This window comes from Mesorhizobium sp. BE184 (assembly GCF_031457045.1).
Lineage (GTDB): Bacteria > Pseudomonadota > Alphaproteobacteria > Rhizobiales > Rhizobiaceae > Mesorhizobium.
The window spans coordinates 622,748-678,501 of record NZ_JAVDVU010000003.1 but is presented as its reverse complement, the minus strand read 5'-3'; the positions used below and the strand labels follow the sequence as shown (position 1 = coordinate 678,501).

62 protein-coding genes (2 of these 62 running past the window's edge) are annotated in these 55,754 nt (G+C 63.9%); 45 read left to right on the top strand and 17 right to left on the bottom strand.

Features of this window, described 5'->3' with window-relative positions:
- Positions 1 to 352, top strand: partial view of a helix-turn-helix transcriptional regulator gene (locus J2X35_RS17070; RefSeq protein WP_310188006.1) — the 3' end only. 419 nt of this gene lie to the left of the window's left edge; the window shows 352 of its 771 coding nt (coding positions 420-771); its start codon lies beyond the left edge, outside the window; the stop codon is at positions 350 to 352.
- Positions 353 to 385: 33 nt separating this feature from the next.
- Here the strand turns inward: J2X35_RS17070 and J2X35_RS17065 are convergent, their stop codons facing one another.
- The 6 genes from J2X35_RS17065 to motA are packed head-to-tail and all read right to left on the bottom strand — an operon-like array spanning position 386 to position 5,231.
- On the bottom strand, positions 386 to 817 hold the full coding sequence (locus J2X35_RS17065; RefSeq protein ID WP_310188005.1) for a hypothetical protein: 432 nt from the start codon (positions 815 to 817) through the stop codon (positions 386 to 388).
- On the bottom strand, positions 814 to 1,896 hold the full coding sequence (flhB, locus tag J2X35_RS17060; protein ID WP_310188003.1) for a flagellar biosynthesis protein FlhB: 1,083 nt from the start codon (positions 1,894 to 1,896) through the stop codon (positions 814 to 816). Before flhB ends, J2X35_RS17065 begins: the two co-directional genes overlap by 4 nt.
- 23 nt (positions 1,897 to 1,919) lie before the next feature.
- Positions 1,920 to 2,933, bottom strand: a complete 1,014-nt coding sequence (locus J2X35_RS17055; protein WP_056111220.1) for a flagellar motor switch protein FliG — start codon at positions 2,931 to 2,933, stop codon at positions 1,920 to 1,922.
- Between the two features lie 43 nt (positions 2,934 to 2,976).
- On the bottom strand, positions 2,977 to 3,360 hold the full coding sequence (fliN, locus tag J2X35_RS17050) for a flagellar motor switch protein FliN (protein ID WP_310188001.1): 384 nt from the start codon (positions 3,358 to 3,360) through the stop codon (positions 2,977 to 2,979).
- Between the two features lie 24 nt (positions 3,361 to 3,384).
- Positions 3,385 to 4,314, bottom strand: a complete 930-nt coding sequence (locus J2X35_RS17045; protein WP_310187999.1) for a FliM/FliN family flagellar motor switch protein — start codon at positions 4,312 to 4,314, stop codon at positions 3,385 to 3,387.
- A 35-nt stretch (positions 4,315 to 4,349) separates the two neighbouring features.
- Entirely contained in the window at positions 4,350 to 5,231 is an 882-nt protein-coding gene (motA, locus tag J2X35_RS17040) for a flagellar motor stator protein MotA (RefSeq protein ID WP_056111228.1), read from the bottom strand.
- 145 nt (positions 5,232 to 5,376) lie between these two features.
- Here motA and J2X35_RS17035 point away from each other — a divergent pair, with 145 nt between their 5' ends.
- The 31 genes from J2X35_RS17035 to J2X35_RS16885 all read left to right on the top strand — a co-directional run bounded on the left by J2X35_RS17035 (position 5,377) and on the right by J2X35_RS16885 (position 33,506).
- Positions 5,377 to 7,185: a DUF1217 domain-containing protein gene (locus J2X35_RS17035; protein ID WP_310187997.1), complete on the top strand. Its 1,809-nt coding sequence runs from the start codon at positions 5,377 to 5,379 to the stop codon at positions 7,183 to 7,185.
- A gap of 5 nt (positions 7,186 to 7,190) precedes the next feature.
- Positions 7,191 to 7,913 (top strand): flagellar basal-body rod protein FlgF, encoded by a 723-nt coding sequence (flgF, locus tag J2X35_RS17030; RefSeq protein WP_056111234.1) that lies wholly within the window; start codon positions 7,191 to 7,193, stop codon positions 7,911 to 7,913.
- A 32-nt stretch (positions 7,914 to 7,945) separates the two neighbouring features.
- Entirely contained in the window at positions 7,946 to 9,304 is a 1,359-nt protein-coding gene (gene fliI / locus J2X35_RS17025) for a flagellar protein export ATPase FliI (protein WP_310188722.1), read from the top strand.
- A complete protein-coding gene (locus J2X35_RS17020; protein ID WP_310187996.1) occupies positions 9,291 to 10,022 on the top strand; it encodes a hypothetical protein in 732 nt (243 codons plus the stop codon). Before fliI ends, J2X35_RS17020 begins: the two co-directional genes overlap by 14 nt.
- A gap of 64 nt (positions 10,023 to 10,086) precedes the next feature.
- Complete coding sequence (gene flgB, locus J2X35_RS17015; protein ID WP_056111242.1) at positions 10,087 to 10,464, top strand: flagellar basal body rod protein FlgB; 378 nt, start codon at positions 10,087 to 10,089, stop codon at positions 10,462 to 10,464.
- Positions 10,464 to 10,880 (top strand): flagellar basal body rod protein FlgC, encoded by a 417-nt coding sequence (gene flgC, locus J2X35_RS17010; RefSeq protein ID WP_056111245.1) that lies wholly within the window; start codon positions 10,464 to 10,466, stop codon positions 10,878 to 10,880. Before flgB ends, flgC begins: the two co-directional genes overlap by 1 nt.
- Positions 10,880 to 11,203, top strand: coding sequence for a flagellar hook-basal body complex protein FliE (locus tag J2X35_RS17005; protein ID WP_056111247.1), 324 nt, complete (start codon positions 10,880 to 10,882; stop codon positions 11,201 to 11,203). Before flgC ends, J2X35_RS17005 begins: the two co-directional genes overlap by 1 nt.
- Positions 11,204 to 11,213: 10 nt before the next feature.
- The gene (flgG, locus tag J2X35_RS17000; RefSeq protein ID WP_310187994.1) at positions 11,214 to 12,002 is read left to right on the top strand and encodes a flagellar basal-body rod protein FlgG; all 789 of its coding nucleotides are present in this window, start codon (positions 11,214 to 11,216) and stop codon (positions 12,000 to 12,002) included.
- Between the two features lie 5 nt (positions 12,003 to 12,007).
- Entirely contained in the window at positions 12,008 to 12,481 is a 474-nt protein-coding gene (gene flgA / locus J2X35_RS16995) for a flagellar basal body P-ring formation chaperone FlgA (protein ID WP_056115863.1), read from the top strand.
- Positions 12,478 to 13,719, top strand: coding sequence for a flagellar basal body P-ring protein FlgI (locus J2X35_RS16990; protein ID WP_056111253.1), 1,242 nt, complete (start codon positions 12,478 to 12,480; stop codon positions 13,717 to 13,719). Before flgA ends, J2X35_RS16990 begins: the two co-directional genes overlap by 4 nt.
- A gap of 3 nt (positions 13,720 to 13,722) precedes the next feature.
- On the top strand, positions 13,723 to 14,337 hold the full coding sequence (locus J2X35_RS16985) for a MotE family protein (protein ID WP_405023239.1): 615 nt from the start codon (positions 13,723 to 13,725) through the stop codon (positions 14,335 to 14,337).
- Entirely contained in the window at positions 14,334 to 15,038 is a 705-nt protein-coding gene (gene flgH / locus J2X35_RS16980; RefSeq protein WP_056111260.1) for a flagellar basal body L-ring protein FlgH, read from the top strand. Before J2X35_RS16985 ends, flgH begins: the two co-directional genes overlap by 4 nt.
- 17 nt (positions 15,039 to 15,055) lie before the next feature.
- Complete coding sequence (locus J2X35_RS16975; RefSeq protein ID WP_310187990.1) at positions 15,056 to 15,559, top strand: flagellar basal body-associated FliL family protein; 504 nt, start codon at positions 15,056 to 15,058, stop codon at positions 15,557 to 15,559.
- A complete protein-coding gene (fliP, locus tag J2X35_RS16970; protein ID WP_056111266.1) occupies positions 15,556 to 16,287 on the top strand; it encodes a flagellar type III secretion system pore protein FliP in 732 nt (243 codons plus the stop codon). The genes J2X35_RS16975 and fliP overlap by 4 nt, the downstream gene beginning before the upstream one ends.
- A gap of 231 nt (positions 16,288 to 16,518) precedes the next feature.
- Entirely contained in the window at positions 16,519 to 17,442 is a 924-nt protein-coding gene (locus tag J2X35_RS16965) for a flagellin (protein ID WP_056111269.1), read from the top strand.
- 196 nt (positions 17,443 to 17,638) lie between these two features.
- Positions 17,639 to 18,562 carry a flagellin gene (locus J2X35_RS16960; protein ID WP_056111272.1) on the top strand — a complete coding sequence of 308 codons (924 nt, stop codon included), beginning with the start codon at positions 17,639 to 17,641 and terminating at the stop codon, positions 18,560 to 18,562.
- A 120-nt stretch (positions 18,563 to 18,682) separates the two neighbouring features.
- Positions 18,683 to 20,329, top strand: coding sequence for a flagellar basal-body MS-ring/collar protein FliF (gene fliF / locus J2X35_RS16955; protein WP_310187987.1), 1,647 nt, complete (start codon positions 18,683 to 18,685; stop codon positions 20,327 to 20,329).
- Positions 20,329 to 20,946 (top strand): hypothetical protein, encoded by a 618-nt coding sequence (locus J2X35_RS16950; protein WP_310187985.1) that lies wholly within the window; start codon positions 20,329 to 20,331, stop codon positions 20,944 to 20,946. The genes fliF and J2X35_RS16950 overlap by 1 nt, the downstream gene beginning before the upstream one ends.
- Positions 20,943 to 22,211, top strand: coding sequence for a MotB family protein (locus J2X35_RS16945; RefSeq protein ID WP_056111278.1), 1,269 nt, complete (start codon positions 20,943 to 20,945; stop codon positions 22,209 to 22,211). Before J2X35_RS16950 ends, J2X35_RS16945 begins: the two co-directional genes overlap by 4 nt.
- The gene (locus tag J2X35_RS16940; RefSeq protein WP_310187982.1) at positions 22,208 to 23,596 is read left to right on the top strand and encodes a chemotaxis protein MotC; all 1,389 of its coding nucleotides are present in this window, start codon (positions 22,208 to 22,210) and stop codon (positions 23,594 to 23,596) included. Before J2X35_RS16945 ends, J2X35_RS16940 begins: the two co-directional genes overlap by 4 nt.
- A 101-nt stretch (positions 23,597 to 23,697) precedes the next feature.
- Positions 23,698 to 24,888 carry a flagellar hook-length control protein FliK gene (locus J2X35_RS16935; RefSeq protein ID WP_310187980.1) on the top strand — a complete coding sequence of 397 codons (1,191 nt, stop codon included), beginning with the start codon at positions 23,698 to 23,700 and terminating at the stop codon, positions 24,886 to 24,888.
- Positions 24,818 to 25,462: a transglycosylase SLT domain-containing protein gene (locus tag J2X35_RS16930; RefSeq protein WP_056111288.1), complete on the top strand. Its 645-nt coding sequence runs from the start codon at positions 24,818 to 24,820 to the stop codon at positions 25,460 to 25,462. Before J2X35_RS16935 ends, J2X35_RS16930 begins: the two co-directional genes overlap by 71 nt.
- 166 nt (positions 25,463 to 25,628) lie before the next feature.
- Positions 25,629 to 26,297 (top strand): response regulator transcription factor, encoded by a 669-nt coding sequence (locus J2X35_RS16925; protein WP_056111292.1) that lies wholly within the window; start codon positions 25,629 to 25,631, stop codon positions 26,295 to 26,297.
- Positions 26,298 to 26,394: 97 nt separating this feature from the next.
- Positions 26,395 to 27,648: a flagellar hook protein FlgE gene (locus J2X35_RS16920; RefSeq protein ID WP_310187976.1), complete on the top strand. Its 1,254-nt coding sequence runs from the start codon at positions 26,395 to 26,397 to the stop codon at positions 27,646 to 27,648.
- Between the two features lie 37 nt (positions 27,649 to 27,685).
- Positions 27,686 to 29,128, top strand: a complete 1,443-nt coding sequence (flgK, locus tag J2X35_RS16915) for a flagellar hook-associated protein FlgK (protein ID WP_056111298.1) — start codon at positions 27,686 to 27,688, stop codon at positions 29,126 to 29,128.
- Between the two features lie 4 nt (positions 29,129 to 29,132).
- Entirely contained in the window at positions 29,133 to 30,179 is a 1,047-nt protein-coding gene (locus J2X35_RS16910) for a flagellar hook-associated family protein (RefSeq protein WP_056111301.1), read from the top strand.
- A 19-nt stretch (positions 30,180 to 30,198) separates the two neighbouring features.
- A complete protein-coding gene (flaF, locus tag J2X35_RS16905; protein WP_056111304.1) occupies positions 30,199 to 30,546 on the top strand; it encodes a flagellar biosynthesis regulator FlaF in 348 nt (115 codons plus the stop codon).
- Entirely contained in the window at positions 30,543 to 30,983 is a 441-nt protein-coding gene (flbT, locus tag J2X35_RS16900; protein WP_056111307.1) for a flagellar biosynthesis repressor FlbT, read from the top strand. Before flaF ends, flbT begins: the two co-directional genes overlap by 4 nt.
- Positions 30,983 to 31,378 (top strand): flagellar hook assembly protein FlgD, encoded by a 396-nt coding sequence (flgD, locus tag J2X35_RS16895; protein WP_056111311.1) that lies wholly within the window; start codon positions 30,983 to 30,985, stop codon positions 31,376 to 31,378. The genes flbT and flgD overlap by 1 nt, the downstream gene beginning before the upstream one ends.
- Before the next feature lie 29 nt (positions 31,379 to 31,407).
- Entirely contained in the window at positions 31,408 to 31,674 is a 267-nt protein-coding gene (gene fliQ, locus J2X35_RS16890) for a flagellar biosynthesis protein FliQ (RefSeq protein WP_056111314.1), read from the top strand.
- Positions 31,675 to 31,850: 176 nt separating this feature from the next.
- Entirely contained in the window at positions 31,851 to 33,506 is a 1,656-nt protein-coding gene (locus tag J2X35_RS16885) for an MFS transporter (RefSeq protein WP_056115868.1), read from the top strand.
- A gap of 14 nt (positions 33,507 to 33,520) precedes the next feature.
- Here the strand turns inward: J2X35_RS16885 and J2X35_RS16880 are convergent, their stop codons facing one another.
- Positions 33,521 to 35,302 (bottom strand): chloride channel protein, encoded by a 1,782-nt coding sequence (locus J2X35_RS16880; RefSeq protein WP_056111317.1) that lies wholly within the window; start codon positions 35,300 to 35,302, stop codon positions 33,521 to 33,523.
- A 210-nt stretch (positions 35,303 to 35,512) separates the two neighbouring features.
- On the opposite strand from J2X35_RS16880, the gene flhA reads away from it, so the two are divergent.
- The 7 genes from flhA to J2X35_RS16845 all read left to right on the top strand — a co-directional run bounded on the left by flhA (position 35,513) and on the right by J2X35_RS16845 (position 40,838).
- The gene (flhA, locus tag J2X35_RS16875) at positions 35,513 to 37,600 is read left to right on the top strand and encodes a flagellar biosynthesis protein FlhA (RefSeq protein ID WP_310187968.1); all 2,088 of its coding nucleotides are present in this window, start codon (positions 35,513 to 35,515) and stop codon (positions 37,598 to 37,600) included.
- 4 nt (positions 37,601 to 37,604) lie between these two features.
- Positions 37,605 to 38,366, top strand: a complete 762-nt coding sequence (gene fliR, locus J2X35_RS16870; protein WP_056111323.1) for a flagellar biosynthetic protein FliR — start codon at positions 37,605 to 37,607, stop codon at positions 38,364 to 38,366.
- A gap of 3 nt (positions 38,367 to 38,369) precedes the next feature.
- Positions 38,370 to 38,753 carry a hypothetical protein gene (locus J2X35_RS16865; protein WP_056111325.1) on the top strand — a complete coding sequence of 128 codons (384 nt, stop codon included), beginning with the start codon at positions 38,370 to 38,372 and terminating at the stop codon, positions 38,751 to 38,753.
- An 84-nt stretch (positions 38,754 to 38,837) separates the two neighbouring features.
- Complete coding sequence (locus J2X35_RS16860; protein ID WP_310187965.1) at positions 38,838 to 39,380, top strand: rod-binding protein; 543 nt, start codon at positions 38,838 to 38,840, stop codon at positions 39,378 to 39,380.
- Positions 39,377 to 39,799 carry a hypothetical protein gene (locus J2X35_RS16855; protein ID WP_310187962.1) on the top strand — a complete coding sequence of 141 codons (423 nt, stop codon included), beginning with the start codon at positions 39,377 to 39,379 and terminating at the stop codon, positions 39,797 to 39,799. The genes J2X35_RS16860 and J2X35_RS16855 overlap by 4 nt, the downstream gene beginning before the upstream one ends.
- The gene (locus J2X35_RS16850) at positions 39,796 to 40,326 is read left to right on the top strand and encodes a hypothetical protein (RefSeq protein ID WP_056111334.1); all 531 of its coding nucleotides are present in this window, start codon (positions 39,796 to 39,798) and stop codon (positions 40,324 to 40,326) included. Before J2X35_RS16855 ends, J2X35_RS16850 begins: the two co-directional genes overlap by 4 nt.
- A gap of 227 nt (positions 40,327 to 40,553) precedes the next feature.
- Positions 40,554 to 40,838, top strand: coding sequence for an SCP2 sterol-binding domain-containing protein (locus J2X35_RS16845; RefSeq protein WP_056111336.1), 285 nt, complete (start codon positions 40,554 to 40,556; stop codon positions 40,836 to 40,838).
- Between the two features lie 76 nt (positions 40,839 to 40,914).
- Here the strand turns inward: J2X35_RS16845 and J2X35_RS16840 are convergent, their stop codons facing one another.
- Complete coding sequence (locus J2X35_RS16840) at positions 40,915 to 41,484, bottom strand: N-acetyltransferase (protein ID WP_310187959.1); 570 nt, start codon at positions 41,482 to 41,484, stop codon at positions 40,915 to 40,917.
- A 92-nt stretch (positions 41,485 to 41,576) separates the two neighbouring features.
- Positions 41,577 to 42,710, bottom strand: a complete 1,134-nt coding sequence (gene odc2, locus J2X35_RS16835) for an ornithine/lysine decarboxylase (protein WP_056111342.1) — start codon at positions 42,708 to 42,710, stop codon at positions 41,577 to 41,579.
- Positions 42,711 to 43,276: 566 nt separating this feature from the next.
- Here odc2 and J2X35_RS16830 point away from each other — a divergent pair.
- The 3 genes from J2X35_RS16830 to J2X35_RS16820 all read left to right on the top strand — a co-directional run bounded on the left by J2X35_RS16830 (position 43,277) and on the right by J2X35_RS16820 (position 46,096).
- Positions 43,277 to 44,167 carry a LysR family transcriptional regulator gene (locus tag J2X35_RS16830; protein WP_056115871.1) on the top strand — a complete coding sequence of 297 codons (891 nt, stop codon included), beginning with the start codon at positions 43,277 to 43,279 and terminating at the stop codon, positions 44,165 to 44,167.
- 103 nt (positions 44,168 to 44,270) lie between these two features.
- The gene (locus J2X35_RS16825; protein ID WP_056111345.1) at positions 44,271 to 44,936 is read left to right on the top strand and encodes a DUF1007 family protein; all 666 of its coding nucleotides are present in this window, start codon (positions 44,271 to 44,273) and stop codon (positions 44,934 to 44,936) included.
- Positions 44,937 to 44,950: 14 nt separating this feature from the next.
- Positions 44,951 to 46,096, top strand: a complete 1,146-nt coding sequence (locus J2X35_RS16820) for a nickel/cobalt transporter (protein WP_310187955.1) — start codon at positions 44,951 to 44,953, stop codon at positions 46,094 to 46,096.
- 7 nt (positions 46,097 to 46,103) lie between these two features.
- On the opposite strand, the gene J2X35_RS16815 is transcribed toward J2X35_RS16820, so the two are convergent.
- The 3 genes from J2X35_RS16815 to J2X35_RS16805 are packed head-to-tail and all read right to left on the bottom strand — an operon-like array spanning position 46,104 to position 48,090.
- Positions 46,104 to 46,310 (bottom strand): hypothetical protein, encoded by a 207-nt coding sequence (locus J2X35_RS16815; RefSeq protein ID WP_310187952.1) that lies wholly within the window; start codon positions 46,308 to 46,310, stop codon positions 46,104 to 46,106.
- A 55-nt stretch (positions 46,311 to 46,365) separates the two neighbouring features.
- Positions 46,366 to 47,379 carry a cation diffusion facilitator family transporter gene (locus J2X35_RS16810; protein WP_310187950.1) on the bottom strand — a complete coding sequence of 338 codons (1,014 nt, stop codon included), beginning with the start codon at positions 47,377 to 47,379 and terminating at the stop codon, positions 46,366 to 46,368.
- Positions 47,380 to 47,415: 36 nt separating this feature from the next.
- Positions 47,416 to 48,090, bottom strand: a complete 675-nt coding sequence (locus tag J2X35_RS16805) for a GNAT family protein (RefSeq protein WP_310187947.1) — start codon at positions 48,088 to 48,090, stop codon at positions 47,416 to 47,418.
- A gap of 82 nt (positions 48,091 to 48,172) precedes the next feature.
- Between J2X35_RS16805 and J2X35_RS16800 the strand changes: the two genes are divergently transcribed.
- Positions 48,173 to 49,375 carry a pyridoxal phosphate-dependent aminotransferase gene (locus tag J2X35_RS16800; protein WP_310187944.1) on the top strand — a complete coding sequence of 401 codons (1,203 nt, stop codon included), beginning with the start codon at positions 48,173 to 48,175 and terminating at the stop codon, positions 49,373 to 49,375.
- 52 nt (positions 49,376 to 49,427) lie between these two features.
- Here J2X35_RS16800 and J2X35_RS16795 read toward each other — a convergent pair whose 3' ends face one another.
- The 3 genes from J2X35_RS16795 to J2X35_RS16785 form a co-directional block, all read right to left on the bottom strand.
- On the bottom strand, positions 49,428 to 49,682 hold the full coding sequence (locus tag J2X35_RS16795) for a DUF1344 domain-containing protein (protein ID WP_056111363.1): 255 nt from the start codon (positions 49,680 to 49,682) through the stop codon (positions 49,428 to 49,430).
- 201 nt (positions 49,683 to 49,883) lie between these two features.
- Positions 49,884 to 50,624: a tellurite resistance TerB family protein gene (locus J2X35_RS16790; protein WP_310187941.1), complete on the bottom strand. Its 741-nt coding sequence runs from the start codon at positions 50,622 to 50,624 to the stop codon at positions 49,884 to 49,886.
- 130 nt (positions 50,625 to 50,754) lie between these two features.
- On the bottom strand, positions 50,755 to 51,681 hold the full coding sequence (locus J2X35_RS16785) for a rhodanese-related sulfurtransferase (protein ID WP_056111367.1): 927 nt from the start codon (positions 51,679 to 51,681) through the stop codon (positions 50,755 to 50,757).
- A gap of 180 nt (positions 51,682 to 51,861) precedes the next feature.
- On the opposite strand from J2X35_RS16785, the gene J2X35_RS16780 reads away from it, so the two are divergent.
- Positions 51,862 to 52,764, top strand: a complete 903-nt coding sequence (locus J2X35_RS16780) for an N-acetylmuramidase domain-containing protein (protein ID WP_310187937.1) — start codon at positions 51,862 to 51,864, stop codon at positions 52,762 to 52,764.
- A gap of 101 nt (positions 52,765 to 52,865) precedes the next feature.
- Positions 52,866 to 53,507, top strand: a complete 642-nt coding sequence (locus J2X35_RS16775) for a 2-dehydro-3-deoxy-phosphogluconate aldolase (RefSeq protein WP_310187934.1) — start codon at positions 52,866 to 52,868, stop codon at positions 53,505 to 53,507.
- Between the two features lie 96 nt (positions 53,508 to 53,603).
- On the opposite strand, the gene J2X35_RS16770 is transcribed toward J2X35_RS16775, so the two are convergent.
- Together J2X35_RS16770 and J2X35_RS16765 are read right to left on the bottom strand one after the other, a co-directional pair.
- Positions 53,604 to 55,349: a DUF882 domain-containing protein gene (locus J2X35_RS16770; RefSeq protein ID WP_310188720.1), complete on the bottom strand. Its 1,746-nt coding sequence runs from the start codon at positions 55,347 to 55,349 to the stop codon at positions 53,604 to 53,606.
- A gap of 315 nt (positions 55,350 to 55,664) precedes the next feature.
- Positions 55,665 to 55,754, bottom strand: partial view of a sigma-54 dependent transcriptional regulator gene (locus tag J2X35_RS16765; RefSeq protein WP_310187932.1) — the final stretch only. Its footprint extends 1,425 nt past the window's final position; the window shows 90 of its 1,515 coding nt (coding positions 1,426-1,515); its start codon lies beyond the right edge, outside the window; its stop codon occupies positions 55,665 to 55,667.

The following is a 55,754-nucleotide window of genomic DNA, read 5'->3' as shown; positions in this document are numbered from 1 at the left end:
CTTCCCGGTGCAGGCGGAGCGCGGGCAATGTGGCCTGATCGTTTTCACCGGCACACAAATTTCACTGCCGCAGGATGCGCTCTACGAAATCCATGCGCGCTGCTTTTCGCTTTTCACCGCCGTGGCGCGCATCAGGCCGGGTGACGCCGGCCGTATAAAGGCCATGTCGAAGCGCGAACTCGAATGCCTGAAGCTGACCGCCAGCGGTTGCACCAGCGAAGACATAGCGCGCGTCCTGAAGCTCTCGGTGCATACCGCCAACCAGTACCTGACCCAGTCCACCCAGAAATTGAACGCCGTGAACCGCATGCAGGCGGTCGCGAAGGCGTTGAGGCTTGGACTGATCGAATAGGCAGAGCCGTCTGAAGCTTCCGAAGGCGCTTATCTACCCTATCTTTTCAGTGCGGCGGATCCTGGCTTCGTCGAGCACCCGGCTCAGAAGCGCCGTGTTCACGTCCGGATCGTCCTGCGGCGTCTGGAATGAAACATAGTTCATCACCACCGATGCCTCGTGCTCGGTCATCGTCAACTGGAAGTAAACGGTCACGCCCGGCAGCCTGAGTTCGAGGTCGAGCACGATGCGCGGTGCGCCGCTCCAGTCCACATAGGCTTCTCCGCCATGGCCCAAGCGCAGCGTTCCCGGCATGAAGAACAGCTCGCTGGCCGATTCGACCAGATCGGACAGGCAGGCGAAATGCTCCAGCCGGATGAACGCGATGTAGTCGGCGACATCGATCAGCCGCAGTTCGCGCACCACCTGTTCGATGGCGTCGGCGACGATGGCTTCGCGTGAGAGAGCGTGCGGCTGGCGGTTCATGACACCTGTCGGCGTTGCGTTTTGTTTGCGTAGATGACCCGCACCAGTTCGGCGACGGCCTCGTAGAATTGCGATGGGATGACACTATCGACCGAAACTTGCTTGTACATGGAGCGGGCAAGCGCCACGTCCTCGAAGATCGGAATGTTGTTTTCGCGGGCGATTTCGCGGATCTTGAGCGCGACGAGGTCCTGTCCCTTGGCAAGCACGACGGGCGCTGAATCCTCCTCGCGGACATATTTGAGCGCGATGGAAAAGTGCGTCGGGTTGGCGATCACAAGCGTCGCCTTCGGCACGTTCGTCATCATCCGGCGCCGCGCCCGGTCGCGCGCCAGCGAACGCAGCCGCGACTTGATGATCGGGTCGCCTTCGGACTGCTTCAACTCGTCCTTCACCTCCTGCTTGCTCATCCGCAGATCCTGCTTCCAGTGGAAGCGCGACCAGATGAAGTCGGCGGCGGCGATGGCGGCCATCACCATCACCACGGCGACGAGGATATCGACAGCCATCGAACGGATCACGGTCCCGAACTCGAACGGGTTGGTGATCATGCCTGCCAGCAATTGCTGGTGATCTTCCGACAGGGCGAACACCAGGACCAGAATGGCGAAGCCGAGTTTGGCCAGCGACTTGATGAACTCCACGAAGCCCTGGACGCCGAATATCCGCTTCCAGCCCTGGCTGATCGAGATGCGCGAGGCTTGCGGCCGAATCCGCTCGGCGACGAACTGCGGCAGGTTCTGGAAAACGGAGGCGATGACGCCGGCAACGACGAGCAGGACGAGCAGGCTGGTCACGGCATGGCCGATCTCGGCCAGCACCACCTTGTAAAGCGTGATGACATCGGTCTCGGTGTCCATCGGCCACGCTTCGGGCTTTTCCAGAAAGGTCGCCAGGAAAATGCCGAGGTTCGTCACGGCGTCCTTGGCGTAGAAGACGGTGAAAAGCAGGATGGCGACGAAGGATGTGAAGATCGCCGCTTCCTTCGAGTGCGGCAGCTTGCCTTCCTCGACCGTGTCGCGGATTTTCTTCTCGGTCGCTTCTTCTGTTTTGGAATCCTTGTCGACCGCGTCGGCCATGGTGCGGTCAGCCGATCACGATATCAGGCGGCATCGGCGGTCTGGGCCGCCGGAAGGTCGAACCCACCTTCACGCGCCAGCCGGATCGTCGTCGTGGCGACGGTCTTGCGCGCCTGCGCTATGTCCGCGGCCGCGACATTTTCCGAACCCGAGCTCAGCTCGGATTCGATCATGCGCCGTGCGCGCGCGCCGATGGAGGACAGCACTGCTTCGGTGAGGGCCGGCGGCGCGCCGCGCAAGGCGAGCGTCACCACCTCGGTCGACAAGCCGTCGAAAATCTGCACGCGGGCCTTCTGCGTCAGCAGCGGAATATCGTCGAAACTGAAGATGCGCGCGCGCACCCCGTCGAGATCGGGGGTGCCGGCGGCGGCGAGATCGTCCATCACTTCGTCGAGCTGGCCCTTGTCCATCTCATTGAGGACGCTGGCGAGGCGCGCCTGTCCGGCCGACGTGTCCTTCGAAGACGTCTCGGCCAGCACCTTGGTGCGCAACTGGTTCTCGACGATGCGGGTCGCCGTTTCCGGCACCGTCGAAAGCGTCAGCATCCGCTTCATGATTTCGCCACGCAGCGGTTTGTCGATGGTCAGCAGGACGCTGGCGGTCGCCTGCGGCGCCAGCTTCGACAAAACCATGGCCGACGTCTGCGGATGCTCGCCCGCCAGGAAACGGCCGAGCCGTGAAGGTTCGAGCTTCTCGAGCTCCGGCCAGATCGGCGGCGGTCCTTCCGGCGCCGTTTCGACCTGCCGTCCATTCATGATCTCGCTGACTTCCTCGGGCGAAAGCGATTCCAGGATCGTATCCATCTTGTCGGCGGAATCGAGCAGCCCGGCGCCTTCGGTGAATTCGGCCTCGAATTCCGCCACGATCCGCTCGAGGTCGCTTTGCGGGATGGTGCGCAACAGCCGCGCGGCCTCGATGAGCGCCTTCAATTCCTCCTGCTTGAAGAATTTCAGCAGCCGGCTCGCGGAAGGCTTGCCCATCGCGACCAGGATGGCGGCGGCTTTCTGCGCGCGCGTCAGGGTCACCGGCGCCGTCATGCTCTTGTCCCTTCCTGCTGGTCGCTGGCGGCTGGCCGCATCATCAATCGTTCTTCCCGGCGGTGACTTCGGTCAGCCTTATGCCAAAGCGCGACGGATCGCTCTCCAGCACGGTGATCTCGCCGCGCGCGATCTTGCGGCCGTTGACGATCACGTCGACCGGCTCGCCGATGCGCCGGTCGAGCGCCACCGTCGAACCCTTCTGCAGCGCCATCAGGTCGGACACCGGCATCTGGGCGCTGCCGAGAACGATTTGCACCTCGACCGGTATGTTCATGATGACGCCGGTGTTGAGCGAGGCGGAATCGCGGAACGGAACGTCCGGCCGCTTCTCCTCGTCGCGCAACACGCCGCGCAATTCCTCGATGGCGCGGTCGAGTTGCTCTTCCTGGGCATCGAGAGCCGGCTCTGCGTTGGTCTTGGTCATGCGTCGTCTCCGGAGGGCTGCCGCTCAATGCGGCACGAGCCCGTCGATAAAATCCTGGCCCGCGTCGAACGGATGCTTGATGCGGACCGTATAGTTTTGCCCGAGCTTGCCGAATTCGCAGACGAACAGCGTCTTGTTGCGGCTCGAAAGCCGCGCCTGCGATTGCGCCGTTTCCTCGATCTCGATCACCTGTCCCGCTTCCAGCCCGGCGAGCTGCCCGAGCGTCAGCGTGGCCAAAGGCATTGTCGCCTCGAGCGTCACCGCCGAGCGCATCACTTCCTCGGAAAAGCGCTGCCGCCAGGTGGAACTCGTGGATGCCTCGGCACCCGAACCGTTGCCGCGCTCGGCCAGAAGCACCCGCTGCGGAACCGTCACGGCAATGGTGCCGCTGTCCGCCGGCGTCGACAGGGAAAAGACGATGCGGGCCGCCGGACCGTCGCGCAGGACGCGCCGCTGCGCCTCGGCCCCGGACATGGCCGCGGGCACCGGCAGACGCAGGTTCAGCCCGCGCGAACCGGAGCCGTTGAAAGCCTCGGCGATCTGCTGGAACAACAGCGTCGCGACCTCCGTTTCGATGGACGACAGGTCGCGATTGATGGGTGCGGCGGGCATGTCCGCATCGCCGCCGAACAGCAGGCACACCATGACGGCGATCGCCTGAGCGTCCATCACGATAGTCAGCGTGTCCGGCGAGGATGGCGAGGCGACTACCGTCATCGCGAAGGATTCGCCCGCCCCGGCCCGGGCGTCCGCCACGCGGGAAACCTCGACGGCGGAAAGATCGACGGCGACAGCCGTTCCAATTCCTTCGGCCAGGCTCTTTTGCAGCAGCGGCAAAACCCGCTCCGCGAGGGACTGCGCCGCCCCCGTCACGTCGGAGGCGTCGCCGCTTTCGCCGACCAGGCGCTCGATGATGAGCGCGCGCGCCTCCGCCGGGTTGCCGGGGCTGCTCATGCTTGCGGCTTTCGGCTGGAGGATCGCGACATCCGTCAGGCGGCCTTCTTTTCGCCCGAGGCCGAGCCGGTGTTCATCGTGCTTTGTTCGACGGCATCGATGGAGGGACGGTCATGCGAGGAAATCGTCTTGCGCCCGAACTCGATCGCTACCTGGGGCAGTGAACCGTTCATGTAGGCGAGCAGCGTCTGCTTCACGATCACGTAGAGGCGGTTCTTCTTGTCGCGCACCGTCTTGATCTTGGTGGCGATGGGACCGACCACGGCATACGAAAGGAAGATGCCGAGGAAGGTGCCGACCAGCGCGGCGCCGATCAGGCCGCCGAGGATTTCGGGCGACTGGTCGAGCGCGCCCATGGCCTTCACCACGCCGAGCACGGCCGCGACGATGCCGAGCGCCGGCAGGCCGTCGCCGACGGTGACGAGCGCATGATAGGCCTTCATCTTGTCGGCGCGGATGGTCTGGATTTCTTCGTCCATCAGCGCCTCGATCTCATGCGGACGGGCATTGCCGATGATGATGATGCGGCAGTAGTCGCAGATGAAATGCGTCAAATCGTGGTTCTTCAGCACGGTGGGGAAAGCCTGGAAGATCGCCGATTCTTCCGGGTTGTCGATATGGGCCTCGACTTCGCTTCGCGATTTGGTGCGCAGTTCGCGCATCAGGCTGTGCAGCACGCCGAGCGTTTCGAGATAGTCCTGCTCCTTCGGCACCGCCTGCTTGAAGGCCTCCATGATGCCCTTGCCGGTGTCCTTCACGGTTTTCATCGGATTGGCCACCAGGAAGGTGCCGAGCGCCGCGCCGCAGATGATGACCGCTTCCCAGGGCTGCATCAGCACCTGCAGGTGCCCGCCCATGGCCATGAAGCCACCCAGCACGCAGCCCAGCGTCACCACGAGTCCGATCAGAATGCCCACGCAAATTCCTTCCGACTTCACATCTCAAGCACGAATACGCTTCGTGCCTTGTGTGAGGCTTGAATCGCAGGCGAACCCCGATTCAGTTTCGCGCAAGGAAGCTGGAGTAGTGTGACGGTCTAGCTTCGGCCGGAGGCACGTCTTGTTGAGCACCTATGCGAGCTATCAGCTCATTGCCAGGGATATTCCGAAATCCCTCGACCGGATCGGCAACCAGCCCGTCGTCGAACGCGAGACCGAGTACTATCTGGCCAATATCGGCAACGTCAAAAGCATCGACGAGTTCGTCAAGAACGACCGGCTTTTCAAATACGCCATGAATGCCTTCGGGCTGGGTGACATGTCCTATGCCAAGGCTTTCATGGTGAAGGCACTCAAGGAAGGCGTCACCGATCCCGACAGCTTCGCCAACAAGCTGACCGACAAGCGCTACGCCGAATTCGTCAAGGCCTTCAATTTCGCCAAGCTGGGCGACGCGGCCACCACCTATAACGGCGCCCAGACCGACGTGCCGAAGAACTATGCCCTGCAGGTCGATCTCGGCGTGGTGAAGGAGAGCTTCGCCTTCACCGAAGCCGAGACAAGCTACTACATCTCCAACATCGGCAATGTGAAGTCGGTCGACGATCTGTTGAACGATCCGCGGCTTCTCGATTATGCCATGGCGACATTCGGACTCGATTCCGAGACGGAGCCGGCGGCCACGGTGCGGCAGATGCTGGAAGGCGGCGTCAGCGATCCGCAAAGCCCTGCCAACCAGCTCGCCGACAAGCGCTATGCGGCGTTCGTGACGATCTTCGATTTCGCCCAGCACGGCGCGGACACCACCTCCCGCACCGAGGTCCAGGACGGCGTTCCGAAAAATTATGTCAACGCCACCGGCATGGGCCTGATCAAGCCCAGCGCCGAGTACATCAAGGGCGAGACGGACTATTTCCTGGCCAATATCGGCAAGGTCAGGAACGTCACCGACCTGCTCGCCAACAAGCGCCTGCTGACCTACGCCATGGCCACCTATGGCCTCGACGCCTCGACCGAGACGCCGAAGACGATCCGCAAGATGCTGGAGGGCGGGGTCAGCGATCCGTTGAGCCCGGCCAACCAGCTCGCCGACAAGAGCTATGCCGAGTTCGCCGCCGCCTTCAACTTCGCCGAGTTTGGCGATCAGGCGACCAGCCAGGACAGCGTCCTGAAGGACACGACCAGGCTTTACACGGCGAAATCGTCGCTCGGCCTGATCAAGCCGGGCGACGACTACGTCGCGGCCGAAACCAGCTACTATCTCGCCCATGTCGGCGACGTGAAATCGATCGACGATCTCTTCGCCGACAAGCGGCTCTACAATTATGTCCTGTCGAGCTATGGGCTCGATCCGGGCAAGCAGGACCCGAAACTGATCCGCAGCGCGCTCGAAGGCGGCATCCGCGACCCGGAAAGCGTCGCCAACAAGCTTGCCAACAAGGCCTATGCGGGCCTCGCGGCCGCCTTCAACTTCGAGGCCTATGGCGAGGACGCCACCACCTATCGGGCCAGCCACCAGCCCGTCGTCGACAAATACATGCGCCAGACGCTGGAAGAGGACGCCGGCAAGACCAATGAAGGCGTGCGGCTGGCGCTCTACTTCGAGCGTAAGGCCCCCGCCCTGACCAACTGGTACGAAGTGCTGGCAGACAAGGCGCTCGCAACCGTGATCCGCACCGCCTTCGGCCTGCCGGAATCCTTCGCCAGCGCCGACATCGACAAGCAGGTCAAGCTGTTCGAATCAAAGATGGACATCACCGATTTCGCCGATCCCGAAAAACTCGGTGAGTTCATGACCCGCTTCACCAGCCTCTACGAGATCCAGAACCCGACATCCACGGCGCAGACATCGGTCAGCGTGCTGTTCTCCCAGCCGACCACGATCGGTGTCTCCACCGACCTCCTTATGGCCATGCAGCAGTTGAGGTTCTGATCTCCATGCAGGACAGCCTTTATGTCGCTCTTTCCTCGCAGATCGCGCTCCAGCGCCGGCTGGACACCATCGCCGACAATGTCGCCAATGCTTCGACGGTCGGCTTCCGGGCCACCGGCGTCAAGTTCGAGGACATGGTTTCCGGCTCTGGTCCCAAGGCGGTTTCCTTTGCCTCCTCCGGCGACACCTTCCTGTCGGGCGGGCATGGCGCGCTGACGGAAACCGGCAATCCTTTCGACTTTGCCATCCAGGGCGATGCCTGGTTCGGCATCGAGACGCCGGTCGGGACCGTGATGACGCGCGACGGCCGCTTCTCCATGAACGAGAATGGCGAGCTGATGTCGATCGAGGGCTATCCCGTCCTCGATGCCGGCGGCGCACCGATCCAGCTCGACCCGCGCAACGGCACGCCGACGGCCGGCGCCGACGGTTCGCTGCGGCAGGGCGACCAGCTTGTCGGCGCCATGGGGCTGTTCGCCTTCGACCCGGGCGAGAACTTCGTCCGCTACGGCAATTCCGGCGTCGTTCCCGCCCGCGAGCCGGAGCCGATAACCGACCGCGCCGATATCGGCGTGGCGCAGGGCTTCGTCGAAGAGTCCAACGTCAACCCGGTGCTGGAGATGACGCGGCTCATCCAGGTGCAGCGCGCCTTCGAGAATGTCGCGGCGCTGATCCGGCAAAATGAATCGTCCACCACCGAAGCCATCAAGACGCTCGGTTCGAAGTGAGCGAGGGACAGTCGCTGATCCGCGCCGGCGATATGGAGCCTGGCGCAGCGCAACCCGGCCGGCTCGAAATGCTCGAGCAGCTCTGGCGGCGTTTTTCCGATGACGCAACCGCTCTCAAGCGCGGCGGCCGGGTCAACGAGGTAAGCGCCACCCACTACAAGGTTCGTGGGCTTTCCGACGTGGCGCGTCTGGGCGACCTCGTCGAACATCGCGGCCACACCAGCAACAGCCGCGGCGAGATCGTCAAGATAAGCAGCGACGAGGTGACCATCGCGCCCTTCGAGCGCAGCGCCGACGCCGGTATCGGCGACGCGGTGTTCCGGCGCGGACCGCTTTCGGTCAGCCCGCATGGATCGTGGCGCGGGCGAGCCATCGACGCCCTTGGCCGGCCCATTGATGGCGGCGCGCCGCTCGCGCGGGGCATCGCCGCCGGCAACGACAAGACGCCGGGCGCGCTCGCCCGCCAGCGTGTCGGCACCTCCTTCATGACCGGCGTGCGGGTCATCGACATCTTCACGCCGCTCTGCTTCGGCCAGCGGCTGGGCGTTTTCGCCGGCTCAGGCGTCGGCAAGTCGACGCTGCTGGCGATGCTCGCCGGGGCCGACGCCTTCGACACCGTCGTCGTCGCGCTCATCGGCGAACGCGGCCGCGAGGTGCGCGAGTTCCTCGAAGACACGATCGGGCATTCCATGGCGAAGACGGTCGCCGTCGTTGCCACCAGCGACGAAAGCGCCATGATGCGCCGCCGCGCGCCCGATACGGCGATGCGCGTCGCCGAGCATTTCCGCGACCAGGGCCATCGCGTCCTGCTGATCCTCGATTCCATCACCCGCTTCGCCCACGCGCTGCGCGAAGTCGCAACCGGCACCGGCGAGCCGCCGGTGGCGCGCGGCTATCCGGCATCGGTCTTCACCGATCTGCCGAAACTGCTCGAGCGGGCCGGTCCCGGCGCCGAAGGAACCGGATCGATCACCGCCATCATCTCGGTGCTGGTGGACGGCGACGACCACAACGATCCGGTCGCCGATTCCGTGCGCGGCATCCTTGATGGCCATGTGGTGCTGGACCGCGCCATTGCCGAGCAGGGCCGCTATCCGCCGGTCAACCCGCTGTCCTCGATCTCGCGGCTTGCCGGCAAGGCCTGGTCGCCAGAGCAGAAAACGCTGGTGACGCGGCTCAAGTCGATGATCGCCCGCTTCGAGGACACGCGCGATATCCGCCTGCTCGGCGCCTATCAGGGCGGCGCCGATCCCGAACTGGACATGGCGGTGCGCCAGGTGCCGTTGATCTACGAGGCGCTCATCCAGACCCCGAGGGACAGGCCGTCGGCCGACCCCTTCTCCGACCTTGCAAGGCATCTGAAGAGGCTGACGTCCGATGCAGGAGAGTGAACGCCAGGACGCGGAAAGCATGCTGCGCGAGATGCTGGCGCAGAAGCAGGCCGAGGAAACGGTGCAGGCCCGGCGCAAGCCATTGGCGTCGTCATTGTCGCGTTTCAGCTTCAAAACCCCGCGGCTTTTCCGCCGGAAGCGGAAGAGCGACGGCATTTCCGATCCATTGGACGAGCTTTTTGCCGCGAGCGCGCCGAAATTCACCTCATACTCGAAGGCGAAGGAGAGCCGGCGCAGCGACCTGATGATCGCCGCGCTGGGCGTGACGCTCGGCCTGATCTGCGCGGTTTTCCCGTGGTACATCTTCTTCAACCCGGAGCAGTTCGGCGTCCAGGGCATCAAGTTCGGCGGCCGTGGCGCCAATGCCGGCCGCGTCGCCGTTGAGCGCTCGGCCGGGAACGAGATGGCGCCAACGGGGGGGCCGGAGAAAAAGGCCGGCGACGTCGACCTGTTTTCCACCGGTACGCTGCCGGACAGGGACAAGGCAAAGGACAAGCCGCCGGGACCGGACCAGCAGCCCTTCCCCGCCGCGCCGGTCGAATACCGGCTGGTTCACGTCGCCAATGGCCGCGCCATGATCGAGGACGATGCCGGCCTGTGGATCGTCCAGCGCGGCTCGACGCTTCCCGATTCCAGCCAGGTCACGGCCATCGAGCAGCGCAACGGCAAATGGGTGCTGGTGACGAGCAAGGACCGCGTCGTCGAGATTTCCAATTAGAGTCCTGCGCAAGGCCCGCGCAAGACTGGCGCACTAGTCTCCGCGAAGATGCCCGGAGATCGTGATGGGACCCGTCAACCTTTTTGACCTTGCTTCCAGACAGTCGCAATGGCTGGCCGTGCGCCAGTCGTCGATCGCTGGCAACATCGCCAACGCCAACACGCCGGGCTACACGGCGACCGACGTCGAGCCTTTCGAGAAGGTTCTGGACCGGTCGCTGGTTTCGCTGCGCGCCACGCAGGCGGGTCATCTCGGCGGCGGCGACAGCGCCGCCTTCGCAGTCAAGCAGCAGGAGAACGACGGTGTCGTCCTTCCCTCCAAGAACACGGTGGTGCTGGAAGACGAACTGGTGAAGTCTGGTGAAGTCCGCCGCTCCTTCGAACTCAACACGGCCATCGTCAAGGCTTTCCACACGATGATGATGATGGCGGTGAAGAGCTGATGGACGCGTTGTCAGCCGCCCTCAAGGTCGCAGCCTCCGGCCTCGGAGCGCAATCCGAACGGCTGCGCGTCGTTTCGGAAAACATGGCCAACGCGCAGTCGACCGGCACTGCCGCGGGTTCGGACCCGTACCGGCGCAAGACCATCAGCTTCGTCTCCGAACTCGACCGCGCCTCCGGCGGCTCGCTGGTCGAGGTCGGTTCGATCGACCGCGACCCGTCGCAGTTCCCCGTCGAATTCCAGCCCGGCAACGAGGCAGCGGACGAGAACGGCTACGTCAAGATGCCGAACGTCAACGTGCTGATCGAGATGGCCGACATGACCGAGGCCAACCGGTCCTACGAAGCCAATCTGCAGGTCATCAAGCAGGCGCGCGATCTGATCTCCATGACCATCGACCTGATGAGGAACCAGTAATGATCGGCGGCCTCGGCGCTATACAGCTCACGCCCTCAGTTGGGGGCTCCGATGCCGCGACAGGGCTGCTCCAGCCATCGGCGCCGGCCACCGGCGGCGTCACGCCGGCCTCCTTCACCGAGGCGCTTGAAAGAGCCGCCACGAAAACGGTCGATACAATGCAGAATGCCGAAGCGGTTTCGATCAAGGCGCTACAGGGCGACGCCGACACCCGCCAGGTCGCGGACGCGGTGATGAGCGCGCAGCAGGCGCTGCAGACCGCCGTCGCCATCCGCGACAAGATCGTCAGCGCCTATCTCGACATCAGCCGCATGAGCATCTGAGGAACGTCCCGTGAAAGCACTCTCCATCGCCGCCACCGGCATGAACGCCCAGCAGACGAACCTGGAAGTCATCGCCAACAACATCGCCAACATCAACACCACCGGCTACAAGCGCGCCCGCGCCGAATTCTCCGACCTGCTCTATCAGGTCGACCGGACGCAGGGCGTGCCGAACCGCTCGAACGCCTCGATCGTGCCGGAAGGCGTGTCGATCGGCCTCGGCGTCAAGACTTCCGCCGTGCGCAACGTCCACATCCAGGGCGGCCTGACCAGCACCGGCAACGCCTTCGACATGGCGCTGACCGGCAAGGGCTGGTTCCAGATCGAGTCCGCCGACGGCGGCACGCTCTACACGCGCGCCGGCGCCTTCAACACCAACGCCACCGGCCAGCTCGTCACCGTTGACGGCGCCAGCGTCGTTCCCGCCATCACGGTTCCGGCCGATGCGGTGGAGGTCATCGTCAACAAGACCGGGCAGGTGTTCGCGCGCATCGACGGACAGGCCGATCTGCAGCAGCTCGGCCAGCTCACCCTTGCCACCTTCGCCAACGAGGCCGGCCTCGCGCCGCTCGGCGACAATCTCTTCCAGGAAACCACCGCGTCGGGGCCCGCCAATGTCGGCGTGCCGGGCGATCCGGGCTACGCCACCATCGAACAGGGCTATCTGGAAAATTCCAACGTCGATCCGGTCAAGGAAATCACCGAGCTGATCTCGGCCCAGCGCGCCTATGAGATGAACTCCAAGGTCATCCAGGCCGCCGACGAGATGGCCGCCGTCGTCTCCAAGAATATCAGGTGACGACGATGGCCGCGCACGCTCTCCGCGCCTTTTTACGGGGCCTGGCTCTCGCCGCCGCTGTCGCCTGCGGCGGCGTCCAGGCGTTTGCCGAGGAGATCGTGCTCATCCCCAGCCGCGTCATCTATCCGGGCGAGACCATCGCGCTCGCCGCATTGAAGGAAGTGACCCTGCAGCCCGGCCGCCACAAGCCGGACGCCGTGGCGACGACCGCGCAGGAACTCGACGGCAAGATCGCCAAGCGCACGCTGCTGCCCGGCCGCTATATTCCGGCGAATGCGCTGCGCGAGGCCTGGCTGGTCGAACAGGGCGCCCCGGTGCAGGTGACGTTCGTCGCCGGCGCATTGACCATCTCGGCCAGCGCCGTGACGCTGCAGCCGGGAGCCGCGGGCGATCTGGTCAAGGTCCGCAATGTCGACAGCGGCAAGATCTTTTCCGGCACCGTCATGGCCGACGGCACCATCAGGGTCGGTGCATCATGAGGCTTGGCCTGTCGCTCGCCCTCATCGCGACGCTGCTTATACAGCCTGCATGGGCCGATGGCCTGACGGCCAAGGCCAAGCGCGAGCTGGCGACGCGTGACGGCGGCGCCTTCAACGAGCCCGACTACGACCCCAAGACATCGGCGCGCATGTTCCAGGTGTCGTCGGGCCCGTCCTCGCTGCCGCCCGGACAGGTCGCATCCCGCATCAAGGACATCGCCCAGCTCCAGAGCGCCCGCGACAACCAGCTTGTCGGCTACGGCCTGGTGATCGGCCTCCAGGGCTCCGGCGACAGCCTGCGGAATTCCCCTTTCACCGAGCAGTCTATCCGCGCCATGCTGGAAAACCTCGGCATCGCCACCGAAGGCGGCAGCGCGCGCGCCAAGAATGTGGCGGCGGTCATCGTCACCGCCAACATGCCGCCCTTCGTGCAGTCGGGCGCGCGCATCGACATCAACGTCTCGTCCATGGGCGATGCCACCTCGCTGCAGGGCGGCACGCTCATCATGACGCCGCTCAAGGCGGCGGATGGCGAGATCTATGCCGTTGGCCAGGGTTCGGTCATCGTCTCCGGATTCAGCGCCCAGGGCCAGGCCGAGCAATTGACGCAAGGCGTGCCCACCTCGGGCCGGGTTCCGAACGGAGCCATCGTCGAGCGGTCTGTGGATGCCGAGTTCGGCGACCAGTCGGTTTTGACCCTGCAACTGCGCAACCCGGATTTCTCCACGGCGGTCCGTATCGCCGACGCCATCAACGACTATACGCGCCAGCGTTTCGGCGCGCGCGTCGCGGCCGAACGGGACGCCCGCACGGTCTCCATCAAGAAACCGAAAAACATCGCCGCCGCGCGCTTCTACGCCGAGATCGAAAACCTCGTGGTCGAGTCCGACACGCCGGCCAAGGTCGTCATCGACGAGCGCACCGGCACCATCGTCATCGGCAACCAGGTCAGGATTTCCCGCGTCGCCATCAGCCACGGCGCGCTGACGGTCCGCATCACCGAAGCGCCGCGCGTCGTCCAGCCGGAGCCGTTCTCGCGCGGCGAAACCGCTGTCGAACCCTTCACCGCCATCGATGCGACCCAGCCCGACGCGCGGGTCGCCGTGCTCGACGGACCCAATCTCGAAACGCTCGTCTCGGGGCTGAACCGGCTCGGCGTCAAGCCGGACGGCATCATCGCAATCCTGCAAGGCATCAAATCGGCCGGCGCCCTGCAGGCTGATCTGGTTCTCCAATAGGTTCTGACGATGCTGCATCCCGCCTTCCACCACCACAACCGTAGCCGCCACCCGCGCCTGCTCGCGGCCTGTGCGCTGGCGGCTGTCATGGCCGGCATCGGACCCGCCCGCACCGAGGGCGTGCGCCAGGTCCTGCCCGGTGCGCCGGCTGTGCCCGAGCAGCAGACGCTGGCGCGCGAGGCAGCGCCTTCGCCCACCAGCATCACCGGTTCCACCGGCGAGGAGAGCGAAATCCAGCGCTTCTGCTCCAACATCGCCGACGCCGCCCGCGACCGCCGCTACGCCTTGCAGACCGCCGAGCTGAAGCAGCTCCAGAGCGATGTCGACAATCGCATCAAGGCGCTGGAGGAAAAGCGCGCTGAATACGAGCAATGGCTCAAGCGCCGCGAGGTGTTCCTCGCCCGCGCCGAGGACGGCGTCGTCAAGATCTACGCAGACATGAAACCGGACGCCGCCGCCGAACGGCTGGCCATCGTCCATGCCGACCTTGCCGCGGCGATCCTGATGAAGCTGGATTCGCGCAAGGCAGGCGTCATCCTCAACGAAATGGACCAGAAGGCAGCCGCCATGCTCACCGGCATCATGGCGAGCGCGGCCCGCAGGGTGGACCCGACATGATCCGAAGAACAGCCATCCTCCTGGCCGTGGCAACGCTTTCCGGCTGCGGCACCAATCTGAAGGAGATCGGCCGCGAGCCGTCCCTGTCGCCCGTCGGCTCCGGCATCGAAAACGGCAGCACCTCGGTTTATCGCTACCCGGAAACGCCGGCTGCGCCGGTGAAGCGCTTTTCCCTGTGGGACGACAAGCAGAGCCGTCTGTTCACCGACCCGCGCGCCCTCCAGACCGGCGACATATTGACGGTCAAGATCCGGATCAACGACCGCGCCCGCTTCAAGAACGAGTCCGACCGCAGCCGCACCACCAACCGCACGCTGACCGGTTCGCTCGACGCCGAATGGGAAGGCGTCGGCACCGGCGGCGCCCTCGATGCCGGCGTCGGCTCCAAGACATCGACGGCCGGCGCCGGCGCCACCGAGCGTTCGGAATCGATCGACTTGAACGTGGCCGCCGTCGTCACCGACGTGTTGCCGAACGGCAATCTGATGATCAAGGGTTCCCAGGAAGTCCGGGTCAATGCTGAACTCAGGGTACTGACCATCGCCGGCATCGTGCGTCCGTCCGACATTGGCGGCCAGAACACCATCTCCTACGAACGCATCGCCGAAGCCCGCATTTCCTACGGCGGCCGTGGCCGCCTGACCGAGGTCCAGCAGCCGCCTTATGGCCAGCAGATCCTCGATCAGGTTCTGCCTTTCTAGGCCGGGGAAAGCAGATCATGGCCAATGTCGAGCAGACCGCCGAAGCGCCGAAGGGGACCTCCCTTGTTCTTCAGCTTGGCCTGTTCGCAGGCCTCACGGTCGCGGCGCTGGCTGTCGGCTGGCTGTCCGGGGCATACCTGAAAAATTCGGAGAACCCCGCCCCACCCAGGGCGGCGCACGCCGGCGGTGCCGATGATGGCGCGGCCCCGCCACACGGCGCTTCGAACGCACCGGGAGCCTTGGTCCTGGTGGAGCTCGCGCCCCTCACCACCAATCTCGCCGCGCCGGCTGAAATCTGGGTGCGCCTCGATGCCTCGCTGGTTCTGGACGCGCCGCAGCCGCCCGAACTGGTCGAAGCCATCCACCAGGACCTGTTGGCCTTCCTGCGCACCGTCAAGATGCACCAGGTCGAAGGCGCCAGCGGCTATCAGCACCTCAAGGCCGACCTGCAGGAGCGGGCTTCGATCCGCAGCCAGGGCCATGTGAAGGACGTGCTTATCAGGACGCTGCTGTTCGAATGAAACGCTTCCTTCTCGCCCTCGCCATGGCCGCCCTCGCCGTTTCGACGGCTTCGGCGCAGCAGATCGACCTCGGCGGCATCGCCCAGGCCAATGGCACGACCGTCGCCTACATCATCCAGATGTTCGGGCTCATCAGCGTGCTGTCGGTCGCGCCGGGCCTGCTCATCATGGTGACCAGCTTCACCCGCTTCATCATCGCCTTTTCGATTTTGCGCGCCGGCATCGGCCTGCAATCCACGCCCGCCAACCTCATCCTGATCTCGCTGTCGCTGTTCATGACCTTCTATGTCATGGCGCCGACCTTCGATCAGGCCTGGAACAATGGCGTGAAGCCGCTGATGGACAACCAGATCACCCAGACGCAGGCGTTCGAGCGGATTTCCGAGCCGTTCCGCGGCTTCATGCTGCAGAACGTGCGCGACAAGGATTTCGACCTGTTCGCCGATCTGGCGCGCGAGCGTGGCCAGACCGTTTCGCGCGAAACGGTCGATCTGCGCATCCTCGTCCCCGCCTTCATGATCTCTGAAATACGCCGCGGCTTCGAGATCGGCTTCCTCATCGTCCTGCCCTTCCTCGTCATCGACCTGATCGTCGCCACCATCACCATGGCCATGGGCATGATGATGCTGCCGCCAACGGTGCTGTCCCTGCCGTTCAAGATCATGTTCTTCGTGTTGATCGACGGCTGGAACCTGCTGGTCGGGAGCCTGGTGCGCTCCTTTACCTGACACGGATTTCCAGCCCGGCCGCGCGTGCGGTCCAGCGCCCCCCGCCCAAATTTTGAGCAAAAATTTCCGGTTAACCGTCCGCCTTATCTGTTTGGTAGGAAGTGGCGGGCATAGTCCCCACTCGATGGCGGGTGATCGGGTTTAGAAGATCATTGGCATGATGCCGTACCGTCATACCGGTCAGCCCGGTATGTCCCCCAAAATTTTGTGTGTAAAAGGGTACGTGTATCCATGGCTAGCATCATGACCAATGCCTCGGCGCTCACCGCGCTGCAGAGCCTGAACTCCACCAACAAAGCGCTCGAAACCACCCAGGCCCGCATTTCGACTGGCTATCGTGTTTCCAGCGCCAGCGACAACGCCGCTTACTGGTCGATCGCCACCACCATGCGTTCGGACAACAAGGCAAACTCCGTCCTGCAGGACGCGCTCGGCCTCGGCGCCGCCAAGATCGACACCGCCTACACCGCGATGAACAGCTCGATCGAGGTCGTCGACCAGATCAAGCAGAAGGTTCTGCTCGCCAAGACCTCCAGCGCCGACGACCGCGCCAAGATCCAGTCCGAAATCACGTCGCTCCAGGCGCAGCTGACCGACAACATCGGCGGCGCCAACTACGCCGGCTCGAACCTCTTGCAGACGGACTCGACGTCGACGACCGACACCAAACTGACGGTCATGACGTCCTACAATCGCGACTCGACCGGCGCGGTCACCACCGGCACGATCGACGTCGACTATGCCGATACCCGTCTCATCGATTCGGGCGGCGCGAACGCCGGCATCCTCGATACCGAGTTCACCACGACCGGCGCCGGCGCAGCCACTGCGACGATCCTCAACCTCAACGTAACCGGCGCGACGCTGGATTCGGCCGACTTCGACGACATGCTGACCGGTATCGAAGCCGGTTTGAAGTCGATGGCGACCGGCGCGGCCTCGCTCGGCGCCGCCAAGGCCCGCGTCGATCTGCAGAAGGACTTCGTTTCCAAGCTCAGCGACTCCATCGAGCGTGGCGTTGGCCAGCTCGTTGACGCCGACATGAACAAGGAATCGACCCGTCTGCAGGCCCTCCAGGTCCAGCAGCAGCTCGGCATCCAGTCGCTGTCGATCGCCAACGGCAATTCGCAGCAGATCCTGTCGCTCTTCCGCTAACAGCAATCCTCGGCTGACCGACAGTCACCGAACAAGGCCGCGCCTCTCCGGAGGCGCGGCCTTTCCGTTTTGCCTAGAGTACAAACGGCTCCCCCTTAATCTGATGTTAACCATGAACTCCTAATCATGGTTAACCGATCGTCTCCAACGGCATGCCGGCGCGCAGCCCGAGGACAGTCAAGAAGGGGCGACACCTGTGGCGAGCATCATGACAAACGCATCTGCAATGACGGCATTGCAGAGCTTGAACGAAACCAACAAGCAGCTCGACATCACCCAGGGCCGCATCTCGACTGGCTACCGTGTCGCCACCGCCAGTGACAATGCCGCATACTGGTCGATCGCCACAACCATGCGCTCCGACAACAAGGCCAATTCCGTCGTCCAGGACGCGCTCGGCCTTGGTGCCGGCAAGGTCGATACCGCCTACACCGCCATGAACAGCGCCATCGAGGTCGTCGACCAGATCAAACAGAAGGTCCTGCTGGCCAAGACCTCGAGCCCAGCGGACCGCGCCAAGATCCAGAGCGAGATCAAGACCTATCAGGACCAGTTGAAGGACACGATCGGCGGCGCCAGCTATGCCGGCTCGAACCTGCTGGAAACCGACTCGACTTCCACCGACACGACGCTGAACATCATCTCCTCCTACAATCGCGACGCCACCGGCGCGGTTGTCACCGGCTCCATCGACATCGATTATGCCAACATCCGTCTGATCGACAGCAACGCCGCCAGCGCCGGCATTCTCGACAAGGCCGGCACTGCTTCGACGCGGTCGCTGCTGAACCTCGATGTCGAGACGCTCACCGGCGCGACCGGTGCGACCGACGATCTAAAATTCGACAACCTGCTGACCGATGTGGAAGCGACGCTGGCGGCGATGACCACGGCGGCCTCCGAACTCGGCGCCGGCAAGGCCCGGATCGACCTGCAGAAGGATTTCGTCGGCAAGCTGATGGACTCCATCGAGCGCGGCGTCGGCCAGCTCGTAGATGCCGACATGAACAAGGAATCGACCCGCCTGCAGGCCCTTCAGGTCCAGCAGCAGCTCGGCATCCAGTCGCTGGCCATCGCCAATGGCAACTCGCAGTCGATCCTTTCGCTCTTCAAGGGCTGACCGCCGGCTAACACTTTCCATAATTTCATCGGGCCGCGTCTCATCGCGGCCCGATTTCATTTTCGCACAAGCTTCGGCGTCTAGTCTCGCGACGGCCAATCATGCGGGAGCCGTCGATCCGTGCCGAAACAGATTCAAAGCATCGTCAGCAATCTTCAGAGTTTCGGCGCCCGCCGCCTGATGATCCTTGCCGGCATCCTGACCCTGGTCCTCGCCGTCATCGGCGTCGGCTCGGTCTACCTCAACCGTCCCGCCTACGAGACGCTTTATGTTGGGCTGGAACGATCCGATGTAAACCAGATCGGCATGGTGCTGGGCGAGGCCGGCATCAGCTTCGACGTGGGCTCGGATGGCACAAGCGTTCTGGTGGCTGCCGGCAACACCGCCCAGGCGCGGATGCTTCTGGCGGAAAAGGGGCTGCCGACCAGCGCCAACGCCGGCTACGAGCTGTTCGACAATGTCGGGTCGCTCGGCCTGACCTCCTTCATGCAGCAGATCACCCGCGTGCGGGCCCTGGAGGGCGAGATCGCCCGCACCATTCAATCGCTTGCCGGCGTCAAGGCCGCGCGCGTCCATATCGTCATGTCCGAGCGCGCTTCCTTCCGGCGCGACGAGCAGCAGCCTTCCGCCTCCGTCGTCATCCGCTTCGCCGGCATGAATGCCGACAAGACAGCCATGTCCATCCGCCATCTCGTCGCCGCCGCGGTGCCGGCGCTTTCCGCCGACAAGGTGACGGTGCTGGATTCGGCCGGCAATCTGCTCGCCGCCGGCGACGACCCGTCGAACTCCAGCGCGGCGCGATCGCTCGGCATCGAACAGACAGTCGAGGCGCAGATCGAAGACAACATCCGCCGCGCGCTGTCGCCCTATCTCGGCCCGGACAATTTCCGCGCCAGCGTCAAGGCCGACGTCAACACGGACACCCGTCAGACCGAGGAAACGATCTTCGATCCGAATTCGCGGGTCGAACGCTCGGTGCAGTCGGTGCGCGCCAACGAGAACAACAGCCAGAAGCAGGCGTCGACGCCGGCGACCGTCGAGCAGAACCTGCCGGAAGCGCAGACGACCGCGACGGACGGCCCGCAATCGACTTCGCAGAACGACCGCAAGGAAGAGATCACCAACTACGAGATCAACTCCAAGCGGATCGCCACCGTTTCGAACGGCTATTCCGTCAACAAGATGTCGATCGCCGTCGTCGTCAACCAGCAGCGGCTGATGGCGATCCTCGGCAAGGATGCGCCCGCCGACCAGATCGCGGCGCGCGTCGCCGACATCCAGAAGATGGTGGCGTCGGCCACCGGCTTCGACGAAAAGCGCGGCGACATCATCGACGTGTCGGCAGTCGAGTTCATCGACGGCCTCGATGGCCAGGAGATTGCCGCGCCCGGCATGCTGGAATCGCTCGGCCGCTACACCGGCAGCCTCATCAATGCCGGCGCCTTCATCGTCGTGGTTTTCCTGGTCGCCTTCTTCGGTCTTCGCCCGATGGCGAGCGCGCTGACGGCAAGGCCTGCCATCGCCGGACCGAGTTTCGACGAAGTGCAGCGTTCGTTGCCCACCCCCGACCAGACGGGGGCGATTTCCGACGCATCTCCCGCGGCGCTGACCGGCGCCTCGCCAAGCGCCGCGACGCCGCTTGACGACTTGCGCCAGAAGCTGCGGCCTGCCCCGCAGGACCGGCTCGCCCGCATGGTCGACCTGAACGAGGAACGCACCGCCCTGATCCTGCGCAAATGGGCCGCCGCGCCGGAAGCGGCAGGCTGATGCGGTCGACGGCGCTTTCCGACCTGCTGCCGGATTTCGGGCCGCGCGCCTCGCGATCCGAAGCCAGTCCGACGCCGATCCATGCCGCAGCGGCGGCGAGCGAGCAGGTGGACACCACGCGCCTGATCGCCGAAGCCGTCGCGCGCGCCGAAGAGGCGCTCGAAACGCGCCTCAATGCAGCTCACCAGAGCGAGCTGGAAGCGGAGCGGCAGGCCAATGCCGAGGAAGCAAGGGCGTTTCTCGAGACACTGGGCGCCGATGTCGGCACCACCGTCGCTGATCGCGTCGGTGACATGGAGGAGCGCGTCACGCGCCTGGTGAGTGACTCCGTTGCCCGCATGATCGGCGGCATCTTGAGCGACGATCTGCAGAAACGGTCGCTGGCGGCGCTGGCTCAGGCCGTGCGCGCGGCGACGGCCGATGCCGAAGCGTCGCGCATCGAAATCCGCGGGCCGCTGGCGCTCTTCGAGCCGCTCAGGACCGCGCTGGGCGCGCGCGCCGACAACCTTCATTTCACGGAAGCGCCCGGCTTCGATCTTTCCCTGCTCGTCGACGACACCGTCTTCGAAACCCGCATGGCCGAATGGTCCGCTGCGCTCGCGGAGGTGCTGCAATGAGTGTTATCAACGGCAGCGAACCCAGGCACGAAATCATCATCGTACGCCGCAACCACGACGATCATGATGAGGGCCATCATGGCGGCGTGTGGAAAATCGCCTTCGCCGACTTCATGACGGCGATGATGTGCTTCTTTCTGGTCATGTGGCTGATCAATGCGGCGAATGAACAGACGAAAGCGTCCGTTGCCAGCTACTTCAACCCGATCAAGCTGATTGACCGTAACGCCAGCCGAAAGGGCCTGGAGGATCTGGGTGACGGTCCCGCCGAAGTGGGCCTGACCGCGGATTCGCCGCAGGAAAACGCCGAACGGTCCGGCCAGAACGGCAACGGCAATCCCGGCACAACGCTTGAGCAGAACAAAGAGACGAAATCGTCCCAGGAAACGCAGAACTCCGACGAGCACCTTTTCGCCGACCCCTATGCCGTGCTGTCCGAGATCGCCACCGACACCGGCGTGATGCAGAACGTCAGCCAGAAGGGCGAAGGCGGCGCGCAGACCGCCGGACCCTCCAGCGGGGCGCAAGGCGGAGAATCGTACCGGGATCCCTTCTCGCCGGATTTCTGGTCGCAGCAGGCGACCGCGCCCGGCGCCGAAGCCAGCGCCCAGCGGACGCGGATCGAGGGAGACCCGCTGAAGCCAGGCGACGAGGAAGCGAAAGAAGCAACGCCCCGGGTCAAGGCATCGCCGCCGCCAGCCGCATCCGCAACAGCCGAAGGGCAGGACAAGACCGCGGTGCAAGCAGCGGCCACAAACGACAAGCCTGTCGAAAGCCCTGCGGAAAAGGCCCCTGCCCCGGATGCCCTGAAAGCCGCCGAACAGGTAAAGCAGCAACTGGCCGAAGCCTTCAAGCCCGGCGACAAGATGCATGACGGCGTTTCCGTCGAGGCGACCGACAAGGGCGTCGTCATCTCCATCACCGACCAGTTCGATTTCGGCATGTTCGAGATCGGTTCCGCCGTGCCGCGCCGCGAGCTTGTGCTGGCGATGGAAAAGATCGGCAAGATCATCAATGGCCAGAAGGGTGTGGTGTCCGTCCAGGGCCACACCGACGCACGGCCGTTCCGCAGCGCCACATACGACAATTGGCGGCTTTCGACGGCGCGCGCGCACTCGGCCTATTACATGCTGGTACGCGGCGGCGTCGACGAAAAGCGCATTCGCGAAGTGGCCGGGTTCGCCGACCGCCTGCCGAAAGACAAGGCCGACCCGATGTCCGCCGTCAACCGGCGCATCGAAATCCTGCTGGAAACCGGCGGATGAGACGCGCGGTCAGGCTCTGCGTTACGATCGGCATCGCGCTTGGCGGTGCTGGCCTTGCGACGGCCTCCCATGCGGCCGAGCCGCTGCAGCCCTATCAGCTGGTCCGCTCCCTGCAACTGGTTCAGGACAAGATCGCCGCCGGCGACCATGCGGCGTTGCCGATGCAGGGCAAGCTCCTCGAACTGATCGATGCCCGGATGCGCAGCGCCAGTCCGCAGGATTTTGCCGATCCGAAGAATTTCCGCGCCTTGCTGGTCTACGGCATGAGCGGGGGTAACCCGTCGACGGTCGGCGCCGCGACGGCGCGCATCGAACTCGACGCGGTGAACAAGGATATCGCCGCCGGAATCGTCGCCTACCTCGGCGGCCGCCCGGCGGAAGCGATCAAGCTGCTTGAACCGATGGACCCGATGCGGCTATCGCCCGACCTCGGCGCCTTCGTCGCGCTGGTCAAGGGATCGCTTCTGGCGTTGGAAAAGCCGAAGGAAGCGCTGACGCTTCTGGATCAGGCGCGCCTGCTCAGTCCCGGAACACTTGTCGAGGAAGCGGCGCTGCGCCGCTCGGTCGGGATTGCCGTTGCCGAAGGCGATGCGGCCCGTTTCGTGCTGGCCTCGACGCAATATGTCGAACGCTTCCTCCATTCGCCCTATGCCAGCCAGTTCGCGGATTCATTTGCTTCCGGGGTGATCGCGCTGCACATGGCGGTCAGCCAGGACAAGCTGGCCGACATCGTCTCGATGATGGACCCTGAGCGGGAGAAAGTGATCTACCTGCGCATCGCGCGACGCGCGGCGATAGACGGCCTCAACGACCTGTCCGCCTTCGCCGCAAGCAAGGCCGAGGAAGGCCGTAACGGCAAGGACAATGAAGACGACCCGAGGGCGCTGCTTTACGCCAGCCTTTCCTCGATGACATCCGCATCCGTGGCCGAGCTGCGCGAAAAGCTGGGCCGGATCGACCGCAGCCAGCTTTCCCCAAGCGATCGTGACCTGTTCGACGCGGCCCGCGCGGTCACCCATGAGATCGTGACGGCGCCGGCAAAAGCGGCGGTGGAACCGCATCTTGCCGTGACACCCAAGCCACCCATTGCCATTGCCGCGCCTGACGGGAAAGCCGTGGCGGAAAAAGCCGTGGAGCCGGACGGGGACACTTCTGATCTGCCGCCGGTCGAAGGCATAGCGTCCGAACGCCCGGCAGCCGGTGCTGAAACCGTCGTGGCTGCCGAACCGCCGGCGCTGCCGCAGCCGGTAGCCGCCCCGCGGCTTGCCGCCGGACTGCCGAAGCCACAGGCGGCCGCTCTGGTCGACGAGACCGACAAGGCGATCGCCGATACGAAACGCCGACTGAACGCCATCGACCAGTTGCTCGGAGCATCGCCTCAATGACCATGAGCGTCGGCCAGACCTTCCCCGCGACCGCCTTCACCCGTGACGGCGCGGAACCGGGCGCCGAGAAGGATCCGCAGCCCGGCGGCGGCTTTGCCGAGTTGCTGTCAGCCAAGGCGAAACCCACGGGCGACGGCAAGAAGGCGGCACTTGCAAAACACGAAGCGGCAGGGAGCCCGCCAGATGCCGAACAGGCGGAGGATGCCGATCTCTTGTCCGTTATCCATCTGATCGGAAAGAAAGCGGCAATCGCCGAAGAAGCCGAGGCGCGGAACGCCAACGATTCTTCCGCGCGCGAAGAACAACCGCAGCCGCGTGACAAGCTTCCCGAACTGATTTCCCTGCAGCAGCTCGGCGCATTGCCGGCGCAGCCGAACCAGGCCCCGCAGGTCAGCCGGGGCAAGGCCGCCAACGACACGGCGACGCGTTCGGCGCAATCGGCGGCGGCATCAACGTTGCCGCTTGAGGAAAACCCGGTCTCCCTCGATCTGCGTACCAGCGTGGCCGGCCAGGATTCGGAGCAATCGGTACAGCCTCAAATCCTGCCCGACACCAGCCAGGCTCCGGATGAAACTGTCGCCACTGATGTACCAGGCAAGACAATGCCCAGCGGCACAAGGCAAGGGCTTTCCGGTTTGCTGGGCGGCGAGGCAATCTCAGGCAAAATCGCGCCGGAGCCGCGCAGCGCCGCTGACAAACACGCGGCATCGGCGGACTTCACCGTCAGGGGCCAGCAATCGTTCCCCGCCCCTGGCCCGCAGCCGATCAGCACCACCGCCGCCGCTCTTGTCACGGCCCTGGACAACGGCTTGCGACAGGCCCCCGCGAGCCACGCGGCGCTGCTTCAGCAAACCCAAACCGTTGCTGTTCCGGCACACATATTGAAGATCGAGCTCCACCCCGCCGAGCTGGGTTCGGTGATTGCCAGCCTGCGCCTCTCCGGCCAGCAACTTTCGGTCGAAATCAAGCCCGAAACCCACGAGGCGCATCGCCGTCTTTCCGCCGATACGGAAGCGCTCACCAAGTCGCTGCGCAGTCTCGGGTTCGACATCGACAGCGTGACAATCCTGCAACCTCCGGTAGCTGTCACCGCTGCCGCGCGCGCGGACGGGCCAGCCTCCATGAACCCGGCCGGCCGCGATCAGTCGTCGTTTCAGCCGGGCGGATCGGACGGCCGCGGCGATGGATCGGCCGGACAGCAATCTGGAAGGAACCGCAATCATGACGCTCAGGAAGCCGCCCGTAGCGCTCCGCCTGTTCGCGAGCGTGGCAGCGGCGATCTGTTTATCTAGCCTCGCAATCGTCGCGGCGAAGGCCGCGCCGAACCCGTGCGAGGCGGAAATCCTGCGGGCGGCGGATCGCTACGGGATCCCGGCCGGCATTCTCTATGCCGTCGGTCTGACAGAGACCGGAAACAAGGGGAGCCTCCAGCCCAACGCTTTGAATATAGAAGGAAAAGCCGTCTTTCCTGCCAGCCGTGCGGGCGCGTTGGCGGCCTTCGAAACGGCCCGGCAAAGCGGCAAGAAATTGATCGATCTCGGCTGCATGCAGATCAACCACCACTACCATGGCGGCGAATTCGCCAGCGTCTCCGACATGCTCGACCCGCACCGCAATGTCGACTATGCGGCGCGCTTCCTCGTCAGCCTTCATGCGCGCCATGAAACATGGTCGATGGCGGTCGCCCGCTACCATGCCGGCCCCAACAACGACCCGGCGCAAAAAACCTATGTCTGCCGCGTCATCACCAACATGGTCGCCGTCGGCTTCGGGAAATGGACGCCGAACGCCCGCAGTTTCTGCAATCCACAGGTTGTATTGAAATCGCCGCGGAACGGCGTTGCCGCTGGTCCTCGAAGCCCCTGAAAAAACCCGGCGGCCCGCTCCTGTTGGCCACGTTTTCGGCCGATGCAACCATGGCGATTCCAGACTCCCAAGAAAGCAGCTACAAGAAATGACGGTTAGTCAGGATTCCCGCCTGCCGCTACCCGTTTCCGTGGGCAAACTAGAACTGATTCGGAAGGCGGGGCCGATGATCGTGATCGTGGACGAGCGTGAGCTCGTGACGGAGGGGTACAACTCTCTTTTCGACAGGGAGGGCGTCGCCTGTGCAGGCTTCGCACCGACCGACTTTGACGACTGGGTCTCGACCGCGGCCGACGATGACCTTCGATCGGTGCGCGCCTTTCTGATCGGCGATTGCCGCGAAGGCAGCGTCTCGCCCCGGCAAATCCGCGACCGCACCGGAGCGCCGGTGATTGCGCTGAGCGAGCACAACTCGCTCGAGAACACGCTGCGGCTGTTCGAATCCGGTGTCGACGATGTCGTCCGCAAGCCAGTCCACATCCGCGAGATCCTGGCCCGCATAACCGCCATTCGCCGCCGGGCACAGGAAGAAGCCAACTACACCGAGATCGGCGCGATGCGCATCTTCCTGGATGGCCGCGATCCCGAGATCAACGGCGAGGCGCTGCCCTTGCCAAGGCGCGAACGGCGCATCCTCGAATATCTGGCCGGCAACCGCGGCCGTCGCGTGACCAAGACGCAGGTCTTCAACGCCATCTACGGCATCTTCGACGACGAGGTCGAAGAGAACGTGGTCGAAAGCCATATCAGCAAACTGCGCAAGAAGCTGCGCGAGAAACTGGGCCACGACCCGATCGATTCCAAACGGTTTCTCGGCTACCGGCTCGTCGCCTGATGCGCGACGGCCATGCCGCCCCCGGCTCCACCAGTTTCACGCAAGACAGAACGTCTATCCTCATGAACGACCGCATGGGGAACCAGGAGACGTTTCGATGAGCTTGTATGGAATGATGCGAACCGGCGTTTCCGGCATGAATGCGCAGGCAAGCCGCCTGTCCACCGTTGCCGACAACATCGCCAATTCCGGCACCACCGGCTACAAGCGCTCCTCGACCGAATTCTCGACGCTCGTCCTTCCCAACACCGGCGGCAACTACAATTCGGGCGGCGTCAACACCGCCGTCATTTCCTCGATCAGCGCGCAGGGCGTGCTGCAGTACACCACCTCGGTGTCCGACCTTGCCGTCAACGGCAGCGGGTTCTTCGTCGTACAGGACGCCGGCGGCACGCCCTACATGACGCGCGCCGGCGCTTTCGTGCCCGATGGCGAAGGCCGTCTCGTCAATGCGGCCGGCTTCCAGCTCATGGCCTACAGCTACGAGAACGGCGTGCCGGCTGCGACGGTCAACGGCTTCGATGGGCTCGTCCCGGTCGTCATTAGCGACCAGGAAATGACCGCGACGCCCAGCACCGAAGGCTACTTCACCGGCAATCTGCCGAGCGGCGCCGAAGTGCCGGCCGGCCCCCTGCCCTCGAGCAACAGCGCGACGTCCGAATACACCGCCAAATCGTCGATGGTCGCCTACGACAACCTCGGCAACAAGGTCCTGGTCGACGCCTATTTCACCAAGACCGGCGCCGGCACCTGGGAAGTCGCGGTCTTCGACCAGTCGAAGGCGACGCCGGGCACCTCGTTCCCGTATACGGGCGGCGCCTTGGGTTCGGCGACGCTGACCTTCGACAACACGACGGGCAAGCTCACCGGCGCCGTCGACAGCCTCTCCTTCACCGTGCCCGACGGTCAGCCGCTGACGCTCGACCTGTCCAAGCTGAGCCAGCTCGGCGCCGACTTCACCGTTACCGACGCGGCCGTCAACGGCAATGCTCCGAGCTCGATCGAGAAGATCCAGATCAGCCAGGACGGCACAATCTACGCGCAGTATGCCGACGGCTCGAGCAAGGCGCTCTACAAGATTCCGCTCGCCGACGTGCAGAGCCCGGACCGTCTCACCGCGCTTGCCGGCAACGTCTATCAGGAAGGCACCGATTCCGGGGACGTCCGCATCGGCTTCGCCAATGAAGGCCGGCTGGGCGGCATCGTCTCCGGCGCGCTGGAAAACTCCAATGTCGATATCGCCGAAGAACTCACCGACATGATCGAGGCGCAGCGCAGCTACACCGCCAACTCCAAGGTGTTCCAGACCGGCTCGGAACTCATGGATGTCCTCGTCAACCTGAAGAGATAGAGAAAGGCCGCATCGAGGCGGCACCTGAAAGACAATTATGTCCCTGACGTCCGCATTGAGTATCGCGCAATCCTCGCTTCTGGCCACGTCGCGCCAGACCAGCGTCGTCTCGCGCAACATTGCCGACGCTTCCAATCCCGACTACGCCCGCCGCACCGCCGTGCTGGTGTCCATGGATGCCGGCGCCAAGGCCAGCTACATCCAGCGCGCCACCAACGAACTGCTCTTCCGGCAGAACCTTTCGGCGCTATCCGCCTGGAGCGGGCAGAGCACGCTTTCCAGCGGGCTGGACCGGCTGGATCTCGCCGTGAACGGCGTCGACAACGCCTCCTCCGCGGCGACCGCCATCGGCAAGCTGCAGGAGGCGATGCAGCTCTACGCGACATCGCCCTCCGACAAGACGCTGGCCACCAACGTCATCGAGGCGGCGCGTCAGGTCACCAACAGCCTGAACCAGGGCAGCGCGGCCATCCAGGCTTTCAGGACGGATGCCGACAGCCAGATCGGCACCGCCGTCGATGAACTGAACTCGCTGCTGGCCCAGTTCGAAGACGCCAACAAGGCGGTGATCATCGGTACCAGGAACGGCGCCGACACGTCCGATGCTCTCGACCGCCGCGATCTCCTGCTCAAGAAGATTTCGGAATACGTGCCGGTTTCGACCTTCACGCGCGGCGACAACGACATGGTCGTCACCACCAGGGACGGCACCACGCTGTTCGAAACCATCCCGCGATCCGTTTCCTTCCAGGGTTCCGCTGGCTACGCGCCGGGCGCCGACGGCAACGCGATCTATATCGACAACGTGCCCCTGTCCGGCCAGGGCGAAGCAAACGGCAAGCTCGCCGGCATGCTGCAGTTGCGCGACGGCGTCGCCAACACGATGCAGAGCCAGCTCGACGAGATCGCGCGCGGCCTCGTCACGGCATTCGCCGAAACCGCGCCGCCGCTGCCAAGCGCCACCGGCCTTTTCACCTGGTCGGGCGGACCGGCCATTCCGGCCGCCGGCACGCTCGTTGACGGTCTGGCTGCCTCGATCAGCGTCAACGCCGCGATGGACCCATCCGTCGGTGGAAGCCCGGAATTGCTCCGCGACGGCGGCGCCAATGGTGCGGCCTATGTCGTGAACACCGGCGGCGGCGCTTCCTATGCCGAACTGCTGATCGCCTATGGCGACCGGCTCGACAAGCCGATGAGCTTCAGTTCGGAGGCAGGCATCGTCACCACCGCCAGCGTCACCGGCTATTCGGCCAGCGCCATCGGCTGGTTCCAGGGCGTGCGCCAGCAGACGGCCACGAAGGCCGACTCCAAGGAAGCCCTGGCCTCACGCACCGCCGAGGCGCTGTCGAACGAGACCGGCGTCAACGTCGATGCCGAAATGTCGATGCTGCTCGACCTCGAGCATACCTACCAAGCCTCCGCCCGGATCATGACCAGCGTCAACCAGATGCTGGACGCTCTCATGGAAGCGGTGGGTTAGCGCCATGAAGACCTTCTCCGTCTCCTCCTCCGCCATCTCGAACGCCATGCGTTATTCGCAGATGCGCATGCAGGTCGATCTCGTCAAGGCGCAGAAGGAAATGGACACCGGCAGGGTGGCCGACATCGGGCTGGCGCTGGGCGCGCGCGCGTCACAGTCTGTAACCTTCGCCCGCGATCTCGACCGGTTGAACGTCATCGTCGATTCCAATGCGCTGGTGACCTCGCGGCTGAAATCAACGCAGGACGGCATGAGCAGTCTCAGCGAGACCGCGCAATCGTTTCTGTCGACGCTGACCAGCGCCCAGTCCGGCGACATATCCAACACCATCGCCAGCGATAGCGGCAAGGCAACGCTGGACGCGCTGAATTCGGTGCTGAACACCAGCATCAACGGCGAGTACCTGTTCGCCGGCACCAACACCGACATCAGGCCGTTGAACGATTATACCGCGACCTCACCCGCGAAGGTGGCGTTTGACGCGGCCTTCGTCGCCCGGTTCGGCTTCACGCAGAATGATCCGGCAGCCGCCAATATCCCGGCCGGAGATATCGAAGATTTCATCGACAACGACGTGATGCCCCAATTCATGGGCGCTGGCTGGGAGGCCAACTGGTCGAATGCCACCGACCAGCAGATCGTCAGCCGCATCGCGCTGAACGAGACCGCCGAAACATCCGTCAGCGGCAACAATGATCCCATGCGCAAGATGGCCATGGCCGCTACGATCATGTCGGAGTTCTTTGCCTCCAACGTCAGCCAGGACGCCAAGAGCGCCGTGGCGAAGAAGGCGCTTTCATTGACCGGCGAGGTCATCAGCGGCCTTGGCCATTTGCAGGCGCAGACCGGCATCGTCGAAAAACGCGTGACCGACGCAAGCGAACGCATGGAAAAGCAGGTCGACCTGTTCGAACGGCACATTCTCGACCTCGAAGGCGTCGATCCCTACGAGGCCGCCAATCGGGTCAACGATCTGGTCTCGCATATCCAGACCTCCTTCGCCCTCACCGCGCGCATCCAGCAACTGAGCCTGTTGAATTTCCTCACCTGAGCCCCGGAACCCGCCAGCGATGTATCAATTCTCCTACGCCGACATCCAGACAGACTCCGTGGCCGACGCGCGCGACCGCGAACGCCAGTTGCTGACCCGCTCCATCGAGATGCTGACCGCCGCGTCCGTGGCTGGCCACCAGTCCCAGGAAGCGGTCGAAGCGCTGCTTTTCACCAACCGGGTGTGGACGAGCTTTGTCGACGACCTCGGATCGAGCGACAACGCGCTGCCGAAGGAACTGCGCGCCAATCTGATCTCGATCGGCCTGTGGCTGTTGCGCGAGGCCGAGGACATCCGCCAGGGCCGCACCGATAATTTCGAAGGCCTCATCGAGGTCTCGCAGATCATCCGGGACGGTATCCAATGACCAACACCCTCAAGCTGTCGCTGAAGCCGAACGAGAAAATCTATATCAACGGCGCGGTGGTCCGGGTCGACCGAAAGGTGACGATCGAATTGCTCAACGACGTGCAGTTCCTGCTGGAGAGCCATGTGCTCCAGGCCGAGGATGCGACAACGCCGCTGCGCCAGCTCTATTTCATCGTCCAGGTCATGCTGGTCAATCCGCAGAGCGCGGCCGAGGCGCGCGATATGTTCCGCCGCTCGCTGCCTCTTATGCTGGCGAGCTTCGACGACGAGCGGATTTGCGCGACGTTGAAGAACGTCGATCGCATGGTCGGCGAAGACCATGTCTATGAGGCGCTGAAGGCGATCCGTTCGCTATACCCGCTGGAGCGGCTTGCGCTGGAAGACGAAAACGATTCCCTGCAACCGGCGCCGCTTATGGCGGCAGGAGCACGCTGATGAACGTGGACATGACGACCCAGGTGCCGGCAGGCGCCAACCAGACCAAGGCGACCTCGAAGACGGCGGTCGATTACCAGTCCTTCCTGAAGCTTCTCATCGCCCAGATGAAGAACCAGGACCCGACCAAGCCGATGGACTCGACGCAATATGTCGCCCAGCTCGCCACATTCTCGCAGGTCGAACAGTCGGTGCAGACAAATTCCAAGCTCGACCAGCTGCTGCAGTCATCGGCGCTGTCGCAGGCGGACAGCCTGATCGGCCGCACCATCGCGTCGGCGGACGGCAAGACCAGCGGCAAGGTCGAGGAAGTTCGTCTTGCAGGCAGCGGTCTCATCGCCGTTCTCGAAGACGGCACGGAAGTCGCCATCGGCAGTGGCGTGACCATCAAGTAACACGCGAAACGTCACGGGGAGAAGGTTCGGTGAACGAGGCCGATGCGCTCGACATCGTGCAGTTTGCGGTGTGGACGGTGCTGACCGCGTCGGCGCCGGTCGTGCTTGTCGCCATGGTGGTCGGCATCGGCATCGCGCTGATCCAGGCTCTCACCCAAATCCAGGAAATCACGCTCACCTTCGTGCCGAAGATCGTCGCCATCATGCTGGTGGTGGCGCTCACCGGGCCTTTCATGGGTGGACAGATATCGGCCTTCACCAACGTCATTTTCGAGCGCATCCAGACCGGGTTCTGAGGTATTGGAGCCGCCTTGTCACGAATACGGTCCGCGGATCGTCCGCGTAGACGTAATCGGCTGACTATCCTGTTGGTGGACCATGATTTTTTCGCAAAAAGGCGTTCGCCTTTTGCGATCACTCGTCTAGTTTGCCGACAGGCGGACGAAACGGCAGAAAGACCCGAGATCAGATGATGCCGCAGCACAGCGGACACGCCATCGACGACGACGCGGAAGGCCAACGCGTCTCGGCCCTCTCGCCCTTCCAGCACGGCATCTTCCGTGCGGTCTGGAGCGCCAGCCTCGTCTCAAATCTCGGCGGCCTGATCCAGGGCGTCGGCGCCGCCTGGATGATGACCCAGATCGCTACGTCGTCCTACCAGGTTGCATTGGTGCAGGCTTCCACCACGCTTCCGATCATGCTCTTCGCCCTCGTCGCCGGCGCTATCGCGGACAGTTTCAACCGCCGCAAGGTGATGCTGGTCGCTCAGGCCTTCATGCTGGTCGTCTCAGGCTTCCTGATGGCTTTCACCTATCTCGACCTCTTGACGCCATGGCTGCTGCTCGCCTTCACGTTCCTGATCGATTGCGGCACCGCCTTGAACAGCCCGTCCTGGCAGGCGTCGGTCGGCGACATGGTGCCGCGCCGGAAAGTGCCTGCCGCGGTGGCGCTGAATTCCATGGGCTTCAACCTGACTCGAAGCGTTGGACCGGCCATAGGCGGCGTCATCGTCGCGGCGGCCGGCGCCGCGGCCGCCTTTGCCGCCAATGCACTGAGCTATGTGGCGCTCATTATCGTCTTGATGCGCTGGAAACTCGAGGAGCCGGCCCGGCCGCTGCCGCGCGAAACATTGGGCGCGGCGATGTTCGCCGGCGTGCGCTACGTCGCCATGTCGCCGAACATCGGCAAGGTCCTGGTGCGCGGGTTTGCCTTCGGCTTCACCGCCGGCGCGGTGCTGGCGCTGCTGCCTCTGGTGGCGCGTGATCTCGTCAAGGGTGGTCCGCTGACCTATGGCGTCATGCTCGGCGCTTTCGGCGTCGGCGCGGTCGGCGGCGCGCTCATCAGCGGTCGCATGCGCCAGATCCTGCCGAGCGAAACGCTGGTAAGGCTTGCCTTCGCGGGCTTCGCCGTTTGTGCCTTCGTTGCCGGCATCAGCACGCAGGCCTGGCAGACCGCGCTCGGCCTGCTTGTCGGCGGCGCCTGCTGGGTGCTGGCGATGTCGCACTTCAATATCACGGTGCAGATGTCGACCCCACGCTGGGTCGTCGGACGCGCGCTATCCATCTACCAGATGGCGACTTTCGGCGGCATTGCCCTGGGGAGCTGGATCTGGGGCGTATTTGCCGACGGCAACGGCGTCGACACCGCCCTGCTGTTCGTCAGCGTGGCTCTCCTGCTCGGCGGCGCGATTGGATTTCTCCTGCCGCTGCCCCAGCACGCCATGCCCAACCTCGACCCGCTGGACCGCTGGACCGAACCGATGCTGGCGCTCGACCTGAAGCCGCGCAGCGGCCCCATCGCGATCACCATCGAATACATCATCAGGGACGAAGACATAAAGGAGTTCCTGGCCGTGATGGCGGAACGCAGCCGCATCCGCCGCCGCGACGGCGCCCGCAACTGGGTGTTGGCGCGCGACCTGGAGCATCCGGAAATCTGGATCGAGACCTACCATACGCCGACCTGGCTGGACTATATCCGGCACAACAAGCGCATGACGCACGCCGACGCGGAAATCTGGGAACGCATTCGGGCGCTCCATGCCGGGCCCGAACGCCCGCGCGTGCGCCGCATGATCGAGCGATCGACTCATGCAATGATGTCGCCCAGAGGGCAGGAAGAACACTAAGCCTTGGCCGCGACTTAGCCTTCGCCCGAAAGGTCCCGCCGCGCCTTGTCGAGTTCCTCGGCATAGCGGCGCATGAGATGGCCTTCCGTCAAAAGACCGACCACGGTCCGGTCGGTGAAGTCCGCCACGACGGCAAGCTCCTCGGCGCCGGCGCGCTGGAAGGTTTCAGCGGCGGACTGCACGTTCATGGTCGGCACCAGCACGGCATCCTTGTACTTCGCCAGCGTCAGCACCGTGCTTTCGGGGTTGGATGTGTCGCTGTAAATCTCCGAGACGATCAGGACGCCGGCATAGCGCCCCTCGCCGTCCAGCGCGACGAGCCGCTGCGCCGATCCAAGGGGTACTGTCTTGCGGAATTCGGCCAGCGTCGTCGACGCCCCGATGGTGCGGACATCCTTGCGCATCATCAGGCCGACATTCAGGCTGCGCATCCAGCCGACATCGTGCGCACTGCGGATCGTCTCGCCGCGCAGATGGAAGCGCCAGGTGGAGAAGGAATAGCCGAAGGTTTCCCGCACCAGAATGGCCGACATGATCGACGCCGCCAGCACCACGCCGCTCAGCGTCAGGTCGCCGGTGGATTCCAGCGCCAGGAAAGTCAGCGTCAGCGGTCCGCCGACGACGCCCACCGCCAGCGAGGTCATGCCGACGACGGCGGCAACGCCAGCGTCGATCCCGGTGGCCGGCGACACGAACGCCATAATGCCGGCGAACAGTTTGCCAAGCAGGGCGCCAAGAAACAGCGAGGCGAAAAACAACCCCCCGCGAAAGCCGGAGCCGAGCGAGATGGCCGAAGCCGCCAGCTTGAGCAGGAAGACAGTCGCCACGACGCCGAGACCGTAATTCATGGCGAATTCGCGGTGCAGCGCGCCGTGGCCGCTGGCCAGAACCTGCGGTGTCACCAGGCCCAGCAACCCGACCAGGCATCCGCCGAGGAAAGGGCGCACGGATGCGTCGATGGTCAGCCGCGCGAAGCCGCGCTCGACCAGCGACACCAGTTGCATGATCGCGATGGACGCGCCGCCGCCGATCAGGCCGAGCAGCAGGAATGGCAGATACTGGCTTGCTGTCAGCGCCGGCAGACCCTCAAGTTCCAGCGGAAAGGGCACGCCGCCGAAAATCTCGGCCGTCAGCGCGGCGCAGATGGCCGCCGTCATCACCGGCGCCACATTGGCCACCGAATAGATGCCGATGACGAGTTCGAACCCATAGAACGCCCCGGTCAACGGCGCGTCGAAGGCGGCGGCGATGGCGCCGGCCGCGCCGCAGCCGACAAGGATGCGGACATCGTTGCGGCGCAGGCGCAGAAACCGCGCCAGCCGCGAGGCCAGCCCCGAACCGACCTGCGTGTATCCTGCCTCCAGGCCGACGGACGCGCCAAAGCCGCTGGAAAGCATGGTCTGCGCTGCAATGATGAACGTATCGGTCAGCGACATGCGTCCGCCATAGAGCGCGTTGGCCTCGATCGGATCGACGGGCGTGCGGAACTTGTGTTTGCGCAGCCAGATGATGCTCAAGCCCAAAAGGATGCCACCGATTGCCGGCAACGCCGCCTGCGAGGGATGCTGCAGCGAGAACATGCCCGACAGCCTGCCGCCCGGCTGGACGTCGAAGAGAAGTCCATGCAACCCCTGCACGGCGGCGCTCATCGCGGTGACCAGGATGCCGGCGATCACGCCCACCAGTCCTGCCAGGAGCACGACGGCGATGCCGCGCGCCTCGAGAATGGGAATGGAACGGATCAGCAGCGCCCGCAGGCGGCGAGCGTGGACGGGCAGTTTTTCAGCAGAAAGCAACGGGCGGCTCGCAGGGATCGACAGTCGGAAAGGCAAGTCTGCCTCGGTCGCAATGTTCTGATACGCCCGGCATTTGTCGATGGCAACCGCTGAAATCCGCCATCCAGCCGATGCCGCATTGACCGCGGACGTGCCACCTTCGCGCAAGCTTGGTCCGCTAGGTTTGCGTCTCGGGTCGCCGTTCGCGGCCGGCTGGCGTTTGGAGACGAAATGGCCATCAGCGAAAGCATCGCGGCGACGCCGCTGCCGCGCAACAGCCGCGATATCTTCTTCGCGCTCGGCATCGTCGTCATCCTGGCCGTGCTGTTCCTGCCGATCCCGGCTTTCCTGATCGACGTCGGCCTCGCCTTCTCCATCGCACTGTCCGTGCTGATCCTGATGGTGGCCTTGTGGATCCAGCGGCCGCTCGATTTCTCGTCCTTCCCGACTGTGCTGCTCATCGCGACCATGCTGCGGCTGTCGCTCAACATCGCCACCACCCGCATGATCCTGTCGCATGGCAATGAGGGAACCCACGCTGCCGGCTACGTCATTTCGGGCTTTTCCAAGCTCGTCATGTCGAGCGACTTCGTCATCGGCCTGATCGTCTTCCTCATCCTTGTCGTGGTGAACTTCATCGTCATCACCAAGGGCGCGACGCGCATCGCCGAAGTCGGCGCCCGCTTTACGCTCGATGCCATCCCCGGCAAGCAGATGTCGATCGACGCCGATCTGTCAGCCGGCATGATCGACGACAAGACCGCGCAGCTTCGCCGCCGCGAACTGGAGGAGGAATCCTCCTTCTTCGGCTCCATGGACGGCGCCTCGAAATTCGTCCGTGGCGACGCCATCGCCGGCCTGATCATCACCGCCATCAACATCGTCGGCGGCATCGCCATCGGCTATCTGCGCCATGATATGAGCATGGGCCAGGCGGCCGACGTGTTCATCAAGCTGTCGGTCGGCGATGGCCTGGTCACGCAGATACCGGCGCTGATCGTCTCGCTCGCCGCCGGCCTGCTGGTTTCGAAGGGCGGCACGCGCGGCTCGGCGGACCAGGCAGTGTTCGGACAGCTCGGCGCTTATCCCCGCGCATTGTATGTCGCCGCGGCGCTGCTGACGCTGCTGTCGCTGATGCCCGGCCTGCCGATGTTCCCGTTCATCACGCTTGCCGCGGCGATGGCGGCGTTGGGTTACATCATCCCGATGCGCCACAACCGGCGCGTGGCTGAAGCCGAAGAAACAAAGAAACAGGAAGCCGCGACCAAGGTCGAGGAAGAGAAAAACTCCGTCAAGTCGTCACTCGCCACCGCGGAGGTCGAATTGCTGGTCGGCAAGCAGCTTTCCACCAAGCTGCTCACCTCGCATCAGGAACTCGCCTTCCGCATGGGCAAGATGCGCAAGAAGTTCGCCACGCAATATGGCTTCGTCGTGCCGGAGGTGCGCCTCACCGACGATTTCGCCATTCCGCCCAAGAGCTACCAGATCAAGATCCACGGCACAGTAGTGGCCGAGCACCAGATGCGCGTCGGCGAATTGATGGTTCTGCTCGGGACGCGCGAGGTTCCGGAAATTCCCGGCGAGGAGGTTCGCGAGCCGGCCTTCGGAATGCGCGCCTATTCGGTTCTCGAAGCCTTCACCGAGGATTTGAAACGCGAACAGTTTACTTTTGCCGACAATATGTCGGTTCTGCTGACCCATCTGTCGGAGGTGATCCGCAACAACCTGCCGCAGCTTCTGTCCTACAAGGACATGAAGGCGCTGCTCGAACGGCAGGACCCCGAATACCGCAAGCTGGCGGACGAGATCTGCTCGCAGCACATTTCCTACCCTGGCCTGCAGGCGGTGCTGAAACTGCTGCTGGCCGAGCGCGTCTCGATCCGCAATCTGCATCTCATCATCGAAGCCATCGCCGAGATCGCACCGCATGTGCGCCGCACCGAGCAGATCGTCGAGCATGTGCGCGTGCGCATGGCTCAGCAGATTTGCGGCGACCTGACCGAAGCCGGCGTGCTGAAGGTGCTGCGTCTCGGCAACCGGTGGGACCTCGCCTTCCATCAAAGCCTCAAGCGCGACTCCAAGGGCGAAATCCGCGAGTTCGACATCGACCCGCGCCAACTCGAGGAATTTGGCCAGGACGCCACCAAGGCGATCCGCAAGCACCTTGAGGCCGGCGAACGTTTTGTCCTCGTCACCGCACCGGATGCGCGGCCCTATGTGCGCATGATCATCGAACGCCTGTTCGCCACCCTGCCGGTGCTGAGCCATGTGGAGATCGCCAAGGGCGTCGAGATTAGGGTGCTGGGCACCATCTCGTGATGATATGATCCCCCTTTCGGCCCTCTCCCAGAGCGTTATCCTTGCGGCGTTTCTCGCCTTCTGCCGCATCGGCGCCTGCTTCATGATCATGCCGGGCCTGTCCAGCGTGCGCGTGCCCCTGCAGGTGCGGCTGTTCCTGGCGATTGCAATAACCGTTGGCCTGCTGACCTTCCTGTGGGACCGCATCTACCCCTTTGTCAGCCCCCAGCCGCAGATCCTTGTTCCGATGATCCTGTCCGAACTTCTCGTCGGCGGGCTGATCGGCGCCATGACCCGGCTCTACATGGAAGCGCTGCGCTTCATGGGTTCGGCCATCGCCATGCTGATCGGCTACGGCGGCGCCGGCGGTCCCGCCATCGAGGAGCCGGATCCGCAAGCGGCGCTCGCCGCCATCATCTCGTTCTCGGCGCTGCTTCTGCTGTTTGTCTTCGACTTCCACCACGAGATCATCCGGGCGCTGGTGTCGTCCTACGCGGTCGCGCCCGTGAATGTCTTTTTCAATCCCCAGGCGGCTTTGGTCGATATCTCCGACACCGTGTCGGAAACCTTCTTCCTCGTCATCAGGCTCGGCAGCCCGTTCATCGCCTATGCCATCCTGGTCAACCTGACGATCGGCTTCGTCAACAAGCTGACGCCGCAAATCCCGGTCTATTTCATCTCCCTTCCCTTCGTCATCGCCGGCGGCCTGATCATCTTCTACTTCGCCATCGGCACGCTGCTCTCGCTTTTCGTCGACGGCTATGTCGACCTGACCTTGGCGCGATAGACGATGACCGAACGCAAGGACCGCCTCAAGAAACTGGTGAAAGTGCAGGAGCAGCTGAAAGCCCTGCACGAAACGCGGCGCGCCGGCTTCCTCGCGGCTGCCTCGGCGGCCGGGCAGGAAACCGCCGAACTGATGCAGCGCTTCGACGCCGAAGGCTCGCTGTCGAGCCTGTTTCCGGAACTTTACCATCGCCGGATTGCCGAGGCCGCCGACCGGCAGACCCAAAACCTCGAAAGCGCGCAACAGGAAGCCGGCCTGCTGGCTTCCGCGACGGCGCGCACCAACATGGTCGAGCGCGCTTACCGCAGCGCCCGCCGCGACGACGAGCGGCAGAAATCCGACCGCGACCGGCTGGAACTCATCGAGCAGAAGCGTCATCGCGACTGACTGCCCCAAAGCCGAGCCCGTAAGCCTGCCACAAGCTTGTTGCGGCATGATCCTTTCTAACGAAATGGCAGAAGGCCGTCCTTCTTGGCGATCTCACCACCCAGCGACATCGTACTCGATGTAGCCCGCGCCGCGGAGCCGCAGGACGTCGAGGCGGCGCGCGCCGCATTGCTGAAACGCGCCGGTGGAACCCCCGCCACTTTCTCGATTGGCGAGACCGGCCTGTCGCGGCAGTCCGAAGCGCCGGCGGCCGACAACAAGTTCAAGCGCTTCGAGGCGATGGTCCTGCAGACCTTCATCCAGAACATGCTGCCCAAGGACGCCGAAGGCGTCTATGGCAAGGGCTTGGCCGGCGACATGTGGAAATCGCAGCTTGCCGAGCGGCTGGCCGATGTCATGGCCGAGCGCGGCGGCATCGGCATCGCCAAATCCATGCTCGCCGACCACTACATGGACGGCAAGCGCAAGGTGCCCGTCGGGCCCGTTTCGGGCGGACCGGGGAAGACAGAACTCGACGAGCAGAGCAGCCTGTCGGAATCGCTGGTTCAGCAGATTCAGCTCAGGATCGCGCGCGCACTGGGCGAGGAACGGGCAGTCACCGCAACGAAAACGGAAAGTCCGGCATGAGCGAGTACTCGGAATTCACGGCGAACCTGCCCGCCCGCACTGCGGTGGAGGCATCGCCCTCCGCGGTCAGGCCCGGCAATCTGGCAGCCATCATGGGACGCATCGAGGAGGCCGTCGAAGACGAAACGGCCGGCATCCGGACCACCACCGGCTTCGACCTCAAGGCCTCGAATGCACGCAAGAGCCGCTACCTCTACGAACTCAACCGCGCCATGAAGGGCGTGAACCAGGCCGACTTCCTGCAAGAGCACCGCGAGGGATTGCTGCGCCTGCGCCACAAGCTGGCGCGCAACGAGGCCGCGATCCTGGCCCACCTGAACGCCGTCAGCGAAGTCGCCAATCTGATGCGGGACGCCATCCAGAACGCCGAGACCGACGGCACCTATTCCGCCGGCGAATTCGGGCGGGCGGGCGCTTGATCAAGTTCATCGTCGCCGCGCTGTGGATCTGCGCCGCCACCGTCGGCGCCGTGTTCTATTCGTTCCAGGCCACTGGCGCCCGGAATGAGGAAGTCGCTACCAAGCCGCTTTTGGGCGGGCTCGACTACGTCAACACCGGCACCCTTTCCATACCGCTGATGCGCAATTCCAAGATCGAAGGCTATTTCATCGCCAAGCTCGTTTATACGGTCGAGCCGGCGCAGATGGCCAAGCTGTCGGTTCCCGCCAACGCGCTTTTCACCGACGAGATTTATTCCTACCTCTATTCCAACCCGCAGATCGATTTCACCCGGCAGGACACGATCGATGTCGAGGCACTACGCACCAAGCTGCGCGAGGCCGTCAACAAGCGCGTCGGCGTCGATCTCGTCAGCGAGGTGCTGATCGATCAGCTCGATTTCCTTTCCAAGGACGAAATCCGCGACAATGCCCTGCGGCGGCGCAGCGGCCCTTCGACCGCATCCGAAATGACCAAGGCTTTCGCCACCCCCGCTAGCGGGCATTGAAGCAGTCCGCCGCGGCAGCCGCCGATGACGACCGGCATGGCCTTGAAATCCGGAAGCCGGACAGCCAAGTCCGAATCCAGGATCGGCAGGTTTTCAGCCAAATCACGTTGACGTAAACGTCAACCACTGTATATGGCTGTTGAGACGCAGGATCGCGCAGTGCATGGATGCACCGGGCAAAAGCCGCGCGGAATTCCGGCTGACAGCAAACGGACGAGGAGATCGACATGGGTGTTCAGGAAATAGCCGACAAACTCAAGCCGCAGGTCGCAAGCGCCGGCTTCGACCGCTCGGTCAAGTTCGATACCGGCTCGGACGGCGTCATCGTCATCGACGGCGCCACCATCTCCACCGCGGACGCGCCGACCGACTGCACCATCAAGCTTTCGCTCGACGATCTTGAATCGCTGATCGCCGGCGACCTCAACCCGACCATGGCCTTCATGACCGGCAAGATAAAGGTCGAGGGCGACATGACGGTCGCCATGCAGCTTTCGTCGCTGATCGGCTGACGCCAGCGACAGCAGACAAAGAAAAAGCGCCGTCCCGAGACGGCGCTTTTTATTGTCCGGCCTGGCTCAGCCTGACTCAGGCGGCCAGAGAAAGCCGTTCGGCCTTTGCCTTGCGGCCCGTGGGCCGCAGCGTGCCATGCTCGCCGTCCAGCGCACCATCGACCAGTTCCAGGGCCAGGAAGCGATGGCGCTCGTAAGGACCGGGCATCGAAAGCTGTCCGGTCTTGTCGGCCGAGAAGCCGAACCGCGCATAGTAAGGCGCATCGCCGACCAGCAGGATGGCGCGATGGCCGAGGCGCGCGGCCTCCTGGATCGCATGCCGCATCAGCGCCGAACCGAGGCCGGCGTTTTTCAACGACGGATCGACAGCCAGCGGACCGAGCAGCAACGCCTCGGAACCGCCTTCGCCCAGCGAGACGTTCCACAGGCGAACCGTTCCAACCAACAAACCAGTCTCCTCCTTCACAGCGAAGGCGAGCCCCTCGGCGGGCCGGCGGCCGCGCCGCAGCTTTTCCGACGACTTGCGCTTGCGCCCAGGCCCCATGGCGCGGTCGAGCAGCGCTTCGCGCGCCGGCACGTCGCCGGCGGTTTCAGCAGTGATAAGCAAGGCCGGGGAGACTTCCGGCAGGGTGTATGCAAGTTCCATATCCGCGATCCTTCACGAGCGGAGAAAGTCCACAAGCGAACCGTCGCCGGCATGACGCCGGCGCACGGGGTGATCCGACGCTCTTTCGAGCGTCAGATCACGTAGGATCGGAGCGGCTCGAAGCCGTTGAACGCCACCGCCGAGTAGGTGGTGGTGTAGGCTCCGGTGCCCTCGATCAGCACCTCGTCGCCGATGGTCAGCGACAGCGGCAGCGGATACGGCGTCTTTTCATACATGACGTCGGCCGAATCGCAGGTCGGGCCGGCGAGCACGCACGGGGTCTTCTCGTCGGCGTCACGGGCAGTGACGATCGGATAGCGGATCGCCTCGTCCATCGTCTCGGCCAGACCGCCGAACTTGCCGATGTCGAGATAGACCCAGCGCACATTGTCGTTGTCGGCCTTCTTCGAGATCAGCACGACTTCCGACTTGATGACGCCGGCATTGCCGACCATGCCGCGGCCCGGCTCGATGATGGTCTCCGGGATGCGGTTGCCGAAATGCTTGCGCAGCGCCGAGAAGATCGCCTGGCCATAGGCCTGGGCCGCGGGCACGTCGCGCAGGTAGCGCGTCGGGAAGCCGCCGCCCATATTGACCATCTTCAAGACAATGCCTTCCTCGGCCAGCGTCGCGAACACCTGCTTGGCGTCGCCGAGCGCGCGGTCCCAGGCCGACAGGTCGCACTGCTGCGAGCCGACATGGAACGACACGCCATGCGCGTCGAGGCCGAGCTTCCGCGCATGGCGCAGCACGTCGACCGCCATCGCCGGCACGCAGCCGAACTTGCGCGACAGCGGCCACTCGGCGCCTTCGCCATCGGTCAGCACGCGGCAGAACACCTGGCTGCCGGGCGCCGCGCGGGCGACCTTCTCGACCTCCTCGACGCAATCGACGGCGAACAGGCGGATGCCGAGTTCGTAGGCGCGGGCGATGTCGCGCTCCTTCTTGATCGTGTTGCCGAACGAGATGCGGCTGGCCGGCGCGCCGGCATCCATCGCCATCTCGGCTTCAGCAACCGACGCGGTGTCGAAGGACGAGCCCATCGCAGCCAGCAGGCGCAGGATTTCCGGCGCCGGGTTGGCCTTCACCGCGTAATAGATCTTGGAGTCCGGCAACGCCTTTTCGAAGGCGACGAAATTGTCGCGCACGACATCGAGATCGACGACGAGGCAGGGGCCGGACGGACGTCGGGTGGAGAGGAAATCGAGGATGCGCTGAGTGGCCATGCTATTCTCCCAATGCGCCTTGCGGCGCGCACTAAGGCTGCGATCCACGGGCGCTCGGCCTCGCTTCTCGCGAATGGACAAAGGCGGTACGACCCCTCATGGAACCAGCCGGTGGAGACCCCGGAACCATGAAATGCCGTCTCGCGGCGATGAGCTGAAGCCTTGCCCGGCTCCTGCTCGCTTTGTCTGCCTTGGCTTGGATGGGAGTTCCCAACCGCACTGCCGGCAATGATGGTGTGCCTCTTCAGTAACCCCGGTCTTTGGACGAACCGGAAGAGAACCAGAAAGGCCCGCACCGTCGTTGCTTCAAGGTGTCCTCGATTTCGCGGTTGGCCGTGAAACCGACTGGAGGGGTTAGCTCCAGTTACCTTACCGATTTCCTCGCCATTCGAGGGATCGGCGGACACCCACAGGCACGTGCGACTTTGGGCAAGCGCGATATAGGGACATGCGCCTTCACAATCAATTAAAATCTCGTCCCGCGGGAAAATTTTTAGGACTGCGAACAATGGCGAACCTATTGTATTCATCGAGTGAACGACGTTCGCGACGAGGAACCGATCCCCATGGACACGCTCACACGCATGCGCGCCTTCATCGACGTGGTCGAGGCGGAGGGATTTTCCGCCGCTGCGCGCAAGATCGGCCGCTCCAAGGCGCTGTTATCCAAATATGTGCGCGAGCTCGAGGACGAGCTGGGCGCCCTGCTGCTCAACCGCACAACCCGGCAGTTCTCGCTGACCGAAGCCGGCCACACCTACTATCGCCGCGCCTCCGAGATCGTCCGCGAAGTCGACAATCTGGCCGACGCGGTGCGCGAATCATCCGGCGACGTGCGCGGCCGCATCAAACTCTCCGCGCCGCGCACCTTCGGCGATGCGCCGATCGGCCAATCGCTGATCGACTTCGCCAAACAGCACCCCGAGATCGTTCTGGAGATCCATCTCGACGACCGCTTCGTCGATCTGGTCGAAGAAGGCTTCGACCTTGCCGTGCGCATCTCGCGGCTGGAGAACTCCTCGCTGATCGCGCGCAAGCTGGCGCCTTTCTCCGTAAAAGTCTGCGGTTCGCCCGAATTGATTGCCCGGCACGGAATGCCGGTCCGGCCGCAGGACCTGGCGCGCGCACCCTGCATCATCGACACCAACGGCCGCTGGCTGTCGAACTGGCCGTTCCGGGGCGACGAGAACGACACGATCAGCGTCTCGGTTTCCGGTCCGATCGAGGTCAACAGCCCGATGGCCGCGCGCGCCGCCGCCGTCGCCGGGCTGGGATTTTGCCTGCTGCCCGATTTCATCGCAGCACCCGAGATCGCCAGCGGAAGGCTGCTGCCCGTGCTGGACGACCGCATCCTGTCCGGCGGCGGCATCTTCGCCGTCTATCCGCACCGCCGCTACCTGCCGGCCAAGGTGCGGGTGTTCGTCGATTTCCTGGTGCAATGGTTCAAGAACACGTGAACGGCCTGTGCTTGCCGGCAATCATGCCTGTGGCGGTCCCAATTTCGCCCGCTTTCTGGTAGTTTTCGGCCATGCCCGAATTCGATGGAATCCGCGACCGACGATGAGCTTGAGAAAATCGATCTGCACGTCGTCACTGGCCTTGGCTGGGCTCCTCGCCACGGCCCTGCCGGCTGAGGTACATCCGCACGTCTTTGCCGAGGCGCGGCTCGACGTCGTTCTCAATCCGGACCACCAGAGCGTCAAGGCGCTGCGGCATCTGTGGCGATTCGACGATCTGTTCTCCAGCACGGTGATGATGGAATTCGACAAGAATTCCGACCTGAAGCTGGATGACGCCGAACTCAAGGAAGTCGGCGACACCATCTTCGCCTCGCTGGCCGAATACGATTATTTCCAGCTCGTCACGGTGGATGGCAAGGACGTCAAGATGAAGGCACCGACCTCCATCATGGCGAACTTCGACAACAACCAGCTCATCGTCCTGTTCGAATCCGAACCGGAAACGCCGATCAAGCTGGCCGGCAAGGTCGATTTCGGCGTCTACGATCCAAGCTTCTACACCTCCATCGACTTCACCGAGGACGCCAACATGGCGGTCGACGGACTGCCGGCGACCTGCACCAGGACCGTTATCCGCCCGGACCCGGACCAGGCCATCTCGCAGAACCAGAAGACGCTGACGGAAGCGTTCTTCAACGATCCGACGGGCACCGACATGAGCAAGATCTTCGCCACCAAGCTCGAACTGAACTGCCAGGCATCATGAAGGAAGGCACCGGCATGAAGACGCTATCGCGTATGGCCTTCGTTCTCCTGCTGGCCGGCTTTGCCGCACCGCACTTCGCCGGGATCGCCCATGCGCAAAGTTCGCTCGGCATCGGCACCAACGACGCCATCGTTCCGTCCACGGGGCTGTTTTCGCACTGGATGATCTGGATCAACCAGCACCAGCAGGCGTTCTACCGTTCACTGGCCACCGCCATGAAGGCGATGCGCGAGGACGGCAGCAAGCTATGGCTGCTGATCGGCCTGTCGTTCGCCTACGGCATCTTTCATGCTGCCGGGCCCGGCCACGGCAAGGCGGTGATCTCGTCCTACATGGTTGCCAACGAAGTGGCGCTGCGTCGCGGCATTCTTTTGTCTTTCGTGTCGGCCTTCCTGCAGGCCTTCACCGCCATCGCGGTGATGACGCTGGCCTATTTCGTCCTGCGCGGCACGGCGATCTCGATGACGGATGCGGCCTGGTTCCTGGAAATCACCAGCTATGTCTTCGTCACCGCCTTCGGCGCCTGGCTTTTGTGGAAAAAGGCCGGCCCGTCGATCCTGCGCCTGTTCGGCGCCGGCCCCGCCTACAGCCTGTCCGCCGCGCAGACCCATGCCGGTCATTCACACGGGCATCATTCACACGACCACCATGCGCACGATCTTTCCGGCCACGCACATGCCCATTTGCATGAGGCGCATTCCCATCATGCCGACGAGCATAACCATCGCGAGCACGCACACCACGGCGCGGCTCACCACCATCATATGCACGCCGTCGGCGAGGTCTGTGAAACCTGCGGCCATTCGCATGCGCCGGACCCTGCGCTGCTCTCCGGCGAACGCTTTGACTGGCGCACGGCCTGGTCGGCGGTTGTAGCCGTCGGCATCCGTCCCTGCTCGGGCGCGCTGATCGTGCTGTCGTTCGCCTTTCTCAACGGCCTGTGGGTTGGCGGCGTCCTGTCGGTGCTCGCCATGGCGGTCGGCACCGCAATCACCGTTTCGGCGCTGGCGACCATCGCGGTGACGGCCAAGAACTGGGCCGTGACGATGGCCGGCGACGGTCGCCTCGGCAACCGCATCCACTCCGCCGTCGAGATCGGCGGCGCCGCCTTCGTATTCCTGTTCGGGGTACTTCTGCTGTCCGCCAGTCTGAGCGCTTAGCGTCTATTCAGTCCGCCTTGTCGCGCCGGCTGCGGCCGCGCAGCCAGAACAGCAGGAAGAACGCCAGCACAAAGGCGACCGCGACGACGCCGGCCAGAACGGTCGAAACCTTGCCCAGCGCCAGCATGAGGGTCGGCATGAAGTAGGCCCCTACCCCGAAGACCAGGATGATGCACAGCGCGGCAATGGCGGCGTTCTTGCTGTCGCGGTCCAATACATTGCTCCGATCGAGAATAAGACTGTCCGGCAACGCGCCCGGATCTCAGCGCTCAATGATAGTGGCGGGGATCGGTCGGCGCACCATGCGCGTGATCCGCTTCGTCGTGCCCATGCTCATGGTCATGGTCATGGTCATGTTGGTGGTCATGTCCTTTGGCATCGGCGCAATGGCCGTATTCCGGTTCCACCGTCGCGTGGGTGATGCCGTGATCGGCTGCCAGCCGCGCCTTGATGGCGCTGACCGCGCCATGCGCATCGACGCCCTCGTCCAGACACGCATGCAAGGTCGCCATGTTCTTCGTGCCGTCGAGGCTCCAGACATGCACGTGATGCACCTCGCGCACCCCCGGAACCGAATTTTCGATGTCCCTGGCGATGCCGTCGCGGTCGAGGCTGGCAGGCACGCCTTCCAGCAGCAGGTGGGCAGCATCGCGCATGAGCCCCCACGCCGTCGAAAGCACCAGCACGGCAACCAGCACGGAGAGGATAGGATCGATCGGCGTCCAGCCGGTATAAAGGATGACCAAAGCGGCAACGATCGCCGCCGCTGAGCCCAGCATGTCCCCCAGCACGTGCACGATCGCTCCACGCATGTTCAGGCTGCTGCGATCGCCGCCATGCAACACCAGAAACCCGGCGATGTTCACGATCAGCCCGATGACGGCCACGACGAGCATCGGTCCGCCGAGCACTTGCGGCGGATCCTGGAACCGCCGCCAGGCCTCATAGACGATCCACAGCGCAATGACGAAGATCGCGATGCCGTTGGTGTAGGCGACGAGGGTTTTTACCCGGCCGAAGCCGTAGGTCATGCGGGCTGTTGCCGGCCGCTCGGCGAGATGGAAGGCATACCAGGCCAAAACCAGCGCGATCGAATCCGTCAGCATGTGCCCGGCATCGGCCAGCAGCGCCAGCGAGCCGGTCAGCACCCCGCCCAGCGCCTCGACGACCATGAAGCCCCCGGTAAGCACCGCCGCGATCAGAACCCGGGTCTTGTTGGTGTCCTTGTAGGCGTCGACGCCGTGCGAATGCCCGCTGTGGCCGGCGCCATGATCGTGCGTCATTGCGAACCCATGTGACGAAATAACCTTACGCGCCAATCACTTACGGAAATCTTCGAGGCGCCGTTTCTGGTTGCCATCCCTATCAAAGTTGTCCGCGTCGAGCCAGCCCTGATAAGTTTTTTTGAGCGCCGGCCATTCCTTGTCGATGATCGAGTACCAGGCCGTGTCGCGGTTCTCGCCCTTGACCACGATGTGCTGGCGGAAAATCCCCTCGAAGGTGAAGCCGAAGCGTTCCGCCGCGCGCTTGGACGGCTCGTTGCGGTTGTTGCATTTCCATTCGTAGCGCCGGTAGCCCAGTTCATCGAAGATATATTGAGCGAACAGGAACTGCGCCTCTGTCGCCGCGGGACGGCGGGAAACCAGCGGCCCCCAGTAGATATTGCCGATCTCGATGACACCATTGGCCGGATCGTGCCGCATCAGCGTCTGGCGGCCAGCGACCTTGCCGCTCGCCTTGTCGATGACGGCGAAGAAGAGAGGGTCCGCGCTTGCCTCGGCCTTTTCCAGCCATTGCTGGAACGCGGCGCGCGATTGCGGCGCTTCCTCGAACAGCCAGCGGAAACGGCCAGCCGCATCCGAAATGCTCGACGCCTCGAACAGATCGTCGCCGTGTCTGGCGGCATCCAGCGGCTCCAGCCGTACATACCGGCCATCGAGGACCTTGCGTTGCGGCAGCGGCCGCTTCTGCCAGTTCTTGAGATCGTCGCTCACACCGGTTCCCTTTGGATTGACACCTGCCGCGCACCCTTCCAAAAACGCCCTGCCCTCATTAGCACCAATCTGGACCAAGAGAATGCTCCACACCATTTCCGCTTTCGACCGCCTGGGCGAGGAAAACGCCTTCGCCGTGCTGGCGCGGGCCACCGCCCTCGCCCATCAGGGCCGCGATATTGTCAATCTCGGCATCGGCCAGCCGGATTTCCGCACGCCCGAGCACATCGTCGAGGCCGCCATCAAGGCGTTGCGCGACGGCCATCATGGCTACACGCCGGCAAACGGCCTGCTGGCGACGCGCGAGGCGGTGGCGCGGCGCACGCTTGCCACCACCGGCGTCGAGGTTTCGCCTGAAACGGTGATGATCTTGCCGGGCGGCAAGCCGACGATGTTCGCCGCTATCCTGATGTTCGGCGAGCCGGGAACGGAAATCCTCTATCCGGATCCCGGCTTCCCGATCTATCGCTCGATGATCGAATTCACTGGCGCAACGCCGGTGCCGGTGCCGATCCGCGAAGCCAACGGCTTTGCCTTCTCGGCCGAGGAGACGCTATCGCTGATCACGCCCAAAACGCGGCTGCTGATCCTCAACTCACCTGCCAACCCGACCGGCGGCGTCACGCCGAAAGCTGAAATAGAGAAACTGGTGAAGGGCGTCGAGGCCCATCCCCACGTCGCCATCCTGTCCGACGAGATCTACGACGTCATGACCTATGACGGCGAGACGGCGACGTCGCTGCTCACCTTCCCGGAGATCAGGGATCGGCTGATCGTGCTCAACGGCTGGTCGAAGACCTGGGCGATGACCGGTTGGCGCATGGGCTGGTCGATCTGGCCGAACGGCGAGAAAGGCGCGCATCTGTACGACAAGGTGCGCAAGCTGGCCGTCAATTGCTGGTCCTGCGTCAACGCGCCCAGCCAGTATGCGGGCATTGCCGCGATCGATGGTCCGCAGGACGAGGTCGAGCACATGCTCAAGGCCTTCGACCGGCGCCGCAAGCTTGTCGTCGAAGGGCTGAATGCCTTGCCGCAGGTCAGTTGCATAACGCCGAAGGGCGCTTTCTATGCCTTTCCAAACATCGAGAAGACCGGCTGGAAAGCGAAGAAGCTGGCATCGGCCCTGCTGGAGGATGCTGGTGTCGCCCTGATCGGCGGACCCGATTTCGGCATTCTCGGCGAGGGATATCTGCGCCTGTCCTATGCCAATTCGGAAGAAAACATCCTGCGTGCGCTGGATCGAATAAAAGAATTCTTGAACAAGAAAAATGCAGCCGAAACGTAAAAAGCCCGCCCCGGAAGGGCGAGCTTTTCGAAATCATCCGACGTATGAGATTTTACATCTTGTCGGTAATGACGATGTTCTGCACGCGAGTCGGCGTGTTGCTGTCGAACTGGATGGTCACCTTCTTGCCGGCGGCAAGGCCTTCCGGAACGGCAACCTGTTCATCGAGCGTGAAAGACTTACCATCGTCGAGGGTAAGAAGATGCGAACTAGAATCGTAGCTCTTGACGGTAGCCGCAAGATCTTCAGCAAATGCAACGCCAGTCATCATGGCGATACCAGCAATAGCGAGCACAAGTTTCTTCATCACGTCCTCCTGAGTTGATGTTATAGAAACGTGGCGTGGTCGAAAAAGTTGCACCGCTTGACTTAAATACGGAAACAAAAAAGGGCGGTCCGCATAGGACCGCCCCTAATATGGAACCGGCTTGGGAGGAGGATAGCCGATCCGACTGATGAAAATGATGCGCTTGCTGGGTTAACCAATGGTTAACGGCGCATCGCGCCATCACCAGCGTGGGTTCGGCGACGTCCCTGCCGGCACCGGCGCCGGCGTCTTGACCGAAGAAACCGTCGCCTCGACGTGATCGACCAGAGCGTCCGGCAGGCCCAGGCGACCCGCCAGCAGATCGAGGTAGCCGCGTTCGGCCCGCGTGTCGGGATCGATGGTCAGGCGCGAGGCGGTGTAGAGTTCGACCTTCTGCGCTTCCGTCTTTGCCGACCCCACGATCTCGTCGAGATCCAGCGGAGCGGCCAGTTCGTTCTTCAGAAACTGCTCGGCCTCGGCGCCGATACCGGAAAGACCGAGCTTGTTGCCGATCTTCTGACGCTCTTCCTCGTCGATATGTCCGTCGGCCTTGGCGGCGGCGATCATCGCCCGCACCAGCGTCAGCGCGAATTCATCCTCGCCCTGCGGCGCCTGGGAAGGATGGAAATCGGTGCCGGCAGGCGGCGGCAGCAGTTCGGGCTCGGCCGACTGGCTCGCTTGCGGAGCGCTGCCCTGCTTGTAATTCTGATAGGCTTTGTAGGCGAGGCCGCCGATTGCTGCCAGCCCACCGAGCTTGAGGGCCGAGCCGGTGACCTGACGGCCGGTGCCCGTTCCCAGAAGCACCGCGGCGATAGCCCCGGCGGCAAGCGGATTATCCTTGGCAAGCTGCGTCGCCTGCTGCGCCTTCTCGCGCACCGTGGATGTGGTCCCCGGTATGTTGGATCCCAGAAGATCGTCGAGCAGCTTCTTGGGGTCGAGCATCAAAACCTCCACAATTGGCCCGGTGCGGGCAGGTTGGACTGCAGGTGAAGTAGGCCCGGCAAAGCGACATTACAATGACGGGCGGCAGTTCCGATGTCGCAGACGGCGACGGGACTGACGTCGTAGACGGCTAGCTGCCGATATGGCGCTTGCCGCGCCGGCCGGCGAGTTCCACCTGTTTGTGCCGCTCGGCATAACGCGCGCGGTCCGCATCGGAGCGCGCCTCATGGCAGTGCGGACAGGAGACGCCCGGCACATAGAGTGGCGAGGCCCGCTCCTCTCTGCCCAGCGGGTGGCGGCAGGCGCGGCATAGTTCCGCATCGCCTTCCTCAAGGCCGTGGGTCACCGAAACGCGTTCGTCGAACACGAAGCATTCGCCCTCCCACAGGCTTTCATCGGCGGGCACTTCCTCCAGATATTTGAGGATGCCGCCCTTGAGGTGGAACACGTCCTCGACGCCGAGCGACTTGATGTAGGCGGTCGCCTTTTCGCAGCGTATGCCACCGGTGCAGAACATCGCCACTTTCCTGCCGTCCAGTTCCGCCCGGTGTTCCTCCACCCAGGCCGGGAACTCGCGAAAGCTTTTCGTCTTCGGGTCGACCGCATGGCTGAACGTGCCCAGCGAGACCTCGTAATCGTTGCGCGTATCGATGACGAGCGTGTCGGGGCTGGCGATCAGCGCGTTCCAGTCCTCGGGCCGGACATACGTGCCGACGCTCCGGCGCGGATCGATGCTTTCCACGCCCATGGTGACGATCTCACGCTTCAGCCGCACCTTCATGCGATGAAACGGCATCGTCGCGGCCTTGCTGTATTTCACCTCGAGGCCGGTGAAAGCCGGGATCGCTTCCAGATGCGCGATCAGTTCGCCGATCGCCGCCTCGCTGCCCGCGACCGTACCGTTGATGCCTTCGGGCGCCAGAAGCAAAGTGCCCTTGATGCCCCGCCCGCAGCAGAATGCCGCCAGCGGCGCTTTCAACGTCTCGAACGCTTCGAGCCGGCAGAAGCGATAGAGCGCTGCGACCCGGAATTCCTGCGGAGATGTGGACTGGTTCATCGCGAAAGCCACTATAGTCTGGAAACGAGGCTTTCAAGCCGGGCTTGTTCTATCCGCCTATTCAATAGTTTAGGCGAAGACCGATTTGGCGGGTGACGAATTTCGGGGCGAAGTCTTAGCGGCTCCATCCACGCCCATCGGGCAACCACGACAATGATCGCCCAGAAGGGAGACCGTTTCATGTTCACCGATGACGTCGTCCGCGAGATCGCGCAGGCCGCAGCCCATCTCGGCCTTGAGCCGGCGCTGTTGCTGGCGGTTGCCGAGGTGGAAAGCGCCGGCAAGGCCTTCGCGGTCGTCAAGGGCAGGCGCGAACCGCTGATCCGCTTCGAAGGCCACTATTTCGATCGGCGGCTGGATGAAGAAAAGCGAACCCTTGCGCGCCGGAAGGGCCTTGCCTCGCCAGAGGCCGGCGCCATCGCCAATCCCGCCAGCCAGGCCGCCCGCTGGCGCATGGTGGAGGCCGCCGCCGCCATCGACGCCAAGGCCGCGTTCGAATCTGTCTCCTGGGGTCTCGGCCAGGTCATGGGCTCACACTGGGCGTGGCTTGGCTACGCCAGCGTCGACGCGCTGGCAGCGGACGCCCGTTCCGGCGTCGCCGGTCAGGCAGGGCTGATGCTGAAGTATATTGAGAAGGCCGGGCTCACCGAGGCGCTGCGCAAGCGCGATTGGGCAGCCTTTGCCCGCGGATACAACGGTCCCGGTTACAAGCAGAACGCCTATGACGCCAAGATAGCCGCGGCCTACCGCCGCTATGCGGGCGGTGACGACGGCGATGCGGCCCCCGCCGATGCACCCGACGGTTCGGGGTTGCTCCGGCAAGGCTCCAGGGGCGACGCGGTTGCGAAGCTGCAGCAGGATCTCGCCGCGCTCGGCTATCCGGTTGTTGCCGACGGCATCTTCGGTCCGCTAACGAAAATCGCCTTGCTCGCGTTCCAGGAAGATAATGACCTCGATACCGATGGCATCGCCGGACCACGGACGCTCGCCGCGCTGACGCTGGCTTTGCCCGAGGCTGCCAAAGGGCCGGGATTCTGGTCCGTTCTGGAGGCATGGCTGGCGCGACTTTTCGGCCGGTCGTGACGCTCACGCGTGGACTCGGATTCGCGCTTCTGCTAGATCGGCCGCTAATCGATAGCTGTATTAAATCGGTTGAATTGCAGCGAGCTGGAACAGGACGCGCCATGTCGAACAAAACCGAAAAACTCCTTTCGCTTCTGGGCGGCCAGCCGGTCATTCCAGTGCTGAAGATCGCCAGGGCAACCGATGCGGTGCCGCTGGCGCGCGCCCTCGCGCGCGGCGGCCTGCGGGTCATCGAGATCACGCTGCGCACCCCGGAGGCGCTGGAGGCCGTCAGACGCGTGGCGGGCGAAGTCGAGGACGCCATTGTCGGCGCCGGCACCATCCTGTCGGCGCGGCAGTTCGAAGAAGCCGCCGCCGCGGGTTCGAAATTCATCGTCAGCCCCGGCCTGACGCGCGAATTGCTCGCCGCCGGCCAAGCGAGCGAAGTGCCGCTGCTTCCCGGCGCCATCACGCCGGGCGAGATCATGACCGCGCGGGAAGCCGGGCTGGATTTCCTGAAATTCTTCCCGGCCGAACAGGCCGGCGGCGCAGCGTTCCTCAAGGCGCTTGCTTCGCCGCTTGCCGATATCCGGTTCTGTCCAACCGGCGGCGTCAGCGCAAAGAATGCGATGGATTATCTCAGCCTGCCCAATGTGGTGTGCGTCGGCGGCTCCTGGGTTGCCCCGGACGACCTGGTCGCAGCCGGCAAATGGGACGCCATCGAAGCCTTGGCCCGCGAGGCGAGCACGCTGCGCCACAACTGATGACCGGAAGCGTCATGTTCGACGCCCGATCCATTGCGGCCTCACAAACAAAAACCGCGCCGTTACGGCGCGGTTTTTTCTGGAGTGGAGTTTGCCCTACTTGGTGCCGAACCGGGCAACCGACAGGAACTTGACCGCCGTTCCGGAGAACTTGTTGGTGTTCGCCACCTGGTCTTCGGACTGGAACCCTGCCGTGTAGACTTCCTTCGGCGCCGTGCGCACCAGATTGTAGGCGAAGCTCGGCGCGGTGGTGGAATTCTTGACCGTGGCGACATAGTCGGTGCTGTGGATCGCCCAGCGCGCGACGCTCGGCTGGGCCGTCGTCACCACAGCCTTCGGATCCGGCTTGGCGTCGATGGCGCTGGCGCGGCTTTCCTTGCGGGTCGTCTTGACGCTGCCGCCGATCGCCGCCGCGGGATCTGACCCTGCAGGAAGCGCCGCGATAGCCTGGCGAGGCGTGGCCGAATCGACAGCCGGATCGTTGAAGGCCGAACGCGGAGCCAGTCGCGGCATTGAAAGCGAAGCCACCTGGTAAGCATCCGTCGCAACCTCGCTGGAGGCAGTTTGCTCCAGAACCGCCCTGATCTCGTCGGGCCGCTGCGATGGCAGGACTGAAACCTTGTCGGGCCCGCCCTGCGCCGTTTCGGCGAGCGCCATCAGCACGGACTGCTGGCCGTCGGCCTTGGCCGCGACGCCATGTTCCGGCCGCCATGTCGGCACCGGCACGCCGGTCGAAGCGCCCGGCTCGCTATAGGCTGCGAGCGCCGTGGCGTCGGCGGTGCTGAAGGGGACGTTGGTCGGCGTCTGCTCAACCGCGGCGACCTGCACGGCCTCGCCGTTCTCGGCAGCCGCGTCAGCCACGCCGAACGGCACGGTTTCCGGCGTTGCCGGGGTCTTCTCGCCTACATCTGTCTTCGGACGTGGCGCAAAGGCCGGGAGCGGCACGCTGCGCGCGGGGAGCGCTGCGATGATGGTTTCCGGAGTCTCTTCCTTCGGCTCTTCCGCCACGGGGGCGTCCTCGACCGCGGGAATATTGGCGCGCTCCGCCTTGTCAGGCGGCACGATGGTGATGCCCGGCAGCGGCGGCTTCGCCTGCTTGACCTTCGGCTTGGGCTCGCTCGCAGCGGCTACGACATCGGCTTCGTCGTCCGCCTCGTCGGCGCCACCGCCGAAGAACGCGGCGAGCAGACCGCCCGACTTCTTGGAGGAACCGCCCATGCTGGCCAGCGCGATGGCTGTTGAGCCGTTCGCCTTGCGTGACTTGTAGGAGGCAACCGCCTGCTCGTAGCCCGGCAGCGGCCGGCCGTCGCTCGGCACATGCAGAGTCTTGCCGTTCGGGAAGACGCGCGCCAGTTCCTGGCGGCTGATGCCGGGCCAATGGCGCACATTGCCGACATCGAGATGCACGAAGGGCGAGCCCGAAGTCGGGTAATAGCCGACGCCGCCGCCCTGCATTTTCAGGCCGATGTCGCGCAGCTTCTTCAGCGGTACGCCCGGAATGTAGAAATCGATCGCCTTGCCAAGCATATGCTGGCTTTTCTGCGCCACGCCCCTGGAACGGCTGCGCAGCATCGAATTGGTGGCCGGCGCGCGATAGCCGCAGATCACCTGGATGTAGGAATTGGCGCCGCTGACGCGGTAGGCTTCCCAGACCATGTCCAGGAGGCGCGGGTCCATTTTGACGGGCTCGTTGCGGCGCCAGTCGCGCAGGATGTAATTGATCTTCTTAAGACCCTCGGGATCGTAGCGGCCATTGCGCTTGTAGACGATCTCGGCTTTTTCCCGCGTATGCAGATGATAGAACTTCAACGAGCGGGTTTCAGCGCTCGCGGCTGTCGCCATCGATGCAAGGAAAGCTGCCGCGGCTGCCGCGGCCGTCAGCCATTTCGGCCAGACGATCGATTGGGATAGCCGTCCGTTACTGGGTCGTTCGATTCTGTTCAAATCAAAGGCCTTGTAGGCTGCCGTTTGTCCCCGGATTTGACCAAACGGATGTTGTCCACGTACACCCGAATATCGATCCTAATGGTTAATCGTCACTTATTGAAGTCGAAATGCGGTAACACCATGGCGATATCCCGGCAAAAATGCAACGCGATGCTTCTTGGTAAACCGCTGGTTTAGAGAGGAAAACTGTCGCGGGGCTTGCGGTGCGTCTCAGGAAGCCAGTCTGTCGAAACGACCTGTATCCGGCTCGATTCCATATTCCTTGAGCTTCCTGTAGAGCGTCGAACGGCCGATGCCAAG

Coding starts and splice junctions, on each gene's coding strand:
- J2X35_RS16930 (WP_056111288.1), top strand. CDS start 24,818: ATGACGCTCAGGAAGCCGCCCGTAGCGCTCCGCCTGTTCGCGAGCGTG.
- J2X35_RS16925 (WP_056111292.1), top strand. CDS start 25,629: ATGATCGTGATCGTGGACGAGCGTGAGCTCGTGACGGAGGGGTACAAC.
- J2X35_RS16855 (WP_310187962.1), top strand. CDS start 39,377: ATGAGCGAGTACTCGGAATTCACGGCGAACCTGCCCGCCCGCACTGCG.
- J2X35_RS16795 (WP_056111363.1), bottom strand. CDS start 49,682: ATGAAGAAACTTGTGCTCGCTATTGCTGGTATCGCCATGATGACTGGC.
- fliP (WP_056111266.1), top strand. CDS start 15,556: ATGAAACGCTTCCTTCTCGCCCTCGCCATGGCCGCCCTCGCCGTTTCG.
- flgC (WP_056111245.1), top strand. CDS start 10,464: ATGGACGCGTTGTCAGCCGCCCTCAAGGTCGCAGCCTCCGGCCTCGGA.
- flgD (WP_056111311.1), top strand. CDS start 30,983: ATGAACGTGGACATGACGACCCAGGTGCCGGCAGGCGCCAACCAGACC.
- J2X35_RS16830 (WP_056115871.1), top strand. CDS start 43,277: ATGGACACGCTCACACGCATGCGCGCCTTCATCGACGTGGTCGAGGCG.
- J2X35_RS16845 (WP_056111336.1), top strand. CDS start 40,554: ATGGGTGTTCAGGAAATAGCCGACAAACTCAAGCCGCAGGTCGCAAGC.
- J2X35_RS16965 (WP_056111269.1), top strand. CDS start 16,519: ATGGCTAGCATCATGACCAATGCCTCGGCGCTCACCGCGCTGCAGAGC.
- odc2 (WP_056111342.1), bottom strand. CDS start 42,710: ATGGCCACTCAGCGCATCCTCGATTTCCTCTCCACCCGACGTCCGTCC.
- J2X35_RS16810 (WP_310187950.1), bottom strand. CDS start 47,379: ATGACGCACGATCATGGCGCCGGCCACAGCGGGCATTCGCACGGCGTC.
- J2X35_RS16865 (WP_056111325.1), top strand. CDS start 38,370: ATGACCGAACGCAAGGACCGCCTCAAGAAACTGGTGAAAGTGCAGGAG.
- J2X35_RS16975 (WP_310187990.1), top strand. CDS start 15,056: ATGGCCAATGTCGAGCAGACCGCCGAAGCGCCGAAGGGGACCTCCCTT.
- J2X35_RS16825 (WP_056111345.1), top strand. CDS start 44,271: ATGAGCTTGAGAAAATCGATCTGCACGTCGTCACTGGCCTTGGCTGGG.
- flgA (WP_056115863.1), top strand. CDS start 12,008: ATGGCCGCGCACGCTCTCCGCGCCTTTTTACGGGGCCTGGCTCTCGCC.
- J2X35_RS16885 (WP_056115868.1), top strand. CDS start 31,851: ATGCCGCAGCACAGCGGACACGCCATCGACGACGACGCGGAAGGCCAA.
- flgH (WP_056111260.1), top strand. CDS start 14,334: ATGATCCGAAGAACAGCCATCCTCCTGGCCGTGGCAACGCTTTCCGGC.
- J2X35_RS16910 (WP_056111301.1), top strand. CDS start 29,133: ATGAAGACCTTCTCCGTCTCCTCCTCCGCCATCTCGAACGCCATGCGT.
- J2X35_RS16775 (WP_310187934.1), top strand. CDS start 52,866: ATGTCGAACAAAACCGAAAAACTCCTTTCGCTTCTGGGCGGCCAGCCG.
- J2X35_RS17045 (WP_310187999.1), bottom strand. CDS start 4,314: ATGAGCAGCCCCGGCAACCCGGCGGAGGCGCGCGCGCTCATCATCGAG.
- J2X35_RS17065 (WP_310188005.1), bottom strand. CDS start 817: ATGAACCGCCAGCCGCACGCTCTCTCACGCGAAGCCATCGTCGCCGAC.
- J2X35_RS17055 (WP_056111220.1), bottom strand. CDS start 2,933: ATGACGGCGCCGGTGACCCTGACGCGCGCGCAGAAAGCCGCCGCCATC.
- flbT (WP_056111307.1), top strand. CDS start 30,543: ATGACCAACACCCTCAAGCTGTCGCTGAAGCCGAACGAGAAAATCTAT.
- fliN (WP_310188001.1), bottom strand. CDS start 3,360: ATGACCAAGACCAACGCAGAGCCGGCTCTCGATGCCCAGGAAGAGCAA.
- flgB (WP_056111242.1), top strand. CDS start 10,087: ATGGGACCCGTCAACCTTTTTGACCTTGCTTCCAGACAGTCGCAATGG.
- J2X35_RS17020 (WP_310187996.1), top strand. CDS start 9,291: ATGCAGGAGAGTGAACGCCAGGACGCGGAAAGCATGCTGCGCGAGATG.
- J2X35_RS16785 (WP_056111367.1), bottom strand. CDS start 51,681: ATGAACCAGTCCACATCTCCGCAGGAATTCCGGGTCGCAGCGCTCTAT.
- J2X35_RS16820 (WP_310187955.1), top strand. CDS start 44,951: ATGAAGACGCTATCGCGTATGGCCTTCGTTCTCCTGCTGGCCGGCTTT.
- J2X35_RS16950 (WP_310187985.1), top strand. CDS start 20,329: ATGCGGTCGACGGCGCTTTCCGACCTGCTGCCGGATTTCGGGCCGCGC.
- J2X35_RS16940 (WP_310187982.1), top strand. CDS start 22,208: ATGAGACGCGCGGTCAGGCTCTGCGTTACGATCGGCATCGCGCTTGGC.
- flgK (WP_056111298.1), top strand. CDS start 27,686: ATGTCCCTGACGTCCGCATTGAGTATCGCGCAATCCTCGCTTCTGGCC.
- J2X35_RS16990 (WP_056111253.1), top strand. CDS start 12,478: ATGAGGCTTGGCCTGTCGCTCGCCCTCATCGCGACGCTGCTTATACAG.
- fliI (WP_310188722.1), top strand. CDS start 7,946: ATGGAGCCTGGCGCAGCGCAACCCGGCCGGCTCGAAATGCTCGAGCAG.
- J2X35_RS16770 (WP_310188720.1), bottom strand. CDS start 55,349: ATGGCGACAGCCGCGAGCGCTGAAACCCGCTCGTTGAAGTTCTATCAT.
- J2X35_RS16780 (WP_310187937.1), top strand. CDS start 51,862: ATGTTCACCGATGACGTCGTCCGCGAGATCGCGCAGGCCGCAGCCCAT.
- fliR (WP_056111323.1), top strand. CDS start 37,605: ATGATCCCCCTTTCGGCCCTCTCCCAGAGCGTTATCCTTGCGGCGTTT.
- J2X35_RS16840 (WP_310187959.1), bottom strand. CDS start 41,484: ATGGAACTTGCATACACCCTGCCGGAAGTCTCCCCGGCCTTGCTTATC.
- J2X35_RS16790 (WP_310187941.1), bottom strand. CDS start 50,624: ATGCTCGACCCCAAGAAGCTGCTCGACGATCTTCTGGGATCCAACATA.
- flgF (WP_056111234.1), top strand. CDS start 7,191: ATGCAGGACAGCCTTTATGTCGCTCTTTCCTCGCAGATCGCGCTCCAG.
- flhA (WP_310187968.1), top strand. CDS start 35,513: ATGGCCATCAGCGAAAGCATCGCGGCGACGCCGCTGCCGCGCAACAGC.
- J2X35_RS16945 (WP_056111278.1), top strand. CDS start 20,943: ATGAGTGTTATCAACGGCAGCGAACCCAGGCACGAAATCATCATCGTA.
- flhB (WP_310188003.1), bottom strand. CDS start 1,896: ATGGCCGACGCGGTCGACAAGGATTCCAAAACAGAAGAAGCGACCGAG.
- J2X35_RS16800 (WP_310187944.1), top strand. CDS start 48,173: ATGCTCCACACCATTTCCGCTTTCGACCGCCTGGGCGAGGAAAACGCC.
- J2X35_RS16920 (WP_310187976.1), top strand. CDS start 26,395: ATGAGCTTGTATGGAATGATGCGAACCGGCGTTTCCGGCATGAATGCG.
- J2X35_RS17005 (WP_056111247.1), top strand. CDS start 10,880: ATGATCGGCGGCCTCGGCGCTATACAGCTCACGCCCTCAGTTGGGGGC.
- flaF (WP_056111304.1), top strand. CDS start 30,199: ATGTATCAATTCTCCTACGCCGACATCCAGACAGACTCCGTGGCCGAC.